Source organism: Stenotrophomonas sp. YJH_SMC_130 (assembly GCF_059369035.1).
In genome coordinates, this window is the sequence record NZ_JCAFSH010000001.1 from 729,376 (window position 1) to 786,403 (window position 57,028).

45 protein-coding genes, 11 tRNA genes and 1 other RNA gene (2 of these 57 running past the window's edge) are annotated in these 57,028 nt (G+C 65.5%); 10 read left to right on the plus strand and 47 right to left on the minus strand.

Features of this window, described 5'->3' with window-relative positions:
• Window positions 1–54, plus strand: a tRNA-Ser gene (locus AC5P5V_RS03480); it begins 39 nt to the left of the window's first position.
• A 141-nt stretch (window positions 55–195) separates the two neighbouring features.
• Here AC5P5V_RS03480 and AC5P5V_RS03485 read toward each other — a convergent pair.
• Window positions 196–606, minus strand: a complete 411-nt coding sequence (locus tag AC5P5V_RS03485; protein ID WP_269217115.1) for a DUF3592 domain-containing protein — start codon at window positions 604–606, stop codon at window positions 196–198.
• Between the two features lie 127 nt (window positions 607–733).
• On the opposite strand from AC5P5V_RS03485, the gene AC5P5V_RS03490 reads away from it, so the two are divergent.
• Complete coding sequence (locus AC5P5V_RS03490; RefSeq protein ID WP_061480527.1) at window positions 734–1,177, plus strand: GNAT family N-acetyltransferase; 444 nt, start codon at window positions 734–736, stop codon at window positions 1,175–1,177.
• 57 nt (window positions 1,178–1,234) lie between these two features.
• Here AC5P5V_RS03490 and AC5P5V_RS03495 read toward each other — a convergent pair whose 3' ends face one another.
• Window positions 1,235–12,124 carry an autotransporter-associated beta strand repeat-containing protein gene (locus AC5P5V_RS03495; protein WP_235643121.1) on the minus strand — a complete coding sequence of 3,630 codons (10,890 nt, stop codon included), beginning with the start codon at window positions 12,122–12,124 and terminating at the stop codon, window positions 1,235–1,237.
• 359 nt (window positions 12,125–12,483) lie between these two features.
• Window positions 12,484–12,801, minus strand: coding sequence for a DMT family transporter (locus AC5P5V_RS03500; RefSeq protein WP_005415486.1), 318 nt, complete (start codon window positions 12,799–12,801; stop codon window positions 12,484–12,486).
• A 300-nt stretch (window positions 12,802–13,101) separates the two neighbouring features.
• Between AC5P5V_RS03500 and ffs the strand changes: the two genes are divergently transcribed.
• Window positions 13,102–13,192: signal recognition particle sRNA small type (ffs, locus tag AC5P5V_RS03505), an RNA gene on the plus strand.
• A gap of 156 nt (window positions 13,193–13,348) precedes the next feature.
• On the opposite strand, the gene AC5P5V_RS03510 is transcribed toward ffs, so the two are convergent.
• Window positions 13,349–14,116, minus strand: coding sequence for an MBL fold metallo-hydrolase (locus tag AC5P5V_RS03510; protein WP_180869537.1), 768 nt, complete (start codon window positions 14,114–14,116; stop codon window positions 13,349–13,351).
• Window positions 14,116–14,865, minus strand: coding sequence for a 3-deoxy-D-manno-octulosonic acid kinase (locus AC5P5V_RS03515; protein WP_061479959.1), 750 nt, complete (start codon window positions 14,863–14,865; stop codon window positions 14,116–14,118). Before AC5P5V_RS03515 ends, AC5P5V_RS03510 begins: the two co-directional genes overlap by 1 nt.
• A gap of 20 nt (window positions 14,866–14,885) precedes the next feature.
• Here AC5P5V_RS03515 and AC5P5V_RS03520 point away from each other — a divergent pair, with 20 nt between their 5' ends.
• Window positions 14,886–15,932 carry a glycosyltransferase family 9 protein gene (locus AC5P5V_RS03520; RefSeq protein ID WP_134969287.1) on the plus strand — a complete coding sequence of 349 codons (1,047 nt, stop codon included), beginning with the start codon at window positions 14,886–14,888 and terminating at the stop codon, window positions 15,930–15,932.
• Window positions 15,933–15,957: 25 nt separating this feature from the next.
• Here AC5P5V_RS03520 and AC5P5V_RS03525 read toward each other — a convergent pair whose 3' ends face one another.
• Window positions 15,958–16,362 carry a DUF6165 family protein gene (locus AC5P5V_RS03525; protein WP_049466382.1) on the minus strand — a complete coding sequence of 135 codons (405 nt, stop codon included), beginning with the start codon at window positions 16,360–16,362 and terminating at the stop codon, window positions 15,958–15,960.
• A 313-nt stretch (window positions 16,363–16,675) separates the two neighbouring features.
• Window positions 16,676–16,766, minus strand: a tRNA-Ser gene (locus AC5P5V_RS03530).
• A 165-nt stretch (window positions 16,767–16,931) separates the two neighbouring features.
• Here AC5P5V_RS03530 and AC5P5V_RS03535 point away from each other — a divergent pair.
• Entirely contained in the window at window positions 16,932–17,636 is a 705-nt protein-coding gene (locus AC5P5V_RS03535; protein ID WP_014036153.1) for a PP2C family protein-serine/threonine phosphatase, read from the plus strand.
• Between the two features lie 62 nt (window positions 17,637–17,698).
• Here the strand turns inward: AC5P5V_RS03535 and dnaQ are convergent, their stop codons facing one another.
• The 3 genes from dnaQ to AC5P5V_RS03550 are packed head-to-tail and all read right to left on the minus strand — an operon-like array spanning window position 17,699 to window position 19,544.
• A complete protein-coding gene (gene dnaQ / locus AC5P5V_RS03540) occupies window positions 17,699–18,430 on the minus strand; it encodes a DNA polymerase III subunit epsilon (RefSeq protein WP_134969286.1) in 732 nt (243 codons plus the stop codon).
• A gap of 4 nt (window positions 18,431–18,434) precedes the next feature.
• Entirely contained in the window at window positions 18,435–18,887 is a 453-nt protein-coding gene (gene rnhA / locus AC5P5V_RS03545; protein ID WP_005408275.1) for a ribonuclease HI, read from the minus strand.
• A gap of 12 nt (window positions 18,888–18,899) precedes the next feature.
• Window positions 18,900–19,544 carry a methyltransferase domain-containing protein gene (locus AC5P5V_RS03550; RefSeq protein WP_061479955.1) on the minus strand — a complete coding sequence of 215 codons (645 nt, stop codon included), beginning with the start codon at window positions 19,542–19,544 and terminating at the stop codon, window positions 18,900–18,902.
• Window positions 19,545–19,555: 11 nt separating this feature from the next.
• Between AC5P5V_RS03550 and gloB the strand changes: the two genes are divergently transcribed.
• Together gloB and AC5P5V_RS03560 are read left to right on the plus strand one after the other, a co-directional pair.
• Window positions 19,556–20,320, plus strand: a complete 765-nt coding sequence (gene gloB, locus AC5P5V_RS03555) for a hydroxyacylglutathione hydrolase (RefSeq protein ID WP_134969285.1) — start codon at window positions 19,556–19,558, stop codon at window positions 20,318–20,320.
• Window positions 20,317–21,519, plus strand: a complete 1,203-nt coding sequence (locus tag AC5P5V_RS03560) for a lytic transglycosylase domain-containing protein (protein ID WP_231352569.1) — start codon at window positions 20,317–20,319, stop codon at window positions 21,517–21,519. The genes gloB and AC5P5V_RS03560 overlap by 4 nt, the downstream gene beginning before the upstream one ends.
• A 180-nt stretch (window positions 21,520–21,699) precedes the next feature.
• Here AC5P5V_RS03560 and AC5P5V_RS03565 read toward each other — a convergent pair whose 3' ends face one another.
• The 18 genes from AC5P5V_RS03565 to AC5P5V_RS03650 all read right to left on the minus strand — a co-directional run bounded on the left by AC5P5V_RS03565 (window position 21,700) and on the right by AC5P5V_RS03650 (window position 34,659).
• Complete coding sequence (locus AC5P5V_RS03565; RefSeq protein ID WP_134968737.1) at window positions 21,700–23,655, minus strand: peptidyl-prolyl cis-trans isomerase; 1,956 nt, start codon at window positions 23,653–23,655, stop codon at window positions 21,700–21,702.
• Between the two features lie 183 nt (window positions 23,656–23,838).
• Window positions 23,839–23,915, minus strand: a tRNA-Asp gene (locus AC5P5V_RS03570).
• A gap of 106 nt (window positions 23,916–24,021) precedes the next feature.
• Window positions 24,022–24,098, minus strand: a tRNA-Asp gene (locus tag AC5P5V_RS03575).
• An 87-nt stretch (window positions 24,099–24,185) separates the two neighbouring features.
• Window positions 24,186–24,262, minus strand: a tRNA-Asp gene (locus tag AC5P5V_RS03580).
• An 82-nt stretch (window positions 24,263–24,344) separates the two neighbouring features.
• Window positions 24,345–24,421, minus strand: a tRNA-Asp gene (locus tag AC5P5V_RS03585).
• 26 nt (window positions 24,422–24,447) lie between these two features.
• A tRNA-Val gene (locus AC5P5V_RS03590) sits at window positions 24,448–24,522 on the minus strand.
• Between the two features lie 11 nt (window positions 24,523–24,533).
• Window positions 24,534–24,806 carry an HU family DNA-binding protein gene (locus tag AC5P5V_RS03595; protein ID WP_005408270.1) on the minus strand — a complete coding sequence of 91 codons (273 nt, stop codon included), beginning with the start codon at window positions 24,804–24,806 and terminating at the stop codon, window positions 24,534–24,536.
• A gap of 219 nt (window positions 24,807–25,025) precedes the next feature.
• Complete coding sequence (gene lon / locus AC5P5V_RS03600) at window positions 25,026–27,476, minus strand: endopeptidase La (RefSeq protein ID WP_061479951.1); 2,451 nt, start codon at window positions 27,474–27,476, stop codon at window positions 25,026–25,028.
• A gap of 143 nt (window positions 27,477–27,619) precedes the next feature.
• Window positions 27,620–28,909: an ATP-dependent Clp protease ATP-binding subunit ClpX gene (clpX, locus tag AC5P5V_RS03605; protein ID WP_004154600.1), complete on the minus strand. Its 1,290-nt coding sequence runs from the start codon at window positions 28,907–28,909 to the stop codon at window positions 27,620–27,622.
• 126 nt (window positions 28,910–29,035) lie between these two features.
• Entirely contained in the window at window positions 29,036–29,662 is a 627-nt protein-coding gene (gene clpP / locus AC5P5V_RS03610; protein ID WP_004146318.1) for an ATP-dependent Clp endopeptidase proteolytic subunit ClpP, read from the minus strand.
• A gap of 76 nt (window positions 29,663–29,738) precedes the next feature.
• A complete protein-coding gene (gene tig, locus AC5P5V_RS03615; protein WP_134968738.1) occupies window positions 29,739–31,034 on the minus strand; it encodes a trigger factor in 1,296 nt (431 codons plus the stop codon).
• Window positions 31,035–31,223: 189 nt separating this feature from the next.
• Window positions 31,224–31,308, minus strand: a tRNA-Leu gene (locus AC5P5V_RS03620).
• Between the two features lie 140 nt (window positions 31,309–31,448).
• Window positions 31,449–31,757, minus strand: coding sequence for a hypothetical protein (locus AC5P5V_RS03625; protein ID WP_061479949.1), 309 nt, complete (start codon window positions 31,755–31,757; stop codon window positions 31,449–31,451).
• Window positions 31,758–32,178: 421 nt separating this feature from the next.
• Window positions 32,179–32,254, minus strand: a tRNA-Lys gene (locus AC5P5V_RS03630).
• Between the two features lie 196 nt (window positions 32,255–32,450).
• Window positions 32,451–32,526 (minus strand) — tRNA-Lys (locus tag AC5P5V_RS03635).
• Between the two features lie 79 nt (window positions 32,527–32,605).
• Window positions 32,606–32,682: transfer RNA gene (locus tag AC5P5V_RS03640), tRNA-His, on the minus strand.
• Between the two features lie 332 nt (window positions 32,683–33,014).
• The gene (locus AC5P5V_RS03645; RefSeq protein ID WP_235643122.1) at window positions 33,015–33,524 is read right to left on the minus strand and encodes a hypothetical protein; all 510 of its coding nucleotides are present in this window, start codon (window positions 33,522–33,524) and stop codon (window positions 33,015–33,017) included.
• Between the two features lie 202 nt (window positions 33,525–33,726).
• A complete protein-coding gene (locus AC5P5V_RS03650) occupies window positions 33,727–34,659 on the minus strand; it encodes an SOS response-associated peptidase family protein (RefSeq protein ID WP_235643167.1) in 933 nt (310 codons plus the stop codon).
• Between AC5P5V_RS03650 and AC5P5V_RS03655 the strand changes: the two genes are divergently transcribed.
• The 3 genes from AC5P5V_RS03655 (at window position 34,658) to AC5P5V_RS03665 (ending at window position 36,352) form a co-directional block, all read left to right on the plus strand.
• A complete protein-coding gene (locus AC5P5V_RS03655; protein ID WP_495215817.1) occupies window positions 34,658–34,846 on the plus strand; it encodes a hypothetical protein in 189 nt (62 codons plus the stop codon). The genes AC5P5V_RS03650 and AC5P5V_RS03655 overlap by 2 nt on opposite strands.
• Window positions 34,847–34,968: 122 nt before the next feature.
• Window positions 34,969–35,859 carry an SEL1-like repeat protein gene (locus tag AC5P5V_RS03660; protein WP_235643123.1) on the plus strand — a complete coding sequence of 297 codons (891 nt, stop codon included), beginning with the start codon at window positions 34,969–34,971 and terminating at the stop codon, window positions 35,857–35,859.
• Window positions 35,860–35,875: 16 nt separating this feature from the next.
• The gene (locus AC5P5V_RS03665) at window positions 35,876–36,352 is read left to right on the plus strand and encodes a hypothetical protein (protein WP_235643124.1); all 477 of its coding nucleotides are present in this window, start codon (window positions 35,876–35,878) and stop codon (window positions 36,350–36,352) included.
• 133 nt (window positions 36,353–36,485) lie between these two features.
• Here AC5P5V_RS03665 and AC5P5V_RS03670 read toward each other — a convergent pair whose 3' ends face one another.
• From AC5P5V_RS03670 to AC5P5V_RS03760, 19 genes are all read right to left on the minus strand, one after another.
• The gene (locus tag AC5P5V_RS03670; RefSeq protein WP_235643125.1) at window positions 36,486–36,956 is read right to left on the minus strand and encodes a hypothetical protein; all 471 of its coding nucleotides are present in this window, start codon (window positions 36,954–36,956) and stop codon (window positions 36,486–36,488) included.
• A 2-nt stretch (window positions 36,957–36,958) separates the two neighbouring features.
• Entirely contained in the window at window positions 36,959–38,212 is a 1,254-nt protein-coding gene (locus tag AC5P5V_RS03675) for a hypothetical protein (protein ID WP_235643126.1), read from the minus strand.
• Between the two features lie 69 nt (window positions 38,213–38,281).
• Window positions 38,282–41,080: a hypothetical protein gene (locus AC5P5V_RS03680; RefSeq protein ID WP_495215814.1), complete on the minus strand. Its 2,799-nt coding sequence runs from the start codon at window positions 41,078–41,080 to the stop codon at window positions 38,282–38,284.
• Window positions 41,081–41,122: 42 nt separating this feature from the next.
• On the minus strand, window positions 41,123–45,697 hold the full coding sequence (locus AC5P5V_RS03685; protein WP_235643128.1) for a tape measure protein: 4,575 nt from the start codon (window positions 45,695–45,697) through the stop codon (window positions 41,123–41,125).
• A gap of 88 nt (window positions 45,698–45,785) precedes the next feature.
• Window positions 45,786–46,136, minus strand: a complete 351-nt coding sequence (locus AC5P5V_RS03690; protein WP_235643129.1) for a hypothetical protein — start codon at window positions 46,134–46,136, stop codon at window positions 45,786–45,788.
• Between the two features lie 74 nt (window positions 46,137–46,210).
• Window positions 46,211–46,972 carry a hypothetical protein gene (locus AC5P5V_RS03695; RefSeq protein ID WP_235643130.1) on the minus strand — a complete coding sequence of 254 codons (762 nt, stop codon included), beginning with the start codon at window positions 46,970–46,972 and terminating at the stop codon, window positions 46,211–46,213.
• A gap of 223 nt (window positions 46,973–47,195) precedes the next feature.
• Window positions 47,196–49,163 carry a hypothetical protein gene (locus AC5P5V_RS03700; protein ID WP_235643131.1) on the minus strand — a complete coding sequence of 656 codons (1,968 nt, stop codon included), beginning with the start codon at window positions 49,161–49,163 and terminating at the stop codon, window positions 47,196–47,198.
• Between the two features lie 2 nt (window positions 49,164–49,165).
• Window positions 49,166–49,402, minus strand: coding sequence for a hypothetical protein (locus AC5P5V_RS03705; protein WP_231109155.1), 237 nt, complete (start codon window positions 49,400–49,402; stop codon window positions 49,166–49,168).
• 56 nt (window positions 49,403–49,458) lie between these two features.
• Window positions 49,459–49,833 (minus strand): hypothetical protein, encoded by a 375-nt coding sequence (locus AC5P5V_RS03710; protein ID WP_053497214.1) that lies wholly within the window; start codon window positions 49,831–49,833, stop codon window positions 49,459–49,461.
• Window positions 49,834–49,958: 125 nt separating this feature from the next.
• Complete coding sequence (locus AC5P5V_RS03715) at window positions 49,959–50,432, minus strand: phage tail tube protein (RefSeq protein ID WP_049450663.1); 474 nt, start codon at window positions 50,430–50,432, stop codon at window positions 49,959–49,961.
• A 78-nt stretch (window positions 50,433–50,510) separates the two neighbouring features.
• Entirely contained in the window at window positions 50,511–50,873 is a 363-nt protein-coding gene (gene gp17, locus AC5P5V_RS03720) for a tail completion protein gp17 (RefSeq protein WP_235643132.1), read from the minus strand.
• A complete protein-coding gene (locus AC5P5V_RS03725) occupies window positions 50,870–51,373 on the minus strand; it encodes an HK97-gp10 family putative phage morphogenesis protein (RefSeq protein ID WP_235643133.1) in 504 nt (167 codons plus the stop codon). Before AC5P5V_RS03725 ends, gp17 begins: the two co-directional genes overlap by 4 nt.
• The gene (locus AC5P5V_RS03730) at window positions 51,366–51,701 is read right to left on the minus strand and encodes a phage head closure protein (RefSeq protein WP_111096867.1); all 336 of its coding nucleotides are present in this window, start codon (window positions 51,699–51,701) and stop codon (window positions 51,366–51,368) included. Before AC5P5V_RS03730 ends, AC5P5V_RS03725 begins: the two co-directional genes overlap by 8 nt.
• A complete protein-coding gene (locus tag AC5P5V_RS03735; protein WP_235643134.1) occupies window positions 51,698–52,177 on the minus strand; it encodes a head-tail connector protein in 480 nt (159 codons plus the stop codon). The genes AC5P5V_RS03730 and AC5P5V_RS03735 overlap by 4 nt, the downstream gene beginning before the upstream one ends.
• A 1-nt stretch (window position 52,178) precedes the next feature.
• On the minus strand, window positions 52,179–52,649 hold the full coding sequence (locus AC5P5V_RS03740) for a hypothetical protein (protein WP_235643135.1): 471 nt from the start codon (window positions 52,647–52,649) through the stop codon (window positions 52,179–52,181).
• A 63-nt stretch (window positions 52,650–52,712) separates the two neighbouring features.
• Window positions 52,713–53,963, minus strand: a complete 1,251-nt coding sequence (locus AC5P5V_RS03745) for a phage major capsid protein (protein WP_111096865.1) — start codon at window positions 53,961–53,963, stop codon at window positions 52,713–52,715.
• A gap of 11 nt (window positions 53,964–53,974) precedes the next feature.
• Window positions 53,975–54,817, minus strand: a complete 843-nt coding sequence (locus tag AC5P5V_RS03750) for a head maturation protease, ClpP-related (RefSeq protein ID WP_235643136.1) — start codon at window positions 54,815–54,817, stop codon at window positions 53,975–53,977.
• On the minus strand, window positions 54,795–56,057 hold the full coding sequence (locus AC5P5V_RS03755; protein WP_235643137.1) for a phage portal protein: 1,263 nt from the start codon (window positions 56,055–56,057) through the stop codon (window positions 54,795–54,797). The genes AC5P5V_RS03750 and AC5P5V_RS03755 overlap by 23 nt, the downstream gene beginning before the upstream one ends.
• 8 nt (window positions 56,058–56,065) lie before the next feature.
• A protein-coding gene (locus AC5P5V_RS03760; RefSeq protein ID WP_111096862.1) for a terminase large subunit crosses the window boundary here: on the minus strand, window positions 56,066–57,028 show its 3' portion. Its footprint extends 918 nt past the window's final position; the window shows 963 of its 1,881 coding nt (coding positions 919–1,881); its start codon lies off the right edge, out of view — the gene reads right to left on this strand; its stop codon occupies window positions 56,066–56,068.

Genomic DNA, 57,028 nt, shown 5'->3' on the forward strand with positions numbered 1-57,028 from the left:
GTGTGTAAGCGTCTAAACCGCGCTTCGGGGGTTCGAATCCCCCTCTCTCCGCCAGATAAATGAAGAAGCCGCCCAGTGGGCGGCTTTTTTGTTTGGCTGGCGGGAATCGCCGCAGGTACTACCGGACTGAACAGGCCCTGCCGTCGTGGCCGGTCCAACGGCCGGCCCGCCGACGGCGCGCGATCCGCCCGCAGGTCATCTGCGCCGGAGCAGTCTCCGCACGCAGGCGCCGACGAACGCCAGCCCCAGCAGCACCCACACGACCGTCATTCCCCACAGCGCACCGAACGTGTCCAGGACCGGCTCCAGCCGCGGTTGCGCCGGGTCGTACAGCACGCGTACCGGCTGCCCAGGCTCATAGCCGAAGATCATGCCGCCCTGCGGGTACGAGACGCGTTGGCCGGTCGCGGTGGTGAACGCGACCTGCGGATGCGATCCGCCGGCGTTCAGGCGCTCAACCTGGCCATCAACGGCCTGCGCGACCTCCAGGAACTCAAGACGATGTGTCACCTCGAAGGCGGCCACGGCAAGGATCAACAGTCCCACCACGCCAAACAGCAGACCGCGCATCAGCTGGGCAGTCCGGAAAGAAGAAGGATCGGGCATCGCTGGGCAGCTCCGTTGCAGGCGGGAAGACGAATGGGGTCGGCGGATCCTGCCGCGCGGTCACTCCCGTTGCCCGACAGCATAACCCGGAGGCCACGCAGCCCCCTCCGCACGCTAGGGTGGCTGCATGAGCCTTCGTGTCTACCAACCCGCCGCCGCACGCGCCTGCCTGTCGATTTTCGACAGCAACGTACCCACCTACTTCGCGCCCGAAGAGCGCAGCGACTTCGAACGCTTCCTGCGCGAGCAGGCCACGGGCTGTGCATTCCAGGTGATCGAGCGCGATGGAAACGTCGTCGCCTGTGGTGGCCTCTCGCGCCGTAGCGACGGCAGCGCCGGCTTCTGCTGGGGCATGGTGCAGCGCGCGCTGCACCGCCAGGGACTGGGCCGCGAACTGGCACTCGCGCGCCTGCACCAGGCTGAAAGCGATCCGTCGATCGACCGCATCGCGCTCAGCACCAGCCAGCACACCCAGGGCTTCTATGCCGGCCTGGGTTTCCAGGTGGCGCGCATCGTGCCCGATGGGCATGGCGCCGGGATCGACGCCGTTGAAATGGAGCGGGAGCTGTAGCGCTCCCGCCCCGGTGCCATCCACGAAGGGCGTTGATCTACCGCAGGCATCCCCTGCTCAGAACCCGACGCGCAGGTTGATCTGCCCACCCACATCGCGGCGGCCATCGCCATGCTGGCCCTGCACGAACATCGACAGCTGGCTGTTGCGACCGAGGCCGACCGCCACACCCACCTGGCTGACCAGGGCATTGCGTGCCATCACCGCGCTGTAGACATCGAAGGCGTCGCCGCCCACCGCAAAGCGGTTGCGGCTGGCTACATCGGTATCCCCCGACGCATGCTGCCAACCCAGGCCGACCGTCAGCTGCGCCGGGAAGCGCTCGCCGCTGCCCACGTCCCAGCGCCCACGCACGCCCACCGTGCTGACATTGAGCGTGTCCTTGCCGCCTTCCAGCACCAGTGCCGCGCTGCCACCCTGCTCCACCGCACGATCGCTGTCGACCCAGTGCTTGGTGAACTGCACATAGGGCTGCAGCTGGGTCCTGCCGTGGGTCCATGTCCAGCTGCCTTCCACCTGGGCGATGGTCACATCGGCATCCTGGCGGCTGTACAGGGTCTGGCCCAACAACGGCACTTCACGCGTGGTGCGCGTCCGGTAGTCACCGCGCGACACGCTGCCGCCCACCGCGAAGCCGTTGTTCCACTGTCCCTGTGCATACAGGCCGAACGTGTGGCCACGCAGGCGGGCCCGCGAGCTGCGATCATACAACCGCGTATCCAGCCGCTCGTTGCCGGCCGCTGCACCCAGCACCACATGCTCGCCCAGCTGCCAGTCGACACCGGCCATCAGCGCATTGCGATTGGCGCGGATCTCATCGCCATTGCCGTCGCCATCCTGCCTGAACACCTTGCCGCTGCCGGCCAACCAGGCCGACGCGTGCTCGCCACGCACGGTCGGCAACTCGCTGCCGAGTCGCTGGCGGATGCCTTCTTCCAGGTAGTTGTCGTACAGCAGCACCGCGCGGCTGGCCGCGTGCACTTCACCGGAGAGCTGTTCGAATGCGCTGCGCGCAGTGCCGGCGTCATACATCAGTACCGTGTTGTACAGGCCCAAGGCCGCGCCACCCTGCGGCAGGCTATCCAGCGCCGCGGCGGTGTTGTACTGGTTGCGCGTGTTGGCCACGGTGGTGAACGCTGCGGTCTGCGCCACGTCGATCTGCAGGTTGGCCGTGTTGGCGGTGTAGACCGGGGTGATGGTCAGGAAGGCCGACGGCGAGGTTGCCGAGGCGAACTGCCCACTCACGCCACCGCCCGCACTGACCACCGTGTACTGCTGGCCCTGCTGGTAGCTGGTGCTCGGCGAAATGGTATTCACCCGCACGGTGCTGCCGCCCACATTCGCGCTGCCGCCGACCTGCACCGTGTCGCTGCCGGTGGCGCCCAGGTCGATGCCCAGCGTGCTGCCCGGTGACAGGTTCAGATTGCCGCCCACCGTGATCGTGCCGGTGCCGTTGCCTGCACCACCGCCATTGCCCGGGCCATTGCCCGGCGACAGCACGCCGCCGCTGGACACCGTCACGCCACCGCCGGTACCCCCGATGGTGCCGGTGCCGGACAGGGTCGTGCCGCTGCCGATGGTCCACTGTCCGCCGATGTTGCCGGTGACATTCAGGCCGCCGCCGGTGACCTGGCCGGTGCCGCTGAAGCCACCACTGTTGCCGCCCAGATTCAGCGTGCCCGGGCCGGCCTGCACGATGCTGCCACCGCCGGTGATGCTGCCGCCAAGCGTGGTGGTGCCACCGGTGTTGATGACCAGACCACCGTTGTTGGTGATGTTGCCGATGATTGAGCCGCTGGCCCCACCGTTGCCGACCTGCACGGTGCCGCCGGCATTGATGGTGGTACCCCCGGTGTAGGTGTTGTTGCCAGTCAGCGTGAGGGTGCCGGTGCCGGCCTGGGTCAGGCCGCCACTGCCGCTGATGGTGCCGCCCACCGTGCTGTTGCCGCCGACGTTGAACACGAGGCTGCCGTTGTTGCTGACATTACCGGTGATTGCACCGCTGGCGCCCCCATTGCCGACCTGCAGCGTGCCGCCGGTGTTGATGGTGGTGCCGCCGGTATAGGTGTTGTTGCCGGTCAGGATCACGGTGCCGGTGCCCGCCTGGGTCAGGCCACCGCTGCCACTGATGGCGCCGCCGACGGTGGTGTTGCCGCCCACGTTGAACACCAGGCTGCCGTTGTTGGTGACGCTGCCGCCGATGGCACCGGTGGCGCCGCCATTACCCACCTGCAGCGTGCCTCCCGTGTTGATGGTGGTCGGGCCGGTATAGGTGTTGTTGCCGGTCAGGGTCAGCGTACCGCTGCCGGCCTGGGTGAGGCCGCCACTGCCGCTGATGGTGCCGCCCAGCGTGGTATCGCCCGCCAGGTTGGACACCAGCGTGCCGTTGTTGGTGACATCACCGACGATTGAGCCCGTTGCCCCGCCATTGCCCAGCTGCAGCGTACTGCCGGCGTTGATGGTCGTGCCGCCGGTATAGGTGTTGGTCCCGGTCAGCAGCAGCGTACCGCTGCCCGCCTGGGTCAGGCCGCCGCTGCCACTGATGGTGCCGCCCAGCGCGGTGTTGCCGGCCACGTTGGAAATCAACGCGCCATTGTTGGTGATGTCGCCAGCGATGGCGCCGGTCGCGCCGCCGTTGCCCACCTGCAGCGTGCTGCCGGTACTGATGGTGGTCCCACCGGTGTAGGTGTTGTTGCCCACCAGGGTCAGCACACCGCTGCCGGCCTGGGTCAGGCCACCACTGCCGCTGATCGCACCGCCGACCGTGGTGTTGCCCGCAACGTCGAACACCAGGCTGCCGTTGTTGGCAACGTTGCCGGTGATCGCGCCGGCCGCACCGCCATTGCCGACCTGCAACGTGCCACCGGCATTGATGGTGGTGCCGCCGGTATAGGTGTTGTTGCCGGTCAGGGTCAGCGTGCCGCTGCCGGCCTGGGTCAGGCCGCCACTGCCGCTGATGGTGCCACCGAGCGTGGTGTTGCCGGCCACGTTGGATACCAGCGCACCGTTGTTGGTGATGTCGCCGACGATCGCGCCGGTCGCACCGCCGTTGCCGATCTGCAATGTGCCACCGGCATTGATGGTGGTACCGCCGGTGTAGGTGTTGTTGCCGGTCAGCACCAGCCTGCCACTGCCGGCCTGGGTCAGGCTGCCACTGCCGCCGACTACACCGCCCACGGTTGCCGTGGTGCCGAGGTTGTAGACCAGGCTGCCGTTGTTGGTGATGTCGCCCAGCACCGAACCGGTGCTGCCGCCGTTGCCGATCTGCAGCGTACTGCCACCGTTGATGGTGGTGCCTCCGGTATAGGTGTTGTCGCCACTGAGGGTCAGCGTGCCGGTACCGCTCTGCACCAGGCCGCCGGTGCCACTGAGGACGCCGGCGAACGTGGTGCTGGCGTTGTTGCCGCCGGTGGTCAGCGTTGCACCGCCCAGCACCACGCTGGAACCGGTCACGCCAGCGAGGCCTCCGATGCTCTGGCTGCCACCGGCGCTGATATCCAGCGTACCGGCACCGGCCAGGTTGACCGTGCTGGCACCGGACAGGCTGCCACCGGCCGCCACCGCCAGCGTGCCACTGTTGATGGTGGTGGCGCCGGTATAGGTACTCGCACCGCCGAGGGTGACCGTCGCTGCGCCATCCTTCAGCAGGCCGCCAGCGCCGCTGATCGGGCCGTTCAAGGTCAGTGCGCTGCTGCCGCCCAGAGTCAGCGTGCCGCTGGCCAGCTGTACGGTGTTGGCCAGCGTCAGCGCGCTGGTGCCATCCAGGCTGGCGTTGCCGCCTACGGTCAGCGCACCGGTTCCCAGCGAACCGTCGTTGCCCAGTAGCAGGCCACCGGCATTGAGGGTCACGCCGCCCGTGAAGACGTTGACGCCAGTCAAGCCCTGGATGCCTGCGCCGTTCTTTACCAGCCCCCCTGCACCTCCGATGGTGCCGGCGAACGTGGTATTGCCCACGCCATTGAGGGTCAGCGTGCTGCCACCCAACGCCAATGAAGAGCCTGCCACGCCTGCCAGCGAACCGATCGCCTGCGCGCCCCCCGCACTGATGTCGAAGGTGGTACCGGCGTTGGCCAGGTTCACCGCACCGGTCGCAGCGAGGCTGCCACCGGCGCCGATCGCCAGCGTGCCGGCGTTGATGGTGGTGCCACCGGTGAAGGTGTTGGTGCCGGTCAACGTCTGGGTACCGGAGCCTTCCTTGATCAGCCCACCGGAGCCGGCCACCGAACCACTGAACGTGCCATTGGTGGCGTCTCCGATCGTCAGCGTGTTGGCGCCCAGATTCACCGTGCCGTTGCCGATCAGGGTACCGAACTGCTGCGTGCCGCTGCCTGCCGACAGATCGAAGGTCGCCCCCGAGGCCAGGTTGACGATGCCACTGGCGTACAGGCTCGCGCCCGCACCCAGTGCCAGCGTACCAGCGTTGATGTTGGTGCCGCCGGTATAGGTGTTGGTGCCGTTCAAGGTCAGCGTCGCGGCACCCTCCTTGGTCAGGCTGCCGGTACCACTCAGGTTGCCGTTGAGGGTGAGGTTGTTGCTGCCCAGGACGGTCAACGCGTTGCTGAGGATGAAGTTGTTGCCGAGGATGACCGCAGTGTTCGAATCGAGCGTCGCAGCGCCTCCGACCGTCACCGTACCGGTGCCCAGCGCAGCATTGTTGCCGACCACCAGACCACCGGCGTTGAGCGCCACGCCACCGCTGAAAGTGTTGGCGCCATTGAGCGTCTGCACGCCCGCACCGTTCTTGATCAGGCCGCCACTGCCGCCGATCACACCGCTGAAGGTGCTGTCCACGGTGCCGCCCAGGGTCAGTGTGCTGCCGCCCAGCGCCACCGTGCTGCCTGCAACGCCGGCCAGCGAACCGATGGCCTGGTTACCCGCGGAGATGTCGAGCGTGCCCGCACCGGCCAGGTTCACCGCACCGGTTGCGGCGAGGCTGCCACCGGCACCGATCGCCAGCGTGCCGCTGTTGATGGTGGTACCCCCGGTGTAGGTGTTGGCACCGCTCAGGGTTACCGTGGCCGCACCGTCCTTGATCAACCCACCTGTACCCGAGATCACACCGCCCAGTGCCAGCGACTGGCTGCCGAGCAGATCAAGATTGGCACCCGCTGCCAGGCTGATGTTGTTGGACAGGCTGGCACCGGTCGTTGCATCCAGCGTTGCGTTGCTTCCGACCGTCAACGCACCGCTGCCGAGCGCAGCGTTGTTGCCGACCACCAGGCCACCGCCGTTCAGTGCAACGCCACCACTGAACAGATTGGCGTCACCCAGCGTGAGGATGCCGGTGCCATTCTTGACCAGGCCACCGGTGCCGGAAATCGTGCCATCGAAGAGGCTGTTGCCCACACCACCAAGTGTCAGCGTCTGTGCCCCCAGGCTCACCGTCGAGCCGGCCACGCCGTTCAACGATCCGATGGTCTGGTTGGCCCCTGCGGTGGAGATGTCGAAGCCGGTGCCCGCAGCGCTCAGCGTCACCGCGCCGGTCGCGGCCAGGCTGCCGCCCGGACCAATCGCCAGCGTGCCAGCATTGATGAAGGTGCCGCCGGTGTAGGTGTTGGCACCGGTCAGCGTTTCGATGCCCGCGCCCACCTTGGTCAGGCCACCGGTGCCTGCGATCGAGCCACTGAAGGTGCCATTGGTGGCGCCGCCGACCTCGATCGAGTTGGCACCGAGGTTCACCGTACCATTGCCGACCAGGGTGCCGAACTGCTGCGTGCCGCTGCCGGCAGACAGATCCAGCGTGGCACCCGTGGCGAGGTTCACGGTACCGCTCGCCGCCAGGCTGGCACCGGCCCCCAGCGCCAGCGTGCCGGCGTTGATGTTGGTGCCACCGGTATAGGTGTTGGCGCCGTTCAAAGTCAGCGTCGCGCTGCCATTCTTGGTGAGGCTGCCGGCCCCGGACAGGACGCCGTTGAGCGTCAGTGCATTGGTCCCGAGCACGGTCAGCCCGGCGTTGAGCGCGATGTTGTTGGCCAGCGTTGCCAGGCCGGTGGTATCCAGCGTGGCGGCACCACCAACGGTCAATGCGCCGGTGCCCAACGCCGCATCATTGCCAAGCACCAGTCCGCCCGCGTTGAGCGTTACGCCGCCGCCAAACGTGTTGGCACCGGACAGCGTCTGTACGCCCGCGCCTGCTTTGATCAGACCGCCGCCGCCACTGATCACGCCATCGAACGCGGCGTTGCCGGCCGTACCGAAGGTGAGCGAATTGCCGCCCAGCGCCAGGGTGCTGCCACCCGCACCGTTGAGCGCGCCGATGGTCTGGCTGCTGCCGGCACCGGAAATATCAAAGCCAGCGCCTGCACCCAACGTGACATCACCCGCTGCAGCAAGGCTGCCGCCCGCGCCCAGCGCCAACGTGCCGGCATTGATGGTGGTACCTCCGCTGTAGGTGTTGGCACCGGACAGCGTCAGCGTGGTGGCACCATTCTTGACCAGGCTGCCATTGCCGCCGACCACGCCCGACAGCGTCAGCGCATTGCTGCCCGGCAACGTCAGTACGACGCCCGAGCCCAGCGTGACCGCATTGCCGAGTGTCACTGCCGCGCCCGCGTCCAGCGTGGTGCTGGCATTCACCGCCAGCGCACCGGTACCGAGCGCACCATTCGCACCGACCACCAGGCCACCGCCGTTCAAGGTCAGGCCGCCATCGAAGGTATTGGTGTTGTTGAGGGTCAGCAGGCCCGCACCGTTCTTGATCAGGCTGCCATTGCCGGCCACCACGCCACCGAGGGTGAGATCGTTGCTGCCGCCCAGGGTCAGCTGCGTACCGGCACCGAAGTTCACTGCGTTGGCCAGGTTCAGCGCCACTGTGCTGTCCAGCGTGGTCGTGCCACCAATGCCCAGTGCACCGGTACCGAGTGCGCTGGCGTTGCCGAGAATCAGGCCACCGTCGTTGAGTGCAAGGCCACCACTGAAAGTATTGGCACCGGACAGCGTCTGCACGCCGGCACCGGTCTTGATCAGGCCGCCGGTACCATCGATCACGCCGGCAAAGCTGCCACTGCTGGCGCCGCCAAAGGTCAACGACTGCGCGCCCAGCACCAGCTGGCTGCCTGCCACGCCGTTCAGCGCGCCGATGGTCTGCGCCGCACCGGCTGCGGAGATGTCCAGCGTCGCACCGGCACCGGCAAGATCCACCGCGCCGGCCGCGGCAAGACTGCCGCCCGCCCCCAGCGCCAGCGTGCCGGCGTTGATGGTGGTGCCACCGGTGTAGAGGTTGGCGCCGGACAGGGTGAGGCGGGCCGCGCCGTCCTTGATCAACCCACCGGCACCGAATACCGGACCGGTGAGCGTCAGGTCATTGCCGCCCAGCACGGAGAGATTCGCACCGGCGGCCAGGCCGATGAGGTTGCCTATGGTGAGTGCAGACGTTGCATCCAGCGAAGCGTTGCCGCCCACGTCCAGCTGGCCGGTACCCAGTGCCTGCGCATTGCCCAGCTGCAGCAGGCCCGCGTTGAGGCCGACACCCCCGCTGAAGGTGTTGGGTCCATTCAACGCCAGCGTGGCCGTACCATTCTTGACCAGGCTGCCAGTGCCACTGATGAGACCGCCCAGTGACACGTCCTGGCTGCCCAGCAGATCCAGCGCCGCGCCTGCCCCGAGGTTGACGTTGTTGGCGAGGTTCAGCGCTACTGAACTGTCCAGCGTGGCAGTGGCGCCCACCGACAGTGCACCGGTGCCCAGTGCGGCGGCGTTCCCCAGGAACACGCCGCCGCCGTTGACGGTGAGCCCACCACCGAAGCTGTTGGCGCCGTTGAGGGTCAACGTGCTGGCACCGTTCTTCACCAGCCTGCCGGTACCGGACACCACGCCACCCAGCGTGATCGCCTGCGAGCCCGGCAACGACAGCGCCGCACCCGCGCCCAGGTCAACATTGTTGGTCAGGCTCAACGGGGCGCTGCCATCGAGCGTGACGTTGCCGCCGATGCCCAGTACTCCAGTACCGAGCGCGCCGCTGTTACCCAGCAGCAGGCTGCCGGCGTTTGCATTCAGTCCACCGCTGAAGGTGTTGGTGCCGTTCAAGGTCAGTGTCGATGCGCCATTCTTGACCAGGCTGCCGGTGCCCGTGATGTTGCCGTCCAGGGTCAGGTTCTGGCTGCCCGGCAGGGTCAGGGCCGCACCGAGGTTGATCGCATTGCCCAGGTTCAGCGCCGCAGTGGCGTCCAGCGAGCCGTTGCCACTGACCGTCAGCGCACCGCTTCCCAGCGCACCGGCGTTGCCCAGCACCAGGCCACCGGCCGCAAGATTCACCCCACCGCTGAAGGTATTGGCACCGGTCAGCGTCTGCACGCCGGTACCCTGCTTGATCAGCCCACCGGTGCCGCCGATCACGCCGGCGAAGGTCTGGTTGGTGGCATCACCGAAGGTGAGCGTGCTGCTGCCCAGCGCCAGGGTGCTGCCCGCCACACCGGACAATGCACCGATGGTCTGGTTGCCACCCAGCGAGATATCCAGCGCGCTGCCAGCGCCGGCCAGGCTGACCGCGCCGGTCGCCGCCAGGCTGCCACCACTGGCCAATGCCACCGTTCCGGCATTTACCGCCAGCCCACCAGTGAACATGTTCGCGCCGCCCAGCGTCAGCGTGGCAGCGCCGTTCTTGACCAGGCTGCCGCCCCCACCAATGACACCCCCCAGCGTCAGCGCATTCGAGCCCAGCACATTGAGCGAACCACCGGCGCCAAGCGTGATGCCATTGCCCACGGCGAGCCCGGCGCTGGCGTCGAGCGATACCGCACCGCCGACGTTCAGTGCCCCGGTTCCCAGTGCACCGCCGTTGCCCAGCACCAGACTGCCCGCGTTGAGTGCCAGACCACCGCCGAACGTATTGGCGCCGTTGAGGGTCAGCGACGATGCACCATCCTTGATCAGGCCGCCAGCGCCGCTGATCACCCCGTTGAAGGTGAGCGCCTGCCCGCCAAGCAGATTCAGGCTGGCACCCGATCCGAGGCTGACAGCATTGGTCAGCGCCAGCGCCGTGGTGCCGTCGAAGGTGGTGTTGCCGCCGACAGAGAGCGTACCGCTGCCCAGCGCGGCGGCATTGCCCAGCAACAAGCCACCGGCGTTGAGCGCAACACCGCCCGTGAGGCTGTTGACGCCCGACAGGGTCTGCACACCGGTGCCGAGCTTGATCAGGCCGCCGGTGCCTGCGGCGAACGTGCCGCTGTAGCTGGTATTGCCCAGCCCGCCCAGGGTCAGGGTGTGGCTGCCGAGGTTGACCGAACCACCAAGCCCGGCCAGCGAGCCGATGGTCTGGTCGGCCGCCGCCGAAAGATCCAGGCTGGTGCCGACGCCCAGCGTGATCGCACCGGTGGGCGACAGGCTGCCGCCCGCGCCCAGCGCCAACGCGCCCCCGGCCAGGTTGAAGCTGCCGCTCAGCGAATTGGCACCGTTCAAGGTCAGCGTGCCGGCACCGTTCTTGGTCACGTTGCCGGCACCGGATATCGAGCCACTCAATGTCAGCGCATTGCTGCCCAGCAGGTTCAGCGAGCCCCCGCCATTGACCACCAGGTTGTTGCCCAGGGTGAAGCCCGCCGTCGTATCCAGCGAGGCGCTGCCACCGACGGTCAGGTTGCCGCTGCCGAGTGCACCGGCATTGCCCAGCAGCAGGCCGCCGGCATTGAGGTTGACGCCCCCGGAGAACAGGTTTGCGCCGCCGAGAGTAACAATGCCGGTGTTGTTGACCGTCAGCCCACCAGTGCCTGAAAGCACGCCATTCAAGCCGAACGCATTGGTCCCGGCCAGGGATAGATTGCCGCCGAGGTTGAACGCATTGGCCAGATTCAGACCGGCCGTGGAGGATGCGATGGCACCGCCGTTGGCCGTGAACAGCCCTGTGCCGAATGAACCGGCATTGTTGAAATTGACCAGGCCATCATTGAGCGTCGTCGGGCCGGATGCGCCCCATGCGCCCTGCAGGTTCCAGGTACCGCTGTTGACGGTGAGCTTCTGGAAGTTGAGGTACTGGTTCCAGCCCAGTGTGGTCACCGCTCCGCCGGTGCCTGACCCGGGACCGGCGGAACTGTTCTGCAGCACCAGCGCGTTGTTGCCCGCACCGCTGCCGGTACCCGCGTCGACCGTTCCCGCTGCCGCAACCTTCACCCCGGTAACACCCGTAATCACGCCGGCAAGGGCGGTGCCACCGCCGGCCACAACGCTGGAACCCGACACTGCGGTGAAGGTATTGCCGCCGGTTGAATCACCCAGATGAACGCTACCGTTGACCGCCCCAGCATTGAGGAACGTATTACCGCCAGAAGCGCCCAGGCCGACGCGTCCGTCGATGGTACCGGTGTTGGTCACATTCGCTGCCGCGCCACCATAGGTCACCACCGTGGTCGCGTCGGAAACGCTGCCCACACCGATCAAGGACGTGCTGATCAGGCCGGCATTGTTGATGGTGGTGGTGCCGTTGACGTTCTGTGCCACCAGCGCCTGTCCACCGAAGCCCAGCAGCGTTGCGATGTTGACGACACCCTTGATCTGTCCACTGGCGTTGTTGTTGACGACGATCGCGCTGTTGTTGGCGGAACCATTGCCGATGACCAGGCCGGGCGAGGCGAGGACGATCGAGCTCGGATCGATCGTGCCATTGTTGTTGACCGTCACGTTGTCGCCGGTCAGCGTTGCTGCGTTGCCTCCACCTACGATCGGCGGCGTACGCAGCAATGCACCCGCGGCGATGTTCAGCGTGAGGCCGTTGGTCGCGTTGGAGTAGTTGTTGATGGTGGTGGTGCTGTCGCAGTTTACGGTCGTGGTACCCGTGCACGCTGCGAATGCCGATCCACTGGCCAGTGTGGCGGCCAATGCCGCCGCCAGCTGCTGCGTCCGCAATCGCGGTACCCGCCCTGCGCTGACCGCGCTTCCCCCGGGATTCTGGGCGACCTCCGAAGCAACCTGCATTACCCCAAGGGCACGATTGAAAACCAGACGGTAAATGCGGTTCATCGGTAAATCTCCATGAAAAGACCGGATGGCACAGCTGGCAGGTTTTTTTGGAGAAAATGCGGGCCACCCCTGCTCCCGATACGGGAACAAGGCCTGAAGGCATTAACTCCTTAAAATCTTCACATCTTCACCTGATCGCACCCAGGGACAGGTACGTCAGCGTGTCCCTCAAGGCGAAAACTCCCCGATTTCGCCCGACGAATGGCGGCACTGTGCGACCGGCGGTGCCAGCGGCATGTGAATCACGCGCGCCATTTTCATGACGCACGTCAAATAAAAGGGGCCGGCATAATGGTTTTGCCGAAAATGCATATCGTTGTATGTGGCGGGGAATCCGTGCCCGCCATGAGTAAATAAATTCAGCTACTGGAGAGTTTCATCAGCACCAGGCCGGAAACAATCAGCACCGCTGCACCGATCCGCATCGGGCTGACCTGCTCACCCAGGAATACGATGCCGACCACGAACGCGCCGACCGCGCCGATGCCGGTCCAGATCGTATAGGCGGTGCCCAGCGGCAGGCTGCGCATGGCCACCGCCAGCAGCCAGAAGCTGGCGATCATGCCGATGATCGTGACCACGGTGGGGGTGAGCCGGGTGAAGCCTTCGGACTGCTTCATGGATACGGCCCAGACGATTTCCAGCAGGCCGGCAAACAATAGATAGATCCAGGCCATGACGGCCCTCCTCTTGGTAGGGCCAGGCCGTCCTGGTCTTTGATTCCCGATGTGGGGGAGGTCGTTCCTCCTGGCCGGCATTCTAGCAACGGGGGCCACGCCCGGCCGCCGTGGCCAGGAACGGGTTACAGCCGGTTCAGTGCGTGACGCTGGCGTCGATGGCCCGGCCTGCGCTAGAATGAGGGTCTGCCATCGGTCAGCCGATGTGCGGTCCGGCTGTGGTCTCCGGCGCATCGCGCGCTGCTTCCCCTGATCCGTGAACTGGCCGCCCACCGGGCGGCCAACGTCTCTATGGTGGCCCCGTCGGCCCCTCGCGACGCTAGGTCGAAAACCCCGCCAGGGCCGGAAGGCAGCAACGGTATCGATCGACGCGGGCGCCGAGGCCAGCCGGCGGGGCCACCGCCTTTTTCGGCGACGCCCTCGCCTCTGGTAGATGCCACCCTTGGTTGGCGCCCCTCGCCGGGCATGGCCCCGCGCTACTACAGCGCGCGCTCCAGCGCCTCCAGTTCGGCGGCCAGCGCCGCATCGGCGGGCTGGCCGGTCCTGCTCACGGCGGATCCTGCACCAGCACGTGCGGCGCAGTCGGGTCGGCCAGCGGCACGCACTGCCCCGGCTGCGCCACGCGGTGCCCGCGCGCGGCCAGCGCCTGGCCATCGGCCACGCTGGCGTAGTGGTAGAGCATCATCCGCGCCTGCAGTTCGATGCTGTACTCACGCTCCAGGTCGTCCACGCCCGTGTGTGACGGGTTGCCGTGCAGGCCGCAGTCGTGGGCGATCAGTTCGTTGTCGTCGGCGTAGCGCGCCAGCATCTCCGGAATCGGCCGGGTATCGCCGCTCCAGGTCAGCGCGCCCTGCAGGCGCAGGCCATAGGCCGTCTCCGGCCAGTGATGGCGCACCGGAAACACCTCCAGGCGCACCCCCTCATGCCAGAACGCCTCGCCCACCACGATCAGGTGGAAGGCATCCCAGAAATTCGCACCGCCCTCAGCCAGCACGTTCGGATAGTCAGCAATGCGCTTGTGCAGCAGCGGCACCACCGTGGCAGGCACGTACAGGCGCACCTTGCCGCGCCGGTGCGCATTGAAGAAAGTGTCCACGAACAGGCGCTCGAAGCCGGCCACATGGTCCAGGTGCACATGGGTGACGAACAGCGCCTGCGGCATGTGCCCGTAGTGCGCCTTGAACGCGGTGAGGCCTTCACCGCCGCAATCGATGGTCAGCCACGGGCGACCACCGCGCTCGATCACCGACATCGGCGATCCCAGCTCGACCGCCGACGCATTGCCGACGCCGAGGAAACGCAACGACCAGTCCATCAGGTGCCCCGGTTCCAGGCCATGTCATAGGCACGGCGCAGCCGTGCGTAGTCCTTCTGCACATCTTCCACGCTGCGCTCGCCGCGCAGCTTGATCAGCGAGCGCAGCAACCGCTTGAGGTTGCGTTCGCGCCAGCCGGTGGCAGGGATGCGGATCACCCCACGGTCGAAATCGATCAGCCAGCCATGACCACTGCCATCGAACAGGATGTTGTGCGCGTTGAGGTCGGCATGGTCCAGGCCGGCACGGTGGAAACGGGCGATCAGCCGCCCGGTCTCCTCCCAGGGCGCGCCCCGGCCCGCAACCAGTGCGCGGTCGGCCAGCGAGCGCACGCCCTCGATCCGTTCCATCAGGATCGCGGCCCGGTAGCGCAGGCCCTCGCGCATGTAGAACGCGGCGATCGGCCGTGGCACCGGCAACTTCTTCTCGCGCAGCGCGCGCATCAAGCGGAATTCGGCGAAGCTGCGGGTCCGGTCCGAGCCGCGCCAGAGGTATTGGTCGAGGCTGATCCGGGCCGCCATGCCGCCGCGCAGATAGTGGCGCAGCACGCTGGCACCGAACGGCGCATCGACGAACCAGGCGCTGCCGCGGCCGCCCTCGCCCACCGGGCGGGCCTTGCTGCCCCAGTGCTGGGGCGAGAACAGGCCAATATCGGCTTGCCGCAGCCGCTCGCGGTCGAACAGAATGGCCCCGATGCCGCGACCCTCGCGGCATGGCGTCAGCGCTTCATTGGCGTCGAATGCGACCATTTCATTGAGTCTAACAACACATGGCATCAGCGTCCTCCTCCTTGTGCCTCCTGCGCCTGTCCGCACTCGGCGACGTCACCCACGTGGTGCCCCTGGTGCGCACCCTGCAGGCTGCGCGCCCGGACACGCCGATCCACTGGATCATCGACAAGGTTGGCCACAAGCTGCTTGACGGCCTGCCCGGCGTCACCTTCCATGCCTACGACAAGAAGAGCGGCATGGCCGGGGTCAAGGAACTGCGCAGGCAACTGCCACCGGGGCGCTTTGAAGCGCTGTTGCAGATGCAGGTCGCGTTCCGCGCCAACCTGCTGTCGGCCTTCATTCCGGCCGAGCGCCGCATCGGATACGACCGCAGCCGCTCCAAGGACCTGCACGGGCTCTTCATCAACGAGCGTATTCCCGATCGCCCCGGCATCCACGTGCTGGATGCCATCGGCAGCTTCTGCGAGCCGCTGGGCCTGCGCCAGACCGAAGTCAGCTGGGATCTGGCCGTGCCGCCCTCCGCCTTCGAGTGGGCCGCCGCGCAGTGGCAGGACGATGGCCGCCCGGTGCTGATGATCTCGCCCTGCTCCAGCCACGTGCGCCGCAACTGGTACGCCGACCGCTACGCCGCGGTGGCCAACCATGCCGTCCAGCGCGGTTGGCGGGTGGTGCTGTGCGGTGGCCGCAGCGAACTGGAGCGCCACATGGCCGATGCGATCCAGGCGCAGCTGCAGACGCCGGCACTGGACCTGGTCGGCAAGGACACGCTCAAGCAGCTGCCCGCCCTGCTGGCCCGCGCCAACCTGGTGATGACCCCGGACTCGGGCCCGATGCACATCGCCAACGCAATGGGCACCAAGGTGCTGGGACTGCATGCGGCCAGCAACCCGAACCGCAGTGGCCCGTACTCGGACCGCCGCTACTGCGTGGACCGCTACGACGATGCGGCACGCAAGTACCTGGCCAAGCAGGCCGCCGATCTGAAGTGGGGCACCAAGATCGAGTTCGACGATGTGATGGAACTGATCACCGTGGAAGACGGCATCGCCGCCTTCGAACGCTACGTCGCCGACCACCTGGGGTGAGCGGCGAGCGGCGAGCGGCGTGGGATTACGCGCGCTGCGCGTAATCCTGGTAGGACTTCTCTTCCACGTACGCCGAACCCAGCGCCAGGTTGATCGCCTTCTTGATGCGCGCGCGTTCGTCGTTGCGCAGGTAGACGCTGCGCGCCAGGTCGATGAAGCCCTGGTCGAACGCCTGCGCCTTCTCCTTCAGGCGGATGTCGTCCTCGATGTCCCACAGCTGTTCGTTGACGGCCTTCAACTCGGCACGCAGCTTGGCGATGTCCTTCACCGCCGCCGGGTGTGCCATCCAGGTCTTCTCCAGCGCCGACAGCTCCCTGCGCACATTGGCCAGCTTGCCCTCGTCGCTGATGCGCTCGGACTTGATCTGCAGGATCGAGATCTTGTCCAGCAGCTCGCCGAAGGAAACGGGGACGAGGATTTCAGCGGTCATCGGGAAAAGCTCCAGCAGGTGATGCGTACATGGTAACCCGCAGCGTCCGCACGGATATCCCGGGTAGATCCACGCCATGCGTGGATGAGCCTGCCAGCAGGAACAGCATCCACGCACCGCGCGGATCTCCCATGATGCATCTGGAGGACCAAGCCCTTCTGTTGAGGGGCTGCCCCGACAGGGGCGGGGAGAGGCCGGCAAAGGGAGGGGCCCACGCGTTGCACAGCAACGTGTGGGGCGACGCGCAGAGCGCGTCGCGTCCCGCGCCAGATAAAGAAAAAGGGCTGCCTCTCGGCAGCCCTTTTTCTTTATCTGGCGGAGAGGGGGGGATTCGAACCCCCGAGGCGCTATAAACGCCTGCCTGATTTCGAGTCAGGTACATTCAACCACTCTGCCACCTCTCCGGGTGGTCCCCGGCGGACCGGGGACGCGCATCATACGAGGAAGCGAGGCCGGCGACAAGTCATTCCGGTCAACGAAGTGAAAATTTCCTGAGTGCATGCCTTGCCGGATGCCTGCAGCCCCCCGATGATGCCTATCTCCCCAGCAATACCCCGCCCCCGCACACCATGATCGAATTCGGACACCTCACCCACCCCGGCCTGCGCCGCGAGCTCAACGAAGACACCTACTACGGTGACAGCGAGCTGGCCCTGTGGCTGGTGGCCGATGGCATGGGCGGCCACGCCTGCGGCGAGGTGGCCAGCGCGCTGGCCCGCGAAACCATCGTGCGCGAGATCCGCCGTGGCGCGCCGCTGGCCCAGGCCATCCGCACCGCCGACGAAGAGATCATCCGCGCCTCGCGGCGGCGCAACGACACCCTGCCGATGGGTACCACCGTGGTCGCCGCACGCGTGCAGGGCAATCGCTATGAAGTGGCATGGGTCGGCGACAGCCGTGCCTACCTCTGGCGTGACGGCCAGCTGGCACAGCTCAGCCAGGATCACAGCGTGGTGCAGGAACTGGTCGCGCAGGGCAACCTGACGGCCGAACAGGCACGCGCGCATCCACATCGCAACGTGGTCACCCAGGCGCTGGGCGTCACCGATCCGGCACATCTGAACGTGGCCACCACCAGCGGCGAGCTGCGCCCCGGCATGCAGCTGCTGCTGTGCAGTGACGGCCTGACCGAGGAAGTGGACGACCGCGGCATCGCCCGCACCCTCGCCTTCGAGGATGCAAGCGCACAGGAATGCGTGGACACGCTGGTCGCCGCCGCGCTCGACGGCGGTGGCCGCGACAACATCAGCGTCATCCTGGTGCGCTGCCACTGAACCTGGTGCATGAGCCGAGCATGGGCTCGGCTCTACAGTAGATCTACGCCATGCGTGGATGTTTATGCGCTGGCGGGCTCTTCCACCTTCGGCCCATCCCACAATGCGTGGCCGGCCTTCTTGCGCAGCCGCTCCAGTCGCGCGGCATGCGCTTCCAGCTCCGACGGCGTGGCCAGCACGCGCGGGCGCGGCAGCAGCTTGCTGGTGTCGAAGGCCTGCAGCGCGGCACCGGCGCCACCGCCGTCATCGTCGCCCAGGCCGAAGCCGATCTCTTCCTGGCCCGAGGTCAGCGCGATATAGACGTCACCCAGGATCTGCGCGTCGAGCAGGCCGCCATGCAGCGCACGGTGCGAATTGTCCACGCCCAGGCGCTTGCACAGCGCATCCAGCGAATTGCGCTGGCCCGGGAAGCGCTCGCGCGCCATCACCAGGGTATCGATCACCGTGCAGCGATCGGTGATCTTTCCATACTGCGGGCCCAGCAACGACAGCTCGTTGTCGAGGAAGCCCAGGTCGAACGCCGCGTTGTGGATGATCAGCTCGGCGCCATCGATGAAGGCCAGGAATTCATCGGCGATCTGCGCGAAGTCCGGCTTGTCAGCCAGGAACTCCAGGGTCAGGCCGGTGACTTCCTGCGCGCCCTGTTCGAACTCGCAGTCCGGCTTGATGTACTGGTGGTAGTTGTTGCCGGTCGGGCGGCGCTTGAACAGCTCCACGCAGCCGATTTCGACGATGCGGTTGCCCTTCTTCCACTCCAGGCCGGTGGTTTCGGTATCGAGGATGATCTGACGCATGGGCTCAGTTTACCGGGCTGGCGTCGCGGATCTGGATGGCCGCGTTGCGCGCCAGGGTATCCACCCGCTCATTGTCCGGATCGCCGGAGTGGCCCTTCACCCAGCGCCAGTCGATCTGGTGCCGCAGCGTGGCCGCATGCAGGCGCTCCCACAGCTCGCGGTTCTTCACCGGGTCACCGCCGGCGGTCTTCCAGTTCTTGCGGATCCAGCCGGGCATCCATTGGGTCAGGCCCTGCCGCACATACTGCGAATCGGTATAGAGCACGATGTTGCACGGCTCGGTCAGCGTTTCCAGGCCGGAAATGGCCGCCATCAGCTCCATCCGGTTGTTGGTGGTGTGCGCTTCGCCGCCGCTCAGTTCACGCTCGTGGCCCTTGTAGCGCAGCAGCGCAGCCCAGCCGCCGGGGCCGGGATTGCCAAGGCAGGAACCGTCGGTGTGGATTTCAATGGTTTTCAATACAACTCCAGATCAGGTAGCAACGGTGCCGTGCCAACGCACCGGCAACGGTTTCGGCCCGGGCAGGGCCAGCGTTCGTTTTTCAGCATGGAACAGGCAGGCTGCGCGCAGTGGCGACCAACCGCCCGCGCGACGGCTGCCGGCGCCGCGCCAGAGCGGGCCGAGGAAACGCATATCGTCGCACTCCAGCCCGTGGCGGCCGAGCAGCAGGCGGATCCGCTGCGGCGTGCGCACCACCAGCCCATGCTGGCGCCAGTGCGTGCGGTAAGGGCTGAACGGGTTGAGGCTGCTCAGCCACAGGTGGCCGCCCGGCATCAGCACGCGCTCGCACTCATCGAGCAACCGATCAGCGTCGGCTGCGGTGACATGCTGCAGCACGACCGCATTGACGCTTTCATTGGCCAGCGGCAGCGGCAACGCACAGCGGGTGTCGCCGGCATAGCCGTGCCCCTGCCGGTACAGGCGCAGGCCGCGCCCGCCAAGCTGCGCATCGTCCAGCCATGCGGCACTCGGCGCGATCCACAGCCAGGGCTGCACCGGCAGCAACGACAGCTGCGGCAGCAGCAGTTGCCGCTCCAGAACGCGCAGGGCTTCCGCCGGTTCGCTGTCGAACCACGGGGTCTGGCTCGCTTGACGGGTGCTCTGCAGCGCGGGCATGGTCCAATTCTATGCGACTGACTGCCCTGCCCGCATTTGCGGACAACTACATCTGGACCTTGATCGACGACGACGGCGCCGCCGTGGTCGTCGATCCCGGCGATGCCGCGCCGGTGCTTGCGCTCGCCGATCAGGGCCTGCGCGTGGACACGATCCTGCTCACCCATCATCACGATGACCACATCGGTGGCGTGCCCGTGCTGCAGGCACGCTTTCCCGGAGTCCGGGTGATCGCACCCGTCGAGGAGCGCATCCCCACGGCAACCGAACGGGTCGGCGAAGGTGAACGCGTTCAGGCACTGGGCCGGGCGTTCCACGTACTATCCGTGCCCGGGCATACCCGCAGCCACATCGCGTTTCACACTGCTGAACATCTTTTCAGCGGAGATTCGTTGTTCAGCCTGGGCTGTGGACGCCTGTTCGAAGGTACGCCGTCCCAGCTGCTGGCATCGATGCGCAAGCTGGGTACCTTGCCCGCGCAACTGCTGCTTTGTTGCGCTCATGAGTACACCGTGTCAAATGCCGTCTTCGCGCGGCATGTCGACCCCGCCAACGCTGCCTTGCGGCAGCGCCAAGAGGAGGCTTTGGCCATGCGCCGCGATGACCGTTCCACCCTGCCGGTAACCCTGGCCAGCGAATTCGACTGCAATCCGTTCCTGCGTGTGCACACTGCGCCGATCCGCGCGTCGGTGTCGGCACACCTGGGCCGTGACGTCGTTGACGACGTCGACGTGATGGCCGGTCTCCGGCACTGGAAAGACGGCTTCCGCGCATGATGCGCCGAAGTCTGCCGCTGGCCCTGGGCCTGGTCCTGGGGCTGGCCGGAACCGCCGGCGCCCAGTCGCTGGGCGCTGGCATCGGCCAGAACCTGACCGCCGCCGCCGCCCTGCCGCTGGATCCGGCCGCGTTGCCGGCCGCGTCGGTCCGCAACGGCCAGGAAATCTTCTCCAGCTTCCGCGATGGCCTGGCCGAGCCCACCTGCAATGCCGAGGCCACCAGCCCGCGCTGGCAGAAGCAGTTCGCCCACGCCCCGTCGCGCCTGGCCAACCAGGATGACGATGCACTGGTGCTGTTCGGCTATGTGGTCGAAGAGCTGCGCAAGGCCAACCTGCCCACCGAGTTCGCACTGATTCCCTTCGTGGAAAGCGGCTACCGGCCCAATGCCCGCAACGGCAGCGGCCCAACCGGCCTATGGCAGTTCATCGCCACCACAGCGCGCAATCACCGCGTGCCCATGGCCAACGGCTACGACGGCCGCCTGTCGGCGGTCGATTCCACCCAGGCCGCAGTGCGCTACCTGAAGACCCTGCACGGCATGTTCGGCGGTGACTGGCGCCTGGCCACCATGGCCTACAACGCCGGCGAGTACCGCGTGCTGCAATCCATGCGAAAGGCCGGCATGAACGCGCAGAACGCCAAGCCCTCGGCGCTGCCCGGCCTGTCGCCGGTCACCCATGCCTACGTCGAGAAGCTGCATGCCCTGGCCTGCGTACTGGAAGACGTGGAAGACCAGCCAGGGGTCATGGCCTCGCTGGACCGCACCGTGCCCGTACTGAAGGACCACACCCTGCCCGCCGGCACCAGCGTCCAGCAGTGGGCCGCACAGCGCGCCCTGGACCCGGCCAGGATCGTCCGTCTCAACCCCGCCCTGGCGGGCGGTGGACGCGTCTCGTCCGGCACCACCCGCGTGCTGGCGCCGGTCTCGGCCGCCAACGCGACCGTGGCGGACACCGCCACCGCACTGGTGGCCAGTAGCGTACCTGTTGCCGCCGCCTCGCCAGCGCCGCAGGTCGCCAAGACCGTGGCCGCGATCGCCGATCGTCCGCGCAGCCGTCGCCACACCGTGCGTGATGGTGAATCGGCCTGGACCATCGCCCGCCGCTATGGCATGCCGGTCAAGGCGCTTCTTTCGCTGAACGGCCTGAGCGGCAGCAGCGTGCTGAAGCCGGGTGCGGTGCTGCGCGTCGAAGACTGACGCGCAGGCCAGGCCCTCCTGTAGAGCCGAGCCCCTGCTCGGCTTTTTTCTTGCCTGCGACTTGTCGGGGTTCATGACCAGCCGAGCATGGGCTCGGCTCTACAATTCAATTTCCAGCAGCGCCCGCACAAAAAAAGGCCCGGCAATGCCGGGCCTTCTTCGATCTGCTCGCCGCGAGGCTTACAGGTTCGCTTCGGTGGTCTGGATCATGAACTTCTTGCGCATCGCCTCGATGTAGGCCTTGGCCGCGGCCATGCCGTCGATCTGGCTCAGCTGTTCCTTCAGCTGCTTCTGCTGCTCTGCAGTCACTTCCTTGATGTCGCCCGGATTGACCTTGTTCACCGCGAACAGCAGCGCGTGGCCGTTGACGTCGACCTTGCCATAGCTCGGCTTGCCTTCGGCCGGCACCGGCGCGCTGAAGATCGCGCGGTTGATTTCCGGGGTCGGCACCGGCTGGCTGCGCGGCAGGCCCGGCATCGGGCTCAGCTGCAGCTTCTCGCTGGCAGCCAGCGACTGCAGGGTGGCGCCCGCCTTCAGCTTGGCCAGGATGGCCTCGGCCGCCTTGTCGCTGGCCTGGCGCTGGCGATCAGCACGGATCGCAGCGATCACCTGTTCGCGGGCCTTGTCCAGCGGCAGGGCCTGTTCCGGGGTGTGTGCAGCCACACGGATGACCACGCTGTGGTTGGTCGCGCCGCCCAGGGCGATCGGGTCACTGGCGGTACCGTCCTGCACCAGCACGTCGGAGAAGGCGGCACGCAGCACGGCCGGGTCAGCGGCGATGCCGCTGGCGGTCGCGCGGGTGATCGGGCCCAGGGTCTGCAGCGGCAGGTTCACTTCCTTGGCCGCAGCGGCCAGGTCGCTCGGGCTCTTGTTGATGGCATCGACCAGGCGACCGGCCAGTTCGTTGAAGCCGCGCTCGCCGTCGGCCTTCAGCTGCTCGGCAGCCAGCGTGTCACGCACTTCCTCGAACGACTTGCCCTGGCCACCGCGCACAGCGGCCACCTTGATGATGTGGTAACCGAACTCAGTCTTCACCGGGCCGATCACGTCACCGGCCTTGGCCGCAAACAGCGCGTCCTCGAACGGCTTGACCATCGCACCGCGCTCGACCCAACCCAGGTCACCGCCCTGGTCCTTGGAGCCCGGATCTTCCGAATTGGCCTTGGCCAGCGCAGCGAAGTCGGCACCGGCCGCCTTGGCTTCGGCAGCGATCTTGTTCGCCTTGGCTTCGGCGCCGTCACCGGTGATCAGGATGTGCGAGGCCTGGCGCTGCTCCGGCGAGGTGAACTTTGCCTTTTCCTCTTCATAGCGCTTGCGCAGGGTCGCTTCATCGGCCGGGGTCGGTGCCGGCAGGTTCGCACCGTTGATCTCGACGTACTCCAGCGACACGCTCTCGGCCTGGCGGAAATCCTTGCCGTGGCTGTCGTACCACTTCTTGATCTGATCATCGGTGACCGGCGCGGTATCGGCCGGTACGGGCGGCAACGCGGCCAGCTCGACGTCGCGGGTTTCGCCCAGCAGCTTCAACAGGCGCTCGGTCTCGGCCTGGGTGACGAAGCCGGAGCTCTGCAGGCCCGATGGGATCACCGACTGCTGCAGGCTCTCACGCACCAGTTCCTGGAACTGGGTCGGGGTACGCGGCGGATTGCCACCGGCCAATGCCAGGCGGTAGTTGTTCTCGTTGAACTTGCCGTTCGAATCGAGGAACGCCGGCATGGTCGCGATGTACTCGCGCACCGCGCCGTCGCCGATCACCACGCCCGCCTGTTCACCGACCAGACGCACGACCTGTTCGTCGATCAGCTGATCGAGCACGGCCATCTTGTTCTCGGTGCTCTCGAACGCGCGCGGGTCGAAGTTGTCGCCCTGCTGCTGGCGCTCACGCATGCGCTCCTGCTCGAAACGCGTGCGGAAATCCTGCGAGCTGATCTCATGGTGCTGCCACAGCATGCGCACCGGCCACCACGACGGCGCCGAACGCCACCAGGTTGGCGGCGCGGAAACCTTGGCCACGTTCTGTGCGCCAACGCCACCGAGGTAGCTGTTGTCGATCACGAACAGGAACGGAATCATCAGCAGCCCCAGGATCACGGTGACGATCCAGCCTGAGGTCTTGTCGCGGAGTTTCTGCAGCATGGTGAGGAATCACAAGGCCTGATTGGCGAGCCCGGCAGTGTAACCCGCTTCGCCGCAGGGACCAAAAGCAGCACCGACGCGGCCTGCGCCCACTTGCGCAGGCAGGCACCATCAGTGCATCGGCCAACTCCACATCCTGGCGCAAAGAAAAAGCCCCCGGCTTGCGCCGAGGGCTTTTAGAGTTGGCGGAGCGGACGGGACTCGAACCCGCGACCTCCGGCGTGACAGGCCAGCATTCTAACCAGCTGAACTACCGCTCCGCGCTTGAACTTTGCAGGCGCCCAGTATATCCGAAGACTCTCTGGAAACCCAGCCCGATGAACACTTTTTTCAAAGTTTTTTCACAGGGACTTAAGAAGTCTGCAATGGCGGAGCGGACGGGACTCGAACCCGCGACCTCCGGCGTGACAGGCCAGCATTCTAACCAGCTGAACTACCGCTCCGTTCTTGCAAAGACTTTTTCGCCTTCCTCCCGTACCTCTCGGTGAGAAGACAAGGCCCCCAGCCTTGAACCGGGGGCCTGGATGTAATGGCGGAGCGGACGGGACTCGAACCCGCGACCTCCGGCGTGACAGGCCAGCATTCTAACCAGCTGAACTACCGCTCCGCGTTGTTACCTTTTTGCTTTCAGCCGGCCTGGACCGGGGAGAAAACAAAGCCTCCAGCTTTTGGCCGGAGGCCTCGTTGAATGGCGGAGCGGACGGGACTCGAACCCGCGACCTCCGGCGTGACAGGCCAGCATTCTAACCAGCTGAACTACCGCTCCACACTCAAACTTTTACCGCGGTGCTGTGGTGGGTGCTGAGGGTTTCGAACCCCCGACCCTCTCCGTGTAAAGGAGACGCTCTACCGCTGAGCTAAGCACCCCAGCGAGCCGCTTAGTTTACAGCATCCTTCAGGGCCTTGCCAGCCTTGAACGACGGATTCTTCGAAGCAGCGATCTTGATGGTGTCGCCGGTCTTCGGGTTGCGGCCGGTGCGGGCAGCACGGTCGCGGACCTGGAAGGTACCGAAGCCAACCAGGGTGACCGCATCGCCGTCCTTCAGCGCCTTGGTGATGGCAGCAACGACGGCATCGACAGCGCGGCTGGACTCTGCCTTGGTCAGGTCGGCAGCTTCAGCAACGGCATCGATCAATTCGGTCTTGTTCATTCTCTACAACTCCTTTGGCGGTGGGTTCCGCTTATTCGACAGGGAAGCAACCGCACGCCATCTGCACGCGGCCGCCATGTGGAAACGGTTCGCCGAATCCAGCGATCACCAGACTGCGACCACTCATTCGCGAGTGCTGCTTTTATACCAGTGGCCCTACCCCCACGCAAGCTGGAAAGCCAGCAACGACGCGGGTTTCGGGCCATTGGACAGCGCGCGTCAATGCTTGACGCGCGCGTTTCCACTCGGTTTGGCCTTGCTGCGCACCGTGACACGCTGCGCACTCTTGCGCGCCTTCTTCGGTGCCAACGGACGCTCCAGCGCCAGGTCCAGGACTTCTTCGATGTACTTCACCGGCACGATCTTCAGATCGCGGGTGACGTTGGCCGGGATGTCGGCCAGGTCCTTGCGGTTCTCTTCCGGGATGATGACCGTGCGGATGCCGCCACGCAGTGCGGCCAGCAGCTTCTCCTTCAGGCCACCGATGGCAGTGACGCGACCACGCAGGGTGATCTCGCCGGTCATCGCCACGTCGGCGCGCACCGGCACCCTGGTCAGCATCGACACCAGCGAGGTGACCATCGCCGCGCCGGCACTCGGACCATCCTTCGGCGTGGCGCCATCGGGCACGTGCAGGTGCACGTCGTGCTTCTGCAGGAAGTCGCTGTCGATGCCAAAGCCCACGGCGCGCGAACGCACCACCGACAGCGCGGCCGACGCCGATTCCTTCATCACGTTGCCGAGCTGGCCGGTCAGGATCAGCTGGCCCTTGCCCGGCACCAGGGTCGATTCGATCTGCAGCAGGTCGCCACCGACTTCGGTCCAGGCCAGGCCGGTGACCAGGCCGATTTCATTCTCTTCCTCGGCACGGCCGAAGTCGAAGCGACGCACGCCCAGGTACTTGTCCAGGTTCTTGCTGGACACATTGACCAGCGCCTTGGGCTTCTTCGCACCCTTCTTCGCCTTCACCGGCTGCGGGCCGGCCAGCGCGATCTCCTTCACCACCTTGCGGCAGATCTTGGCGATCTCGCGTTCCAGGTTGCGCACGCCCGATTCGCGCGTGTAGTAGCGCACGATGTCCTGGATGGCGTCACTGCCGATTTCCAGTTCTTCCGGCTGCAGGCCGTTGGCCTTGACCTGCTTCGGCACCAGGTAGCGGGTGGCAATGTTGAGCTTCTCGTCCTCGGTGTAGCCGGGGATGCGGATCACTTCCATGCGGTCCAGCAGCGGGCCGGGAATGTTGAGCGAGTTCGAGGTGGCCACGAACATCACTTCGGACAGGTCCAGGTCCACTTCCAGGTAGTGGTCGTTGAATGCGTTGTTCTGCTCCGGATCGAGCACTTCCAGCAGCGCCGAAGACGGATCGCCACGGAAGTCCATCGACATCTTGTCGATCTCGTCGAGCACGAACAGCGGGTTCTTGCTGCCGACCTTGTTGAGGTTCTGCACGATGCGGCCCGGCATGGAACCGACGTAGGTACGGCGGTGGCCACGGATTTCGGCCTCGTCGCGCACGCCGCCCAGCGACATGCGCACGAACTTGCGGTTGGTGGCCTTGGCAATCGACTGGCCCAGCGAGGTCTTGCCCACGCCCGGCGGCCCGACCAGGCACAGGATCGGGCCCTTCATCTGCTTCACGCGCGACTGCACCGCCAGGTATTCAAGAATGCGCTCCTTGACCTTCTCCAGGCCGTAGTGGTCGGCATCGAGCGTATCCTGCGCGACCTTCAGGTCCTTGCGCACCTTGCTGCGCTTCTTCCACGGCACGCCCAGCAGCCACTCCAGGTAGTTGCGCACGACCGCGGCTTCGGCCGACATCGGCGACATCTGCTTGAGCTTGTTCAGTTCGTTGCGTGCCTTGGCTTCAACGGCCTTCGGCATGCCGGCTTCGGCGATCTTGCGGGCCAGCTCTTCCAGCTCGCCCGGCGCGTCGTCCAGGTCACCCAGTTCCTTCTGGATGGCCTTCATCTGTTCGTTGAGGTAGTACTCGCGCTGGCTCTTCTCCATCTGCGACTTCACGCGGCCGCGGATGCGCTTTTCCATCTGCTGCACGTCGATCTCGCCATCGACCAGGCCGACCAGCATCTCCAGGCGATCGCCGACGGCCAGCGTTTCCAGCAGGCGCTGCTTGTCGGCCAGGCGCACGCTGATGTGCGCGGCGATGGTGTCGGCCAGGCGCGCCGGCTCATCGATGCCCGACAGCGTCTGCAGCAGTTCCGGCGGCAGCTTGCGGTTGGTCTTCACGTACTGCTCGAACAGCGACATCAGCGAGCGGGCAATCGCCTCGACCTCGCGCGCTTCGCGCTCGTCGGTGGCGTCGATTTCCACCGCCTGCCCATGCAGCGAGCCGTTGCGCTCGTCGACGTGGGTGACCTGCACGCGCGACAGGCCTTCGACCAGCACCTTGATGGTGCCGTCGGGCAGCTTCAGCAGTTGCAGCACCTGCGCCAGCGTACCGACCTGGTAGAGGTCGGCCGCATGCGGGTCGTCGGTTTCGGCCGACTTCTGCGCCAGCAGCAGGATGCGCTTGTCCGCCTCCATTGCCTGTTCGAGCGCGTGCATGGACTTGTCACGGCCGACGAACAGCGGGATGACCATGTGCGGGAACACCACTACGTCGCGCAGCGGCAGGACCGGCAGGTCGAGGGTTTCACTTGGGGAACGGGCCATGGGGGCTCCAGGGAAGGGGGAAAACCGCCTCCGGGAGGGCATCTTCCGGAGACAAAAAAAGCCGATGGCCCCGTTATGGGGCCATCGGCTTTCAGATGCAAGGCATTCCTTTAAAATCCTTTCCAATCAACAACCTGGAAGGATCACTCGGCGCCTGCGGCCTTCTGTTCAGGGGCGGCCGGGGTCTGGTAGATCAGGTACGGCTCGGACTTGTGCTCGATCACCGATTCGTCCACGACCACCTTGCTGACGTTCTCCTGCGACGGCAGGTCATACATGGTGTCCAGCAGGACCGATTCGACGATGGTGCGCAGGCCACGGGCGCCAGTCTTGCGCTTGAGCGCCTTCCTGGCGATGGCCGACAACGCGTCCGGACGGAACTCCAGCTCCACGTTTTCCATCTCGAACAGCTTCTTGAACTGCTTGGTGATGGCGTTCTTCGGCTCGGTCAGGATCTTGATCAGGGCCGGCTCGTCCAGCTCCTCCAGGGTCGCGACCACCGGCAGGCGGCCGACGAACTCGGGAATCAGGCCGAACTTGATCAGGTCTTCCGGCTCGACTTCCGCCAGCACCTTGCCCACTTCCTGCTTGCGCTCGCTGCTCTTCACCTTGGCACCGAAGCCGATGCTGCCGACGTCGGTGGAACGCGCCTGGATCACCTTGTCCAGCCCGGCGAACGCGCCGCCGCAGATGAACAGGATGTTCTTGGTGTCCACCTGCAGGAATTCCTGCTGCGGGTGCTTGCGGCCGCCCTGCGGCGGAACGCTGGCCACGGTACCTTCGATCAGCTTCAGCAGGGCCTGCTGCACGCCTTCGCCGGACACATCGCGGGTAATCGACGGGTTCTCGCTCTTGCGCGAGATCTTGTCGATTTCATCGATGTAGACGATGCCCTGCTGCGCCTTCTCGACGTCGTAGTCGCACTTCTGCAGCAGCTTCTGGATGATGTTCTCCACGTCCTCGCCCACGTAACCCGCTTCGGTCAGCGTGGTGGCGTCGGCCATGGTGAACGGCACGTTGAGCAGGCGGGCCAGGGTCTCGGCCAGCAGCGTCTTGCCCGAACCGGTCGGGCCGACCAGCAGGATGTTCGACTTCGCCAGTTCGACGTCGTCGTTCTTCTGCCGGCTCTCGATGCGCTTGTAGTGGTTGTACACGGCCACTGCCAGCGTGCGCTTGGCACGGTTCTGGCCGATCACGTACTGGTCGAGAACCTCGAGGATCTCGCGCGGCTTGGGCAGCGAACTGCGCGCCGACTGCGCCTTTTCCTCAAGTTCCTCACGGATGATGTCGTTGCACAGCTCCACGCACTCATCGCAGATGAACACGCTCGGACCCGCAATCAGCTTGCGCACTTCATGCTGGCTCTTGCCGCAGAAAGAGCAGTAGAGGATCTTGCCGGTGTCCGTGGAACGACCTTGGCGGTCTTCGCTCATGCTTCGCTTACCCAGTTACCCCACCCGCTGAACGGGGGTTCGATTCGAGAATAGCACAGGGCCGAGGGGACACCAGTCCCACCCGACCCTGCAGGAACGAGGCCTCCCTGGCCCCGTGAAGGCCGGTCAGCCGGCCTGGATCGACTCATCCGGACGACGCTCCAGGACCTGGTCGACCAGACCGTAGGCCTGCGCCTCGAAGGCGCTCTTGAAGTTGTCGCGCTCGGTGTCACGGGCGATCGTCTCCAGCGACTGGCCGGTGTGCTTGGCCAGCACCTCGTTCAGGCGCGAACGCAGGGTCAGGATCTCGCGCGCGTGGATGTCGATGTCGGTGGCCTGGCCCTGGTAGCCACCCAGCGGCTGATGGATCATCACGCGCGAGTTCGGCAGCGCATAGCGCTTGCCGGCTTCGCCCGCGGCCAGCAGCAGGGCGCCCATCGAGGCGGCCTGGCCGATACAGGTGGTGCTCACATTCGGCTTGATGTACTGCATGGTGTCGTAGATCGCCATGCCGGCGGTGACCACGCCACCCGGCGAGTTGATGTAGATGTTGATGTCCTTTTCCGGGTTTTCCGATTCCAGGAACAGCAACTGCGCCACCACCACGTTGGCCATGTGATCGTCGATCGGGCCCACGAGGAAGATCAGGCGCTCCTTCAACAGGCGCGAATAGATGTCGTAGGCACGCTCGCCGCGGCTGGTCTGCTCGACCACCATCGGAACCAGGTTCAGGGCTTTGGTTCGGTTGTCCATTACGTGAGGTACCTATCTTGGGGGGCAACAACCCCGCGCCGGCAAAGGCGCGGGGCATCCGGTGATCCGCCCGGGCTTACTGGCGGATCGCGTCCTGGAACGACAGCTTCTCTTCGGTGTGCTGGGCACGCTCGGCGATCCAGTCGATCACCTGCTCTTCCATCACACGGTTCTGCAGGCCAGACATCAACTGGGGGTCGTTGCGGTACATCTCAATGACCTGCTCCGGCTCTTCGTAGGTCGAAGCGATCAGACGCATCGTTTCATTCAGGCGCTTGGCTTCCAGGCGCAGGTCGTTGATGCGGGCCACTTCACCGACCAGCAGGCCGACCAGCACGCGCTTGGCGGCAGCGTCCTTGAAGCCTTCGTGGGCATCGGCCGGGATCTCGCCGACGTTCTGGCCGTTGCGGCGCAGCTGCTCGACCTGCTGGGCCAGCATGGCGCGGGCTTCGTTCTCGACCAGGCGCGGCGGCATTTCCACCGACGAGTAGGCCGCGATCAGCTGCTCGCCCACTTCGCGGCGCAGGCGGTTCATCAACGCACCCTTCAGCTCGCGCTCCAGGTTGGCGCGGATGTCGCTGCGGAACTGCTCCACATCGCCGCCCTTCACGCCGAAGCTCTTGATGAAGGCTTCGTCGACCGCCGGCACGACCGGCTCGGAGACCTCGGTGACCTTGACGGTGACCTGCACGGTCTTGCCGGCCAGCACCGGCACGCGCCAGTCAGCCGGGAACTCGACGTCCAGGGTCTTCTCTTCGCCCTTGGCCAGGCCGACCAGGCCCTTCTCGATGGTCTCGAACATCATGCCCTGGCCGAGCACGATCGAACCCTTCTCGGTGCCCTCGGCCGGCAGGCGCTCTTCGCCGGCCTGCGACCAGGTTTCCACCGCGACCAGGTCACCGTCCTGCGCGCCACGGCTGACCGGGGCCCAGGTACGACGCTGGTTCTGCAGGTTCTCGATCATCTGGTCGATGTCGGCGTCGGTGATCTCGGCGGTATGGCGCACGACGGTCAGCTTGCTGACGTCGATGTCGCCGAAGTCCGGCACCACTTCCACGGTGGCCACGAAGGAGAACTCACCCTCGTCGCCCTTGTCGATGCGCGGGCTGCCGACGATGCGCAGGTCGTGCTCGCGCACGGCCGCATCGAAGGTTTCGCGCAGCAGGCCGTCCAGCGCCTCGCCACGGACCTGCGCGCCGAAGCGCTGCTCGATCACCTTGGCCGGCACCTTGCCCGGGCGGAAGCCCTTGATGCGGGTGGTACGGGCGATTTCGCCGAGGCGGCCGGCGATGTGGCTCTGCAGACGCTCTTCCGGCAGCGAGAAGCTCAGGCGGCGTTCCAGGTTGCCGGTGGATTCGATCGAAGCTTGCATGTTGACTCCTGCCACCGGTGGCCCAGGCCCCCGGCTCGATGATTGGGATGAAACGGTTGTAAGGACGCGACGTCTGGGACGCGCCTGCTTGCCGCAGCCCTTTAGTTTCGCCCAATTCGGCTTGCACTGCCAGCGCGTGCCGGTCAAGGGGGCGCAGATGGCCCGATCAGGGCGGGGACAGGCCGGCACTGGTGCGAAAGGGGGGACTCGAACCCCCACGCCTTGCGGCACTGGAACCTAAATCCAGGGCGTCTACCAATTCCGCCACTTTCGCGTGGCCGGCGCAGGTGTTCATTGTCGCAGGCGGTGGCGGGAAGCGGAAGGCCTGCACAAAACTGAACATGACAGCCATGTGCTCATTGCCCGCACCAAAGGCCGTCCCGAAGGCGTGCGACCGTTCGGGACGGCAGCGACTCAGTGCTTCGCCTCGGCAGGGGACGCCGGTGCGTCAGCGCCCTGCCCGGCCGCCACATCCACCTTGCGGATGTCCACGCCACCCTTGTCGGTGCGACGCAACCCCATCGCCTCCGGCGCAGCCTCACCCTCCACCGGCTGCGCCGGCTGCATCTGCATGGCGTCACCGACCGGGCGCGCTGGAACCGCCTCCGTACCTGCATCGCGCTCCACGGTCTGCGCCGGATCACGTTCCGGCGCGCAGGCCGCCAGCGCCAGCAACGCAAATGAAACCCACAGCCTCCGGTGCAGTCGTTTCATATCGGCCATCTGGATCTTCCTTCGTACATGCATGCGCCCTCGGCGCGGAAGATCCATTGGGTGCGATGAAGGGCGCAGCGCGGTGAGAAGCAGCGCACAGCATTGAAAACACTGATGACGCGTATGCCCCTGATTTCAGCATCGCTTCAGTAGATCCACGCCATGCGTGCATGAAACGCCACCCGGCGAACAGGCAAGAAAAAAGCCACTTGGCGAACCAAGTGGGAAGCTGCCGCGCATTCGCGCCGCAGCCCCACGCTTTGCGCGGCAAAGCGCGGGCCCCACTTCATCAGCCGCCACATCCCCGCGGCTTCGCCGCGCCCCCTTGACTCAAGGGGGCTCCACTCCAGCCAGCACCGCTGGCATCTGCAGATGCCCCTCAGCGAACAGGCAAGAAAAAAGCCACTTGGCGAACCAAGTGGCTTTCGTCTGGTGGGCTGTCAAGGATTCGAACCTTGGACCTATTGATTAAGAGTCAACTGCTCTACCAACTGAGCTAACAGCCCGAAATCGGGGCGCGAATTATGACCCGATCCGCTCGGCGGGTGCAAGCACTTTTTTCAACGTGGTTGAAACCAGCACTGCGGTCCCGCTGCTGCTGCAGATCCGCGCCGAACGGGTTTGCAACGCGTGCCCCATCGGGGCGATGGGAGTCACACCTATAAGAAAAAAGCCACCTGGCGTACCAGGTGGCTTCTGTCTTGGTGGGCCGTCAAGGATTCGAACCTTGGACCTATTGATTAAGAGTCAACTGCTCTACCAACTGAGCTAACGGCCCGTGAAACTCAGACGCACATTGTAGCGTGCTTTCTGTTTATTGCAATACCGTTTCGGCTGCGCCGATGCGGTTGAATCAGTGGGGTGGCTGAGGGGATTCGAACCCCCGACCACCGGAATCACAATCCGGTACTCTAACCAACTGAGCTACAGCCACCACTGAAACTTTCGCCCCATCGCCGATACCACTGACGCCGGAGCCTTGAACATTGCCTGGGGACTGTCACCAAAGTTTCGGTCCGCCGAAGCGAGTCCGATATTCTGGTGGAGTCCTTGCGCTTTTGCAAGCACTTCTTCACATCCGCCGATGCGATCCCGGTGCTCGCCAATGGCGCGCCCGACAGGAATCGAACCTGTAACCGCCGGCTTAGAAGTCTGCCTGACTGTGGAACAGAATCAAAGACTTGCATTGAACTGATTTCTGGAGCAGGCATGCTGTAGCCCTTGTGTCGCAAGGAGCTATGTGGAAGTTTTCTGGAGGCTAAGCGGTCAAACGTCATGACGCAGCTGCCGCAGCCCCGCCCTCACCCAAGCCTTTCGCGGGTCCTTCGGGCGGGGCTTCGTCTCCTTCGGCGACCGGCGCAAATCCAGCGCTTCCTTGATTCGCGCCAGTTCCGCAGCCCCGGCCTCAGCCAGGCGCTTGGCCTGTTGCTGCTGCTCGCGGGTTGGCGGCAGGCCCGGCAGCGGGGGCTCCGGTTGGATCGGCGTGCTGTCGGTCAGCCGCGCAACCGCCAGGCGCAGTGGCAGATCGGGATAGAGCCTGGCCGCGCACCAGCGCTCGGCGTACCGCTTCGCCTGTCGGACGTTGGCCGCGCGCACTTCCTTCACCTGCCACATCTTCTGGCCCTCCATCCACAGGCGCACGCCTGGGCCGCCATCGGGAATGACGCTGGCCGTCTCCCTGCCGTTGTACCAGAGCGCCCACCGCTCACCGGTCTGGACCCAGCCACAGGGGATCGGAGCGGTGCGGAAGCCTTGATAGCCGTGCGAGGGAAGCATGGCCGAGAGAATACGGCTGCCCGTCGCAAATCTTGCGAAGCGGCAGCGACCTGCCTGAATCGTTCGGACTGAGTGCCGGCGCGGCGCAGCTCACGCGCTCCCGGGTTGAGCGGCCATCGGCCCCGGGTCCGGCAGGTCCAACATGCCCTTTGCGCCGGCCATGCGCCATCGGGCAACCGCGCGCGGCAGGATCGGGGGTTCCCTACGCCGCCAGCCGGTGCTCGTAGAACGGGTGCCGCTTGTCGTCAAAGATCCGGTACAGGCTGACCAGGTCAGCGGGGTCCGGGTTGAGCCACGCTTCGACGTGCTCGGGCTTGATGTTGATGATGGTACGGTCGTGGCCGGCGGCGGCCACCTCGGGCTCCGGCTCGTCGGTGATGGCAGCGAACGACAGCAGATCCGGCTCTTTGCCGGCCGGATCCTTCCAGTGCGACCACAGGCACGCAACCAGCATCGGCTCGCCCGTGCGCGGGGTGAACTGCACCACCTGGTTCTTCCCGTCCGGGCCTTCGACGTTCTCGTAGAAGGTGTCGACCACCATCAGGCCGTGGGTGTGCCCGAACGCCGGCGCCCAGAACTTCTCCAGGCTGTCGCGACGGGCGTTATACGTGCCGGGGAAGCGCTGGTCGTAGTTGGCCGGCTTCCCGGCCAGGCGGCACTGGTAGCGCATCGGCTTGATGACCAACCTCCCGGCCTCGGAGACGATCACCGGGGCGTAGACGCCGGGGAAGATACGGCTGTCGCGATCCTTCGGCTCGACGCGCTGCAGGTCCGCCAGCCGCGCCTTGGCCCGCTCAATCTTGTTGCCGGCAATCCGAACGTCCTCCCGCGCCTTCTTCGTCTCCTTCACCTGGAGCGCCCGCTCGGCGTCGGCCAGCCGCTTGCGGTTGGCGAACAGCTCCTGCTCCAGGATGGTGGCCTCGGCCCTGTTCCACTGCTCGATCTCGGCCCACACCGCCAGCTCTGCCGGGCTCGCGCCGGCCCGGAAGGCGTCATCCATGGCCTTCGGCGTCTTGGGCCGCTTCTTGCCCGGGTCGTGTGCGTAGAGCGCGGCGAACTCCTGCAGCGACAGGGTGGCGCCGGTCATGCGGACCAGTTTCTGATAGGCGGCGGTGATCTGGGCGGAATAGCACATGGCTGCCATCTCGCCGCAAGCGTCGTTGCCGCCGCGTGAGGATCAAGTCACGGGCTGTGGTGCCAGTCCATCCAGCGGCAGCTCCGCCTGCTTCGGGCAAGCCGGATGGATCAGGGATAAGCCGGGCGTCAACGTGCTCAGGCATGACGATGATGATGGTCCGATCATGGCGGCCAACGTCCGCTAGCAAGCGCTCGCCCGTAGGAATTTCCTTACACGAAATGCAGTGCGCGACCGATTGACAAGGGAACAGCACATTGCGACTTTGCAGGAGGCAATTGGCAATTACTTGGCTTCGGCGGTACGAAATTGAAAAAGATCTTGATCGTAGTACCTGTCCTGCTGGCAGCGGCCGTAGGCATCATCGCAATCAATGCGAGAAGCACCGGACGCGACACTCGCGCCGAGCAAGTCGAGACCAGCGGCAGGTCGACCTCAGCACCAGATCGCAACACACCGAAGCCGTACACGTCTCTCATCTCTCAGCGAAAGCTTGACCCCACTGTCGTGCAACCGGTGGGATCACGAGCATTTGCCGTTTCGCGCAATGGCGCTTTCCGCCCTAGTGGCGATGCCAAAGACTTCATCCTCTCTCGCATAGCTGCGTCGGACGCTGGCGATAGCATTGCAACCTACGAGATCTATCTCGCTGCCCTCGATTGCAGAAACGCAGGGTCACCGGACGAAATTCAGTCCGCAGCTGTGCTAGCGAGCAAATCAGATCAGCAAGGTGCACTGGAATCCTCTGAGAGGCGTCTGAAGGAGTGCTCCTCGCTACTGAAAGACTCCAGCCTTTCGCCTCCAGGAAAGTGGCTGATCAAAGCCGCGCGTCAAGGTTCTATTGAAGCCATGCTCCTTTACGCTACCGATACCGAATCGGCATTTGGCGGTTCACGTGCAGCCATACAGAACCCGGAAGCCGTTGCCGAATGGAAGACTGACGCAGTCTCATTCCTCAATGCCGCTGCGAGCGAAGGCAGCGTTGATGCCTTGGTTGCCCTCGGGCGCGCTAACGCCAACGGCATAATTGTGAACAAGAATCCGACCGAAGCCTTTGCCTATTACTTGGCAGCCAAAAGGGCAATGCCCTCAGCGTTCTCGGAAAAATTGCTCGGCATGTACCAGAAGGAACTGAGCGCCGCTGAGCAGCAGGCGGCCATCAGACGAGCCGATGCAATTTACAAGAACTGCTGCCAATAACCAGAAAGGATTTCTGATGTCTCGTAGTACCAATGCAGTGCTCTCCATCGCGCTGGTGGCGGTCTGTGGCTGGGTCTTCTACGCCAAAGCAACCGAAGGCGGCCAAACTTACGGCCCGCTGCCTTGCTCAGCGTGCCGCCTAGAAACCCCAATGCCAGGGCCAGGAACCCAGACCTTCCTTGATGCGTGGGCTTGGGATGTTCGGCACACGACGGCGGTTTGGACTCAGATCGTTGTCAAACCCAACGACAAGATCGTGGTGTGCAACGGAACGTCATGCGTGACCTACACGATGACCGACAGCAATAGCTACCTCGGCGGCCAAGCGACGCCTCAGACTTCGAACCCAGGCGGCGGCGGCGGCGGTGGCGGTGGCGGTGGCGGTGGCGGCGGTGGCGGTGGCGGAACCAACCTTGGCGGTTCCGGGGGCTGCGTTGGGAATTGCACGGGCGTCGTAACCGTGAAGCCGCCGTTCAAGGAAAATCCGAAGTAAGAAGGGCCGAGAGACCCTGTAGACGCTGCGGTCCGTCGGGGCCGCAGCTTGCAGCGTGTAGCAGCCCATCGATGGATCAGCCCCCTAGGAGACGCAACGCGCACCCTCGACAGAATCTGGTGTGTTAGGCGGCTTAGAGGACGACGTCGGGGCTTCCAGTGTCCAGCGGGAGCTCCGCCTTCTTCGGCCAGGCGAATGTCTCCGGCTGCGGCAGCAGCGCGCGCACCTCGTCCCAGGTGTCGATGCCTTCCGGCGGCGCCAGCACCAACTGCTCCAGCGCCTGGTTCACAGCATCGCGCCAGGCCACCATCGCCCGCGCCTCCAGGCGATACCGCTCCACGCCGCTGTTGTAGTAGCTGGCGCACGACTCGATGCTGTCGTAGCCGCGCTCTACCGCCTCGCCGCGCATCCAACCGAATGCCTGGTCACGGATGTAGCGGTAGTGAGCTGGTGTGTGCAGTTGGAAGCCCGGGTCGGGCGGGGACTTCGGCAGGGGCGTGTTGTTCTCCAACCACTCGGTGGGCCACAGGTAGTGGCCGCGCGGAATGAACGCGCCGGTGTCGACGCAGCGAATAACATCGGGATCGTTCGTGAGTTGGTACATGATTAAATCTCCGCGTCTGCCGTGTAGTGGAAAGCAGCACCCCACGAACTCGCCGGTAAGTAGTTCACTTGGCATCCGGTTTCGCCAATGTTGATCACAGAACTGACCGTACCCGACGCACCATTGGCGGCGGAAATACTGTTGATCTGCCCGGTTTGATCGTTGTAGATCGCAACTGCCGGCGATGCGCGCTTTCGGACAGTGAACCGCACGTCGGCGGTGCTGCCGCCACCCTGCTTGTCGTAGAAGCGATTGACGCGACCGTTGACGGAAACCGAGCCCGGGAGTACACCGATGTCGTAACTCTTCTCGTAGAAGCGCTGACACAACATCAGTTCCAACTCATCATGTCGGTACTCGAAAGCGCTTGCTGAAGAACCTTCTTCGACCTGCACCTGCGTGAAATGCACATCACCAGCTTGCGCACCAAGCGATGCGTTACGAGCGTTGAAGTTGCTCCCCCCTGTTGCCCAAAGAGTCAGAATCAAAGAACTGTTGGCACCAACAGTCTTGCCGCTGATGGACGGGATCTGAGCGATGTGAGTGATGGTGTTTAGGCCAGCTTCGAGGCTGTATTTCGCTGCACCGATACCTGACACCTGCGCGCTACCGCCAGCCCCGAAGCTCTGACCAAATTCGATGGCAATCTGTCGGCCTGCCGCGCCACTGTTGAACACCTTCAAGCTCAAGGTTACCGTTCGACCCGCGAGCGTGGTGACGTTCTCCATCCGTTGTTCAAGCACAACGTAATGGTTTGCAGCGTCAGTCACAGCACCATATGCGATCTTGGCAAAGTAGATGCACTCGGTATCAGAACTGCCCGGTGTAATTGGATTGCGCGAAACGCTTGGGGTGTTGACTCCGCCTGCGTTGAAATACCAGCGGTCAACAGAGTAACCCGGCGAAGTGAAGTTGGTCCCACGCTGCCACCAACGCATCGAACCATTGATAATTCGGTTCTTTCCGATGAAGCGCGCACCGAGCGACTGCGCCAGCGCCTGATGTGCAGCTTGTTCAGCGTCGATGCGCAGACCCAGCGCATCATCGCCCTGCAGCCGGATTTCTTGCTCCTGCTGGAGGCCGGTTTTGAGGTCGGCAACATCTTGTCCGATGTTCGATGACCCACCTTCCAGCGCGGAAAGACGCTGTTCGGCGTCCTCGAAGTTGTCGTTGCAGGTCGCAAACGCGGTGAATGCGTCGTCGCCTGGGCGGCCATCCGGCTGGATGGTCGTTTGGTCAATGAGTTTCTGCGGCATGTGTGTTCTCTGCTGTTGATCGCCCACGGCAAAGCGGGCCGGACATGCCGGCCCGTGCCTTGAGCTGTTTCAGTTCTCGACCGAGATGATCGACAGGCTCTGCGTGATGGACTGCTGCTGGAACGAGCCGGACTCGTGCCTAACGTCCTGTTCGGTGAAACTGGTGATCACCGCGCGGTAGGTCATCGTCTGCGCACTGGTGCTGGTGTCGTTCACGGTGAATGACCCGCCCCAGGTGGACGTGGCGTTGTCAGGGCCATCCTGTTCATTGAGGATCACTACCGAACCGCTGACGTTCAGCACCTGCCACAACGACTCAGCGCCCTCCCCCACCCGGCGGTAGACCTCCACACGCGCCGTGTTCTGGCCCGCGCCGGCAACGAAGCCGTCGCTGCCATAGGTGGTCTTCGTCCGCACATGTCGACGGGAAAAGCTGACCGTGACGCTCCGCACGCGGCCGTTGGTGGCGAATGGACCATTGACCAGTTCCACGCCGACCGTCTGAGTGGTCGTCGTCTGGACCGCGTTACGCAGGATGCCCGCCGACAGCTGGCCACCGAAGTAGGCACTGCCGTTGGCATCCATCCACATCACGGCGTTGGCCTTCGACGCAGCACCCGCACCGACGTTCGGCCCGAAGTAGTCGACCAGGTTGTCGCCGGCGGCACCGAAGTTGGTTCCGATGATGCGCTGAGCAGATCCTTTCCAGACGCGAAGGAAGCCTCCGCGCCACTCCATCCCCTCACTGGCTCCGGGCGAGATGACCTCAAACGTGTTGCTGGAAAAGCGGGTGTTGATGACCTGGCCGTTGTTCTCGATGACCATGCCGCCGATCAGCGGGCCGCTGCCGCTGTTGGCGATGACGTTCAGGAACGCCCGCGCCAACACCTGGGTCAGCCCGTTCTCGTTCTGCACGACGCGAGCCTCCATGCCCTGGACCACTTCGGCGCTGGCCTTGCTGTCCACCTCAGCCTTCACCGATTGCAGTTGGCCAGTGAATGCCTCGATGCCCTGCTCGGTCACGTCGACCCGGGCGCTGATCTCCTCGACGTAGTCCGCTGAGGCTTTCCCGTCCAGTTCGACGCCCAGGTGCTGGATCTGCACCGCCTGGGCGCTCTGCTCCGTGGCGATGACCTCGATGGACCGCGTGGCCGTGGCCTCGAACTCGCCCAGCTCTGCCCGGACCGATTCCACCTGCTTGGCGACGGCGCGGTCGCCTTGGGCGATCACGGACTGCCAGGTCTTCACGCCCGCGCGCACGTCACGGTCCCCGGCGTTCCAGTCCCGGTCGCCCGCGTGCTTGTACGTCACCTGCGCTTCCAGCGACGACGTTCTGTCGCCGACTGCCCGGATGCCCTCCTCCGTTTCTTCCACACGGGTCGAGACGGCATCCAGCGCTTCCGCAGAGGCCACCTTGCCGTCGCCGGCGGGCATCCTCGCGGACACCCGCTCGATCGCCTCAGCGTTGGCGCTGTCGCCGTCTGCGCGCGCCTGGCGTTCCTCGGTGACGCTGGCCTCCGTAGCCACCGTCCCGTCGCCCGTCGGCATCCGCGCCTGGATCACATCGATGGCGCTGGCGTTGGCCTCATCAGCCGAGACTCGCGCATCGCGCTCAGCAGCAAACAGGCCGCTTGGAACTTGGGACAGGTCGCTGCCCTCGTAGTCGCCCCGCAGCTGCACGGCCAGCGTCTCGCGCTTGCTGGCCTCGGCCACGTCCGCCGCTACACGGGCGCGGGCTTCCTCCTGGACCAGCGCAACGCCGGCACCGGGCGTCGGACGCCCGATGGCCACCCAGTCGGTCATGAAGTAGCTGGAGACGGTCTGGGTCGCGCCGAACTGCAGCCGGATGGCGTCGACCTCACCCGGCCACCAGGCGATATCGGCCACGTCGACCGTGCCAACGCCATTGTCGTCCCACCGCGGCTCCGGGATCGCCGCCCGCTTGTCCACGTCCCACGCCTGGTCGACCAGCGTGATCCACTGCAGAAAGCCGTCCCACGCGGCGTCGCCAACGCGCTTCACCCTCAGCTTGACGAAGCGGTAGGCGCTGCCGTCGATGCCCAGGGCTGCCGGCGATTGAATATACGGGTTCTCGGTGTCGTTGGCCGGCCGCAGCCAGCCATCGACCACCGTCGGTGGCGCACCGTTGCCGGTCCACTCCTCCACGGTGGTGTCGAAGTACCAGATGCGCAGGCTGTCGAACTGAGTCCCGCTGCCAGCCGCAACCTCGGACAGCGCGCGCGACAGCGATTCCACGTCGCTCTGCCGGGTTTGCGTCTCCAGCGTGATGGCAGCCTCGCGCTCGAGGCGTTCATTCAGCAGGCCGTCGACCCGGGCCTGCGCCTCCTGTGCGATCGCCTCCATTGCGTCGGACACCCCACGCTGCCGCAGATCCGCCTCAGCCAGAAGATCCCGCGCAGCGGCAGCCAGGCCATCGGCCCGCGCGGCCGCTTCTGCGGCATCTGCCTCCATTCGGTCTGCGATCTCCTTCGTGATCCGCTCCGTCTGCTTGATCAGCTCGGCCGTGGTAGGCGGTGGCGTAGCCTCCACGACTGAGCCCGAGCCCGGCCGGCCGCGCACGGTCGGCGTGATCTTGAACCACCACTTGGTGCCGGTGTTGTCGCTGTAGAAGTAGCGCGTGTCGGTGGTCCGATAGATCTCGGTCCATGGCCCCTCCGGAGAGGGGCCACGCTCGACCACGTACACGACGCCGGCCAGATCGACCGCCGGCCATTCCAGCAGCACACCGTCGGCCACCGGGTTGGGGGTCACCCCATCCACCGGTGGCACCTCGGGTGGCCGGTGCACGACCGGGAACCAGTTCGAGTAGCGCGGCGCCGCCGGAGACGGCGACGGCAGCGCGCCCACGCCGATCTCCACCAGCGTGAGTTTCCTTGCTTGCATTGCGGATTACCTCGCGTTGAGTGCCTGGCGCAGCGCGTTGCTGCTGGAGGCGCGGACGCCCTGGGTGGTGGTGGACAGCAGCTCGCGAAGCAACTGGTTCTGCTCGGTGAGCAGAGCATTGCTCTGCTGCACAGCCGCCGTGGTTTGGGACTGCGACTCGTTGTTCACCACCAGGTCGAACACCGCACGGCTGAAGTTGTCCGGCAGGGCCTCGATCGCGTCCGCCAGCTGTCCCATGCTGGTGCCGTCCTCGGTGTTCAGGTCGCCGACCTTCATGCCGTCGATGAGCCCTGTCACCTGGTCGTACAACCCGTTGTAGTCCTTGCCGCTGGCGTACAGGTTCCGGCCAAAGCCAAGTGCGGCCTGCGCCGCCGCCTGGGCCGCGCTGGTGTCGCCACCGGCCACGGCCCGCTCCAGCTCCTTCATGGCCTCGCCGAGCTTCTGCTGGTCCGTCAGCGGCGACAGGTCGCTGATCGACAGGCCGTACTGCATGGCCTTCTTATCCTTGTCGATCTGCGCCTGCAGCTTGCCCATGTTCATCGCGCGCAGCGCTTCGATCTTGGCCAGATCCTCGGCACGGGCGCCGGACAGGCCCAGGGCCTTGGCGTAGTCGTTGGCCGACTTCACCTGCTGCCGGTACGTCCGCTCGATGCTGAGGGCCTGCTGCTGGTAGCTGGACAGGTCGCCGGTCATAAGCTGCGTGGAAACGTCCGCCATCAGCGAAGCGTAGTTCCCAAGCAATCCGGTCACCTTCTCGACCTGGGTGGCCAGGTCCGTGCCGGCAACGCTGGCCAGGTCCTGGAAGTAGTCCACCGCCTTGTTGACCTTGTCGACCTCCATCCCGTTGAGGGCGCGGCCCAGCTCGTCGGCATTGCCCACCGCCAGTGCGATCGACGCGCTCAGCGCGTTGAACACATCCGACGCCTCGAAGTAGCCGTCCAGCTGGCCTCCGAAGCCGGCAGCCTTCACCGCCTCGGTGAACAGCCGGTTGGTCATGTCACCGAGGTACGCCTCCAGCTGCGACTTGGCCTCGGCGGAGTCCGCCGACAGCTGCAGCTTGCCCAGGCTCACCCGCACGCCACCCAGCTGCTGGGTCAGGTCGACGCCGAGCTGCTTGGCCAGGCCCGTTGCCGCACCGCGGACCTGACGGGCGGCCATGTCGAACGTGCGATCGATGCCGGGATCGACAGCGCCATACTGCGTCCACTTTTTGTCGGACCGGAACAAGCCACCCTTCTGCTTGATATCGGCGTAGGTCTGGCCGTCGAAGCCACCGAACCCATACGAGCCGGTCAAGCCCTGGCCGGTGATCTTCGGCGCGCCGCGGCCGAAAAGCTTGGCGTGGATGCTCGACCCGGACAGGATCGATGCGACCTTGTCATTGAACCCCAGCCCGCGGAACGTCTTATCGGCGAGGCCCACCGCGCCGGCCGTTGCGATCTTGCCGGCCCAGCTCTCCCCGTTGGCGATGTTCCAGCCCTGATCGAACAGCTCGGCGTTCTTCATCATGCCGGCCACGATCCAGCCGATGATCGGGACCGCCGCAGCAGCAGATCCAGCCGCACCGGCACCAGCAGCAGCGGAAGAACCACCCGCTGCGGCTGCGCCGCCACCGGTAAGGGCGGCAACGTTGTTGCCGAAGCCGAGCAGACTGCCGGCGCTGGCGCCGCTGCTCGCCGCACCCGCGCCCGCACTGAACAGCCCCTGGCCCTTGGACAGCAGCCCGGCTATGGTCCCCAGGTTCTGACCGCCGCCGGCGGCGCCATTGCCACCGAACAGCCCCATGATGCTCTGCAGGCTCAGGCCACCGCCCTGGCCGTTCATCCCGTTGAGGATCTGCGTCTGGATCGGGATCACGATCTTCTGCTGCAGAAACTCGCGCGCCAGGTCACGCAGCCCGCGCTTGGCGGCATCCTTCAGGTCGTCCCACAGGTTGTCGAAGTCGCGCATGCCGCTGGCAACGAAGTCGGCCATGGCGTCGGCGGCATCGCCCACACCGTTGACTACCACGTTCGCCCACGCCTCAACGTTGGCAGCGGCCTCCTCCACGCGCAGCGACAGATCGGCCGATGCTCGGGCGGCGTCCAGCATGGCCTGCTCGTACTGCTCGTAGCTCGCCGCCCCCTTGGACAGCGCCAGCGCTTCCTTGCTGCCAGCAGCCTCCACCGCCTTCTGCAGCTCCTGCCGCATGTCCCGCTCGTTCATCATCTCGCGCCGCGACAGCTCGCGCGCACGGCCGACCTTGCCGAGCATGGCGACCTCGGCATCCATCGTCGCAAGCAGCGCCTCGGGGCTGGCCAGGGCCTTCTTGATCTCCGCGCTGGACTGTTCCAACGCCTTCTGCGACTCCAGGACCAGCGTGTTGTACGCGGCCCGCTCGATGCGCCCTTCCTTCAGCGCTTCCTTCAGCTTGTCCTCGAGCAGTTTCTGTCGCTCGGTGGCCTCGGCCAGCGGCCCGGCCATGGTTGCCGCGGCCATTGCAGCCTGCTCGTTGTAGCGCTTGATCGCTTCCGCATCTGCCTTGCGATCCTTGGCGCCGGCGCGCTCTGCGGCTGCCGACGCCTTGCGCGACTCCGTGAAGTTCTTCTGCGCAGCGGCCAGCTCCGTCTGGAGCCGGATGTACTGTGCACCCTGCTCGATGTACTGCTTGACCTTGGGATCATCGCGCTTGGAGAAGTCGACGCCGCTGGCTTGGGCCTCCTTGAACCAGTCATTCACGTCCAGCTTTGCGACTTCGGCCGCGCTCTTGCCGACGCGGGCGAGCTGGCCCGGCAGCGACTGCATTGCAGACGCGATGCGCTTGCCCGCGGCGCCCGCCGAGTCGCCCAGAACGTTGAACGAACCCGACAGGGCGTCGGTTGCGCTCTTCGCTTGGCTACTGCTGCCCGTGAAGGCGTCGAGGATCGCACGCTTACGATCGACCTCCCTGCCAGCAGTCGCCGCGGCAGCGGTCTCTTCCGTGAGGCTCTTGGCCACGGCGGCTGCGGCCGGCGAGCCCTCAATCATCGCCTTCCAGGCCGCGTCCAGCCCGCTCGCGAAGTCATCCGCGCTGATCTTCCCCGCCTTGAATGCCGCGTCCAGCCGTTCCGTCTCCTGGATGAACGCAGATGCCTGGCCGACGGCGGAGAAGTTTGTAGCAGCCGCAACCATCTCGGTGATGGAACCCGTGATGGTTCGATAGTTCGCATCGATCTCCTTCTGCAGGCGCAGAATCTCGCCGGCCTGCTGTTGGCGATTGAGTTCGCGGAACTTCTCGATGGCGGTGTCAGCGGCGCCGCCAAAGTCAATGAGCGCCGCCGCCGCTGTGTTGGTGTTGTCCCGGAAGAGCAGCCAGCCGGCTGCCGCCGTCGCCAGCATCGTAACGATGCCCGCGGGGCCACCAAGCACTGACAACGTCGCCGAGCCAGCACGCGCCAGCCACCCAGCGTTTGCCGTCGCGGCCTGAGCCTGTGCTTGCGCGAGCAGCAACGTCGCCTGCCTGTGCTCGAGCGTCGCGGCAGCAGCCTTGGCACTTACCGAAACGCTTCCGCCGATCACCAGCATCCGGCGGGCTTCGGCCTGAGCATCCAGCATTGCCGCTCGCGTACGAAGCTCCAACTGCTGAGCGGCTGCCAGACTCTGCGCGGCTGCAGCGCGATCTGCGGCGACCGCAGCGTTTGCCGCCGCAACCCGCGACAGAAGCGCCTTCACCAATGGGCCGGAGGCCACTGCGGCGCTGGCAACGGCGACCGTCTGAAGGTTGCTGCCCAGCAGGCCAATGCCAGCAGCAAGTGCCTGGGAGGCGCCAGTCGCATCGTCCGCGCGCCCGATCATCTCCGAAAGATTGGTATTGAGCAGGGTCAGTGACTGGCCAACCGTCGCGTCCATCTTGCCGAACGCGTCGTCAACCGCACTGGCCTGGCGCTGGAGAGCGTTGATTACCTGGTCAGCGCTCAACTTTCCGGCTTGCCCAAGTTCGCGCAGCTTGCCCATCGGGACATTCAGCCCCTTAGCAATCTCTTGCGCGAGCGCCGGAGCGCCTTCCAGCACTGAATTCAGTTCCTCACCCCGGAGTGCGCCAGATGCGAACGCCTGCCCCAACTGAATCAACGCGCCCTCGGCCGCTGCCGCGCTGCTGCCACTGATCACCATCGTTTTGCTGATGGTCTCGACGACTCGCGCAAGACCCGCTCCGGAAAGCCCCAGTGCGTCCTGATTCATTGCGATGCGCTGATACAGCTCGGCGGTCGCGCCGAGCGGCTGCCGCGTAGCCTTGGCGATCTGCACAACGTCTTGCTGGGCAGCGACGAACGCCGCTTGGTCTTTGGTGACGAGACGAAGCCGGTTGTTCAGGTTGGTCCACTCATCGGCCTTCCCAATCACGGCTTTCACCGCCGCCAAGGCCGAGGTCATCCCAACAGCTTCGAAGGCCACGCGGCGGAATCCAGCAGACACCTCATCCGCGCCACGACGCGAAGCATCCGACATTGATGCCTGGATTGTCTCCATGTCGCGCTTTACAACACGCGCGGCCTTCCCGCTGTCTCTCTCGAACGAACCCGACTTCAGCAACAGGTCTACGGTAAGGGTGTAAAGGCTCATGCCGTCATCCACAAAAAAAGCCCGCACATGGCGGGCCGAGATGGGTACAAAAAAGCCGCCCCATTGGGCGGCTTCTGTTGACGATCGCTCAGTCGGAGGACGATCTTCGGATCACTTCGTCGTTGATCACCAGCTCCTTCAGGAAGTGGCCATCCAACGACATGGTGCATCGCGCGGTGGAGTCGACGTTTGCGCCGAAACCGTTCATCAGCGTCAGCCCCTCACCATGCTTCCACTGGACGATGATTTGACCGCTGGCGCTGCGGACCGAGGCCGGTTGCGGGATCTTCGCCGAGGATGGGTTCTTGGCCGACTCTTTGACCCATTGCTGGCAATTCTTGCTCGCCTCGCGGTAGGCGCGTTGCTCTGGCGACGTGCCGCCACAGGAGGCAAGGAGCATCCCCGAGGCCAGCACGACGGCAGCCGCTGTCAAAGCCATTGGATTTCTCATTGCGATCCCCGTGTCAGTCTTCCACGCCGATTCTCGCACTCTCTTAGAGCCTCAACAAACAGCTACGCCGGAACCTCTTCGAATTCCATGTATCCGGTGAAGTACTGCCGGCTTATGTTCTCCGCCGACGGTAGCTGTGTCGGATAGCCGTAGAGCGCCGACCGCGCCGCCAGCAGCGGGTCGAACGCCTTGCTGACCATGTCCCGGTACTGCGGCACAACGCAGGAGCGCCGGCGCCCCGCGATCGCTGCCGCCACCGTCTCCCAATCGGTCCCGCCCAGTCCACCGCCGCGCACGGCAGCTGTCGCCCGGCCGGACAAGGTGCACGTCAGCCGGCGGTACAGAGGCCCAGGAACCGTGTTGACCTGCCCACCCTTGGTGCGGGTGTGCACGCTGGTGTCGATCGTGGCCACCGCCCAGCCGTCGCTGATGCCCACCTCAACTGCCCGGAAGATCGCGATCTCGCCCACGTCCACGTTCGTGGCAGTTGTGGCGATCTCGACGGACACTGTCGAGAGCAGGGCGCTGGCCTGCGGAAACAGCCACGCGCACACACTACCGTCGGGCAGTCGCACGGTGGTCCCGGTCGCGCCAGCAGCGCTCACCTGCACGCCGGGCGGGATGTTGAGGCCGAGGACGGCGACGATCTCCGGCACAACGGCCTCGGCCAGGGTGATCGTGATCGCCAGCGAACCGGTGCGCCGGATCCGCGACGATCGCCCCGGCTTGCCATCGAAGAGCGCCGCGCCCTGGTCGTTCGACAACCACGTTCCACCGGTGAGGGTAGCCGTTTCCACCGCCGGCATGCCATATCCAATCAACATTCAAGATCTCCCGACGGCACCCATGCGAACGGGCTGAGCTGCCCGGTAGCGGGAAGCATCGTCATCGCCCATTCGCCGGCATACTCTCCTTCCTCGATCAACCAGCACGCCTTCCACTTGGCCTCCTGACCGATGAGGTCCGAGGCCCCAGGCACCAAGTCGTCTCGGCGCCGCGGCTGGAACTTCGCGACCACTACATCGAATTGGCGAACGTCTCGCATACCTAGCCCCACAGGGTAAGCACCACGTCCCCCGTGGCAGGGTTGCGCTCCACGCGCCGCACCAGCACCGGCTTGCCGTCGGCCAGGCCGTAGCGGCTGTAGGTCAGCCGGCCGATCTGACCAGGGAGCGGAGCCATGTCCTGATCACCGCGAATGGCGACCTGGTAGAAGAACCGCTGCCGCTGATACATCGCCACGACGCGGTTGATCTCGGCCTGCGCATCGGCGGCATGCCAGAACAGCGAAATGACCGGATCGGCGGCGTCGGCGCGGCGGTAGTGTGCGTCCAGTGCGCCCGCAGCGAACACCTGACCTCGGTAGAGGCCCGTCAGCTCGTCACGGCGGCTCTGCGGCACGTCCACCACGTCGGTGACGAGGTCGGAGGCGCCGAGGGCCTGCGCGTTCGGCCGGTAGGCCATGCGCCGGGTGAGATTGGGTGCGTCGTCCGGGACGCCGACCAGGTCGCTGGCCATGTCGGCTTCCGAGATCTCAAACGTCGGCTGCCCCTGGTAGGTCTCCGGTGCGACCACCTGCACGAAGCGCAGTACACCGGTGGGATCCTGGTAGCACCCGACACCGTAGCTGGGCAGCATCGCGTTCAGGGCATCCCTGCCCGTGATGGCGGCTCCGGCGTAGTAGCCGATACCGGCGTAGCCGGTTGCAGCGTCCACGGCTGCACAGTCCGCTGCCGACCAAGCCCCTGCCCCGAGGCGAGCCATCACGTCGCCCACGGCCTGCTCCAGGCGCGCCGGGGCCATGCCGGGGCCGATGCTCGAACCATCGACCACCACAGGGGTGACGGGCGGAGATTTCAGCAGCAGCTGCTGGCCGTCCGGCACCATGCTAAAGGTGCCGTCTTCCATCAGATCGCCACGGTCCATCACAGCGTTTACGTGCACCGGGCTGTCGGCCAGGAACATCGCTGTCGCATCCGAATTGGCGCCGGCTGCCGGCACGCTGGCCACCGCGCCGATCACTACCGGCTGCGGCTTCCAGGCCAGCGACGTGATGTTGGGCAGGAACACGCCCCGGTTGATGGTCTGGCCCAGGTAGTCGTGCGCGTCACGCAGATGCAGAGTCTTGCTGCCGTCGTCGTTCACCTCGATCTGATCGATGACACAGCGGAACACCGGAGCGGCGTCGGCGAGCATGCCGCCGTCATCCACCTGCAGGATGCGCACCGCAGCCCCCGAGGCACCGGACAATGCCAGGTCATCCAGCAGCCCCTCGGCGTCGGCGGCCACGCATTCCGCCGCCGCCGTCTGCGATACCGGATCGCCCCCCCAGGGCCAGAAGCTCAGCTCCTGGACGAGGTTGACGCCCTCGGCGACCAGCCCTTCGTAACGGGCATTGGCCGGGCTATCGCCTGGTGCGGAGAGCCAGTCATCGTCGGCCAGCCGCGTGGTCGGCGCCTGGACCTGGTCCAGCTTCCAACCGGCAACAGCGGCATCGCTGCGGGCGCCCCACTGCCCAGCGTTTACGGCCAGACACAGCCCACCGGCCTTCGTCGCAGCCAGTGCGGCGGCGAAGTGGAGCGGACCGGACAGCAGCAGGTCGCGCTGGTGGACCAGCGCGCCGTTGAGGTACAGGTGGAGCCTGGAGGGACTGCCGAAGGAGACCCGCATCCCGACGATATCGCCCAGCGCGACCACGGGCAGACCAGTTGCGATCGCGCCAATGCCTTGGATCAGGCGACCCGTGGCCAGTTCCCAGCCGATGCCCTCCCCGTTCGCGCCCGGCGCTTGGCTGAGGGGCGCTGCTGCCGTGACAAAGCCCACGACGGCCGAGAGGTCGTCATCGCCCCACAGCGCGAACTCGACGCCGACAACGCCGGCGCTGAGGGCAAAGTCGGACCGGGCGCAGCGGTTGAGGTCGGCTGCTGCCGTCGTGGCAAGAGTGAGCCCACCGTCGCGCGCAGCGAGCAGCGGGCCGATCGGGAGGGCGGCAAAGCGCCCAAAGGTGTCGGTCATGGCTATCCCAGTCGATCGAACCAGTCCTGTGCCTCGTCCTCCTCGGAACGTGGTACGAGGGTTTCCAGGTACTCCTGAAAGGAGCGCTTGGTGCCGCCCTGGCTGTGTGAGGCGGTGATGTACGCGGCGAAGGCAGCGGGCTTGATGTGGAGGCTTACGGGGTCGATGGGATTCCGCTTATGGAACTCCCACCACTCCAGGAACTCCCGGCGCGACATGCTCGCCTGCAGCTCGGACACCGTGCGATGCAGGTGGCCGGCGAGGACCTTCCAGAACCAGTCCTCGCCGCGCTGCCTCAGCCGTTTCCCGCGTCGGCCTGGGCTTGGGCAGCATCCTCGCCGAAGCCGGAATGCTTCATGGCCACGCGCTGCAGCTCAGCGGCCACCAGGGGCTTGAGCTGGGCGGCCTGCTCCACGTTCATGACGGGCTTGCCGTCCTCGTCGCAGATGGTCGCTGCGATCAGCTTGGCGCGATCGCCTTCGCCCCACAGCTTGCGGAACTCCGCGTCCGGCAGCTCGCGCACATGGAACTGTGCCTTGGCCCCGTTGGGCAAGGTGATCGTGTCGGCGCGAACGTCCTTGGAGGCGAACATGCCCAGGTTGGTGAACGATTGCAGGATGCTCACGGGCTGCTGCGGCTGGGTTTGGGTGGTTTCGCTGGTCTTGCTCATTGGCCGTTTCCTTGAATGGCGACAGGGCGCGCGGGCCGCGCACGGCTAACACGCGGAGGATCCGCGCGCCCTGTCAGAGAGATGGCCCGCCGGAGCGGGCCTGGGTGTGCGCCGTTGCCGCAGCCTTACGGCGTCGGGCGGTGCGTGGTGACGGCGCCGGAGCCGCGGATGGTGATGGTCGCTTTCCAGACGTCGTTGTCCTGGCTGGTCACTGCGAAGTTCTGCACGAAGCCGTCGAACTGCTTGGACAGCACGGTGTCCGGCGGGGTGATCTTGCCGGCAACGGCGGTCGGCTTGGCCACGCCTTCGGTTTCCGACAGCGGCGCGGTCACCAGCCAGTTCACGACGGCACCGGTCTCATGCAGCTCTTCCAGCTTCTCGTGGTCGACGCTGTCGTAGATGATCTCGATGCTGGTGCTGCCGGTCTGCTTGCGGCCGGCGACGAACTGGTCCCAGTCGTCGTCGTAATCGGAGATATCGATCTCCGACGCCTGGCCATCGGGGAAGCCGACCGTACGCAGGCGGGTCACCTTGATGACCTCGGCCGCGGCGATGGCGACGAACAGCTGCGTGTGCTTCGACTTGATTACCTGTCCCATAGGGGTTTCCTTGTGTTGCGCCCGTCGCCGGGCAAGAGAAAGGCCCCTTGCGGGGCCAGTGGGTTGCCGTTGTGTGGTTCAGCGCAGTTGCAGGAGCCTGGCGTCGAAGGAGATGCCAAAGGCGTCCGTGCCGTCGCTGTCAGGCGTCGGGTTGTAAGACTCGATGCTGCCCACGCGCTCGATCGCTTCGCGGATGGCGACGGCCGCGCCGTTGGCCTGCGTCATGGCTTTGCCCCACACGGTTAATCGGACTCGCCAGCCGTCGGCCGGCGGCGCATCGGACAGCATCGCGGTGGGCGATCCGCCGACCACCTCCCACGTCGCGTAGGGCAGTGCTGCATCCTGTGGCGCGGTTCCCGGCCACAACCGGATCGGGTCGCCCAGCACGTGCCGAACCGCTGCATCACCCTGCAGCAGGGACTGGATCAGGGGAACCATCATCGCCAGCCATCCTTCTTGAGCTGCTTGTCGAGCGCCGCCCAGGTTTCATTGATGATCACCTGCGCCGCCTCCGGCCCTTTGGCCTCGCCTGCCGGCGTGAGGAACGGCTCGGCCCTCATCTTTCTGGTGCCGAATTCCTTGAAGCGCCAGTAATAGGCCCAGCCCGCCTCCTCATATACCTTCCCGACGCGGCCGCGGCGCCGGTTGCGCTTGGTGTTGGCGTACTTGCGCCGGCGACCGGTCTTAACCCCGACCGTGTAGTACTCGCCGCCTTGGCCTACACCTGCGCGCTGTCGGCTCTTGGAGTTGGCCCGGCGGGTGACGATTTGAGACGCCATGAAGCCCGTTGCTTTCGGTGCGCGGCGCCTGGCGTCGTCCCGGATGACATTGCCGCCTTTTCGCATGCCGGCCTGGACCGCCCTTCCCTGTATGGCCTTGGGAGCCTCCCGCAGCGAGCGCAGCAGGCCGTCCAGCCCCTGAATTGACACTTGCTCAGACATTGATCAACCCCGCTACGGCGATGATCGCGATCTCGCTCCGGTCGTTGCTGGGTGCGATGCTCTTGATGTCGAAGGCGCGGCCACGGAACACGATCCGCCACTGAGGATCAACGTCACGCGGGCGGATATCGAACCGAACCTGCTCCCGGTAGCGCTCGGCACCGGCGGCGACCGCTTCCGTCGTCGCCGCAAGATTGTTGGTGGTCTTGGCCCACACGCTCACAACCTCGACCCACACCGGCTTACCTGGGCCGCCCAGGGGGTCGCGCCCATCTGTTTTGCGCTCGAAGCGGATACGGTGCTGCAGGTCGCCATCTAGAAGCGTCACGGCATCATCACCCTTCGGTATGGACGCAGGAGACTCTTGGCGCCGTTGGGAAGCTCCACCGCCTGAGCCCCAACGATCACGTCCGTGCGGTTCGCGTAGAGATGACCGAGCGTCAGCAGGATGGCAGAGAAGATGCTGGGATTCGTAACAACGCCGTGGATGCAGGCCTCCGCCTTTGCTGTCGCCTCCCGATGGGCAACAACTGCCAGCCGTATCGCGGCAGTGCGCTCGTCCCCATCCTCAATGAACATTGCGTCTGCCAGCGCCTGACTTTTTGCGAGCGAGGCGGCCCTCACTGCGGCTGGATAGCTGCTCCGTGCTAGAGCCAAGGCGCCAGCGTCCTCGTAGATCTGCCGATTGAGGTATGCCTGCGCTGCATCCTGCGCGCCGGCAATGGCGGCCTGCAGCTGTTCCTCGGGGTAATCGGCCTCAACTCGCACATGCGAGCGGGCTTGTGCGAGTGAGACGATGGGCATATCAGTCCTTCTTCCCTTCGGCCAGAGCAGCGGCCAGCTTTTCCGCCCCCCAACGCTTGTCGAACGGGATACCTGCGGCTTCAAGCTGCGCCATCAGGGCTGGCTTGTCTTCGCCAGCGACCTGGCCCTTGTCATCCTTGCCGGAGAGCTTGTCGACGGTCTCGGCGATCAGCGCCTCGCGTTCGCTGTCCTCGAGCGCGTTCCAGTCCTCCACCGACAGCCCCGAGGCTGCGTGTGCCCGGCCAACCACGTCGCCCAGCGACAGGACTGTACCGTCGGAAAGCTCCAAGCTCGCCGGCTGAACACCGGATCCCAGCAGGAACGGGGGCGGTGTGTCTGCCTTCAGGCTGAGCGCACCGACAGAGAGTGCGCCAGCCTCCAACTCAGGCGGGCAGTCGTCGCCGGCAACGAACTGGACCGGATAGATCTCGCCTTCCGGCACTCCACGGAAGGGCTTGATGAACTTCGCCATTGCGGCTCCTCGATCACAGGGGTGGATGCCGGGCGGCACGATGCCGCCCGGCTGGTGGGGTGATTAGGCCGCAGCCGCGATCTTGAGGGCGCGCATCGGCTCCGGGTTGTGCACGCCGCCGCCCACGCGCTTGGTGGTGTAGAACATCACGTAGGGCTTGTTGGTGTACGGGTCGCGCAGCACGCGCACGCCCTTGCGGTCGTACACGGTGTAGGTCTGCTTGAAGTCGCCGAACAGGGCAGCGACAGCGTTGGCTGCCACATCGGGGATGGCCGCCACGTCCTGCACGGCGAAGCCCGCCAGGGTCGAAGGCTGACCGGCCACCAGCGACGGCTGCCACAGGTAGTTGCCCTGCGCATCCTTCAGCTTGCGGACCACACCCTGCGTCTTGCGATTCAGCGCGAACTTGGCGCCCGCGGTGAATGCCGATGGCAGGTCATAGACCAGGTCCAGAATGCTGTCACCGTTGATGCCGGCCGCCACCCCGCTGTTCACGACCTTGATAGCACCGAACGGATGCTTCGCGGCATTGGCCCCACCGTCCACGTAGGTCAGGATGCCGAAGGGCTTGTTGACGCCATTGCCGGAGAAGAACGCATCGCCCTCCTGCTTGGCGAACTCCAGCTCGACCTCGCCGGCCAGCCATGCCTCCAGGTCAATCTCAGCATCGTCCAGCAGCTGCTGGGTCGCCGCCGGATTGGCGTAGATCTCGCCCCAGCCGAAGCTGAGCGGACGCAGCTTCGCCGTTGCAGTCTCCGGGCGTGGATCTTCTTCGCCCACCCAGCCCGACGAAGTGCCGCCGGTGTTGTAAAGCTTGGTCAGGCCCGCCCCGGAGCACGGCTGCACGTTGGCCAGCTGGCGCATGTCCGAGACGATGACCAGGCGGTCGGTGATGGAACGGTCCCATTCGACCGGTGCCAGGTAACCGCCCTCATCGGCCGCGCCCTTGTTGAGGGCCGCCTGCACTTCACCCTTGCGGAAGTGTGCACGGAACGAATCGGTGTATTCGGCGTCGGCCACGCCGCTGCCGGCGCTGCCGCCGCCCATCTGGAACGCGGCCATCTGGGTGTTGGCTTGGTCGACCGCCGCCTGAAGGCGGGTGATGTCGGCATTGATGTTGTCGACCTTGAGGGCCTGCAGTGCATCGGCGCTGCCCTTCTTGATCTCTTCCAGCTGCTTGGTGTGCTCGGCCTTGAACTCGGCAAACGCCTTGTTCAGCGACTCCACCAGCGCCTTCACGTCGGGCTGGCTGCCGCCATCGGCGTGCACGGAAACGAGGCCGCGCGGGACGCGGCCGTGGGTCATCTTGGTCATGTGTTGGCCTCTTAGGCTTTGATGTTGTCGAGTAGGCCCTGCAACAGGGCCGAGGTTTCGTTGCCGCCAGCGCTCGGCGTGGCGGACCCGGCAGCGCTCGGCTTGCCGTTGAACAGCGATTTCAAGGTGTCGCGCCGCATGGAGCGGGAGTGGCCTGCCTTGGCCATCGCCGCCTCCACCAAGGCCAGCGCCTTGCGCCCGCCCGATGCTTGCTTGGCATCCTTGGTGGCAGCAGCTCCATCAAGCAGACCATCGGCAAAGCCGTCCTCTACCGCTTGGGCGGCGCCGATCCAGGTCTCTTCGTCCATCATCCGGGCAGCTTCCGCCTCGGTGACGCCCGAGCGGGCCGCGTAGACCTTGGCCATAGCCGTGTCGAAGGGCTCCAGCAGCCTTGCCGCGTCGGCCATATCGTGCCGATTGCCGATGGCCACCGCCCAAGCGTTGTGGATCATTAGGAACGATCCGTCGCCCATCAGGATCTCGTCGCCGGCCATCGCGATCACCGACGCCGCCGACGCGGCCAGGCCCATGACCTGGACGGTCACTCTGCCTGGATGCTCGCGCAGCACGTTGTAAATGGCGACCCCTTCGAAGAAGTCACCGCCAGGCGAGTTGATGTTCACCACCACGTCCTTGTCGCCGATCGCGCGAAGGGCGGCGCTGATGCGCTTGGCGGTGACGCCGGTTCCCTCCCAGTTCTCGCCGATGGAGTCATAGATCGAGATGCTGTTCGCGTCGTTGCCGGCGGCGCGGACTTCGGGCTCCCAGCGTTCGAGCGCGTCGGGGCGCATGTCGAACTGGGCTGCGCCGAGCCGTCGCTCAGCACGGATTTCAGGCAGCTGCCGGAGGCTCATTGCTCTTTCCCTTCTTTGTCATGGGGTTGATCAGGTCGTTGGCCCCTGGCTGATCCGATTCCGGATAGTCCAGCAGGTCGCGGATCTCGTTCTGCGTGTGGAACGGCGCCGTACCGCCGGAGCCGAGAGCGGCCTTGAAGAAGTCCGCCTGATCCTTGAGCGTGCCGCGCATCAGCGCCCGCACGTTGAACTTGGGCTGATAGCGCTCCAGATCCCGCTCGTCGATGAGCGATCGCGCGACCGCCTGCTCCCAGTTGGTGAAGTGCTCCAGCATCGTGTACTGCAGGAAGAAGATGCCCAGCTGCTCGATGCCGGTGCCCCAGCTGGTATCGCTCAGGAACAGCAGCGGACGGGGAACACCGTAGAGCCTGGCCACCTCCTCCACCTGTGCGCTGCGGTTCTCGACATGCTGGGCCTCTTGGGCGGTGCTGCCGAACTTGTTGGCCTTGGCGTTCTCCTCCAGCAGCATCCAGCGCTGCGCCGCGGCGGCGCCGGCGTATTCGGTGTCGAGGGACGTGCGCATGCGCTCGTAGGCTACGTCGCTGAGCGCATTGGGCACCTCGATGGCACCACCGGCCATGTTGCCGGTCTCAAAGATCCGACTCGCTGCCTGTTCCGCATCCAGCGCCAATCGGATAGCCCGATCTGCCAGTTTCATCCTGGACAGGCTGGTCACGCCGTCCACCGATAGGTCACGGATGTGCAGCACTTCTTCCTGCTTGAGGATGACCTCGCCACTCTTCTTGCTGTTGAACCGGTAGAGCATGCGCCAGTCGTCGCCCAGCTCTGCCCGCACCGCTGGGGAGTCAAGCGGGATAAGGTGGATTGGCCGGCCTGCCGACCACACGATCCGCGCGTAGGCATCCCCGTGCCGCTGCCTGGCCAGCTCCATCTGCCGCTTGAACTCCAATGGCGTCTGCCACGGATTCGGCTTGATCTTCAGCAGGCGGTGCGCGGGATGCTCGTCGGCTATCCGCTTCTTCCTGCCCGACTCGACCAGGTTCAGGGGCAACATGCCGATGGTTCCGCAAATCAGGGACAGGCAGCGGAGTACCGCCATATTGCGCAGCTGGTAGCCACCGCCGCCGTGGCCGCCCTGTGATCGGATGAACTCCAACAGTGCCGGATCATTCATTCCCGTGAACTGGCCGGCCTCAGCGCGTGCGCTGCGTGGCGCCGCCGGCGGCGGATTCCAGAGCCGGTCCAGCGACTTAAGGTCTTCTTCGTTGAACCTGGACATGGTTTTCCCTATAGAAATCGGATCCCGCGCTTCTCGTACACAGAAGCTGAGCGGACAAAGCTCGCGTGCGCTGCACCGATAGCCATGCACAGTGCGACGGCCGGATCGATCTTGTTGATGGACCGCTCTTTGGAGAGCCAGCGGTTATCCCATTTGTCGGTTTCGATCACCGCCGACATGAGCGCTGAAACGAGGACCGGGTTCTTCTTCAGTCGGATCCGGCCCTCCAAGAGGGCCTCTTCCAACAGGTTTAGCGAGCCGGGCATCCACATGCCCTCTGGCACCGGCTGCCCTGCTGCTTTGGCGGCCTCGGCTGCGGCTTCTAGCGGCTTGCCCTTCCTGGTGCCGCCCTGCGGGTGCTCGGCGAAGGTCAGCGAAAGGCCAATCTGTTTGGCATCGTCCTCGAAGCGGCGGAACACATACCGGTCATAGGCCATCAGCTGAATGGAGTAGCCTTGGTCGTAGTCGGCCAGCGTCTGAGCCACATGCCGGAAGCTGATCGTCTTGCCCTTCGGCGCGTGCAAGTGGCCAGCCTCGATCCACGTCCGGTAGGGCAGCTTGTCCTTCAGCTGGCGTGCGTCCACCGTGTCGCCGGGCGTCCATGCCTCAATCCAAGCGTCAAACGTCGGCTTCTCGACCACGCGCTCCTCGCCCTCCACCATGACGGTGACCGGCACGCTGCCGGTTTGGACGACGAACGCCGCAGCGGTCAGGTCGCGCACCTGCGATAGATCGAGCCCGCCATATACCGGCTTTCCGTGGTGTTCGGCAATCTCGAAGTCGGCCAATGCCGGCTCCAGCGTCGCTCGGGTCATCCATGCAGTTTCAGCATCGGTCCAGACGCAGAAGTGCAGGCGCAGCACGCCGTTCAACTGGCCGGGAATCGCCTTGGCCTGGTGAACAATGTCCCGCAGCGTCTCCTCGGTGATCGTGATCCCGAGCAACGGGTTCGCTTTGGCCCAGCAGGTCGG

Excerpts from the sequence above, each read along its gene's own strand:
- AC5P5V_RS03485 (WP_269217115.1), bottom strand. The coding sequence starts at position 606 with ATGCCCGATCCTTCTTCTTTCCGGACTGCCCAGCTGATGCGCGGTCTG.
- AC5P5V_RS03490 (WP_061480527.1), top strand. The coding sequence starts at position 734 with ATGAGCCTTCGTGTCTACCAACCCGCCGCCGCACGCGCCTGCCTGTCG.
- AC5P5V_RS03495 (WP_235643121.1), bottom strand. The coding sequence starts at position 12,124 with ATGAACCGCATTTACCGTCTGGTTTTCAATCGTGCCCTTGGGGTAATG.
- AC5P5V_RS03500 (WP_005415486.1), bottom strand. The coding sequence starts at position 12,801 with ATGGCCTGGATCTATCTATTGTTTGCCGGCCTGCTGGAAATCGTCTGG.
- AC5P5V_RS03510 (WP_180869537.1), bottom strand. The coding sequence starts at position 14,116 with ATGGACTGGTCGTTGCGTTTCCTCGGCGTCGGCAATGCGTCGGCGGTC.
- AC5P5V_RS03515 (WP_061479959.1), bottom strand. The coding sequence starts at position 14,865 with ATGGTCGCATTCGACGCCAATGAAGCGCTGACGCCATGCCGCGAGGGT.
- AC5P5V_RS03520 (WP_134969287.1), top strand. The coding sequence starts at position 14,886 with ATGGCATCAGCGTCCTCCTCCTTGTGCCTCCTGCGCCTGTCCGCACTC.
- AC5P5V_RS03525 (WP_049466382.1), bottom strand. The coding sequence starts at position 16,362 with ATGACCGCTGAAATCCTCGTCCCCGTTTCCTTCGGCGAGCTGCTGGAC.
- AC5P5V_RS03535 (WP_014036153.1), top strand. The coding sequence starts at position 16,932 with ATGATCGAATTCGGACACCTCACCCACCCCGGCCTGCGCCGCGAGCTC.
- dnaQ (WP_134969286.1), bottom strand. The coding sequence starts at position 18,430 with ATGCGTCAGATCATCCTCGATACCGAAACCACCGGCCTGGAGTGGAAG.
- AC5P5V_RS03550 (WP_061479955.1), bottom strand. The coding sequence starts at position 19,544 with ATGCCCGCGCTGCAGAGCACCCGTCAAGCGAGCCAGACCCCGTGGTTC.
- gloB (WP_134969285.1), top strand. The coding sequence starts at position 19,556 with ATGCGACTGACTGCCCTGCCCGCATTTGCGGACAACTACATCTGGACC.
- AC5P5V_RS03560 (WP_231352569.1), top strand. The coding sequence starts at position 20,317 with ATGATGCGCCGAAGTCTGCCGCTGGCCCTGGGCCTGGTCCTGGGGCTG.
- AC5P5V_RS03565 (WP_134968737.1), bottom strand. The coding sequence starts at position 23,655 with ATGCTGCAGAAACTCCGCGACAAGACCTCAGGCTGGATCGTCACCGTG.
- AC5P5V_RS03595 (WP_005408270.1), bottom strand. The coding sequence starts at position 24,806 with ATGAACAAGACCGAATTGATCGATGCCGTTGCTGAAGCTGCCGACCTG.
- lon (WP_061479951.1), bottom strand. The coding sequence starts at position 27,476 with ATGGCCCGTTCCCCAAGTGAAACCCTCGACCTGCCGGTCCTGCCGCTG.
- clpX (WP_004154600.1), bottom strand. The coding sequence starts at position 28,909 with ATGAGCGAAGACCGCCAAGGTCGTTCCACGGACACCGGCAAGATCCTC.
- clpP (WP_004146318.1), bottom strand. The coding sequence starts at position 29,662 with ATGGACAACCGAACCAAAGCCCTGAACCTGGTTCCGATGGTGGTCGAG.
- tig (WP_134968738.1), bottom strand. The coding sequence starts at position 31,034 with ATGCAAGCTTCGATCGAATCCACCGGCAACCTGGAACGCCGCCTGAGC.
- AC5P5V_RS03625 (WP_061479949.1), bottom strand. The coding sequence starts at position 31,757 with ATGGCCGATATGAAACGACTGCACCGGAGGCTGTGGGTTTCATTTGCG.
- AC5P5V_RS03645 (WP_235643122.1), bottom strand. The coding sequence starts at position 33,524 with ATGCTTCCCTCGCACGGCTATCAAGGCTTCCGCACCGCTCCGATCCCC.
- AC5P5V_RS03655 (WP_495215817.1), top strand. The coding sequence starts at position 34,658 with ATGGCTGCCATCTCGCCGCAAGCGTCGTTGCCGCCGCGTGAGGATCAA.
- AC5P5V_RS03650 (WP_235643167.1), bottom strand. The coding sequence starts at position 34,659 with ATGTGCTATTCCGCCCAGATCACCGCCGCCTATCAGAAACTGGTCCGC.
- AC5P5V_RS03665 (WP_235643124.1), top strand. The coding sequence starts at position 35,876 with ATGTCTCGTAGTACCAATGCAGTGCTCTCCATCGCGCTGGTGGCGGTC.
- AC5P5V_RS03670 (WP_235643125.1), bottom strand. The coding sequence starts at position 36,956 with ATGTACCAACTCACGAACGATCCCGATGTTATTCGCTGCGTCGACACC.
- AC5P5V_RS03675 (WP_235643126.1), bottom strand. The coding sequence starts at position 38,212 with ATGCCGCAGAAACTCATTGACCAAACGACCATCCAGCCGGATGGCCGC.
- AC5P5V_RS03685 (WP_235643128.1), bottom strand. The coding sequence starts at position 45,697 with ATGAGCCTTTACACCCTTACCGTAGACCTGTTGCTGAAGTCGGGTTCG.
- AC5P5V_RS03690 (WP_235643129.1), bottom strand. The coding sequence starts at position 46,136 with ATGGCTTTGACAGCGGCTGCCGTCGTGCTGGCCTCGGGGATGCTCCTT.
- AC5P5V_RS03695 (WP_235643130.1), bottom strand. The coding sequence starts at position 46,972 with ATGTTGATTGGATATGGCATGCCGGCGGTGGAAACGGCTACCCTCACC.
- AC5P5V_RS03700 (WP_235643131.1), bottom strand. The coding sequence starts at position 49,163 with ATGACCGACACCTTTGGGCGCTTTGCCGCCCTCCCGATCGGCCCGCTG.
- AC5P5V_RS03710 (WP_053497214.1), bottom strand. The coding sequence starts at position 49,833 with ATGAGCAAGACCAGCGAAACCACCCAAACCCAGCCGCAGCAGCCCGTG.
- AC5P5V_RS03715 (WP_049450663.1), bottom strand. The coding sequence starts at position 50,432 with ATGGGACAGGTAATCAAGTCGAAGCACACGCAGCTGTTCGTCGCCATC.
- gp17 (WP_235643132.1), bottom strand. The coding sequence starts at position 50,873 with ATGATGGTTCCCCTGATCCAGTCCCTGCTGCAGGGTGATGCAGCGGTT.
- AC5P5V_RS03725 (WP_235643133.1), bottom strand. The coding sequence starts at position 51,373 with ATGTCTGAGCAAGTGTCAATTCAGGGGCTGGACGGCCTGCTGCGCTCG.
- AC5P5V_RS03735 (WP_235643134.1), bottom strand. The coding sequence starts at position 52,177 with ATGCCCATCGTCTCACTCGCACAAGCCCGCTCGCATGTGCGAGTTGAG.
- AC5P5V_RS03740 (WP_235643135.1), bottom strand. The coding sequence starts at position 52,649 with ATGGCGAAGTTCATCAAGCCCTTCCGTGGAGTGCCGGAAGGCGAGATC.
- AC5P5V_RS03745 (WP_111096865.1), bottom strand. The coding sequence starts at position 53,963 with ATGACCAAGATGACCCACGGCCGCGTCCCGCGCGGCCTCGTTTCCGTG.
- AC5P5V_RS03750 (WP_235643136.1), bottom strand. The coding sequence starts at position 54,817 with ATGAGCCTCCGGCAGCTGCCTGAAATCCGTGCTGAGCGACGGCTCGGC.
- AC5P5V_RS03755 (WP_235643137.1), bottom strand. The coding sequence starts at position 56,057 with ATGTCCAGGTTCAACGAAGAAGACCTTAAGTCGCTGGACCGGCTCTGG.